This is a genomic window from Actinoplanes rectilineatus (genome assembly GCF_000962825.1).
Taxonomy (GTDB): Bacteria; Actinomycetota; Actinomycetes; order Mycobacteriales; family Micromonosporaceae; genus Actinoplanes; species Actinoplanes rectilineatus.
This window is the reverse complement of the sequence record NZ_JZKF01000075.1, coordinates 1-45,208: the sequence shown is the minus strand read 5'-3', so window position 1 is coordinate 45,208 and position 45,208 is coordinate 1. Positions and strand designations below refer to the sequence as shown.

Sequence of the window (45,208 nt, the reverse complement as noted above, 5' to 3'; positions counted from 1 at the left end):
GCGTTAGGCTTTGTTTACCGACGCGGGGTGGAGCAGCTCGGTAGCTCGCTGGGCTCATAACCCAGAGGTCGCAGGTTCAAATCCTGTCCCCGCTACTTGTGGGAAGGCCCGGTATTCGCTTTTGCGAATGCCGGGCCTTTTTTTTTGGGTTCAGTGGTTGGTGGCGTCGAAGGTGCGGGCGTTGTCTTTGACCACGGGGATGTAGCGCTCGGCCCACTCGCGTAAGGCGCGTAGCGGACCTATCAGGGTCGTGCCCAGGCTGGTGAGGCTGTAGTGGACCCGGGGTGGCTTGCTTGCCTCCACGCGGCGGGTGACCAGGCCGTCCCGTTCCAGGGATTTGAGGGTCTGCGCGAGCATCTTCTGGGAGATGCCGGTCATCTCGCGCTTCAGTTCGGCGAAACGGAGCTCGCCCTCGGCGTTGGCCAGCGAGAGCACTGCCATGGTCGTCCAGCGGGATCCGACCCGGTCGAGCAGCAGTCGTGTGGGGCACAGGGGGTCGAACAGGTCGCCGGGTGAGGTGGTCACCCCGGCGTTACCTGGTGTGGGGAAAGTGCCTTCTTGCCCGGTCATTGGAGGTTTCCTACGGTTACCACGTTCCGGATGGTAACCGTTGGAGGTTGGCCTTGCGTCAATCGAAGTTGACCCTTCTCTCTCATGTTCGTGGGGCCACCGCGCGACGCGTGCCGGTCGACGGCGTCGAACTCGCCGTGGAGACGGTCGGGCAGGGGCCGGCTGTCCTGTTGCTGCACGGCTTCCCGCACACCCGCGCCATCTGGCGGGACGTCGCTCCCCGGCTGGCCGATGCGGGTTTTCAGGCGATCGTGCCGGATCTGCACGGGCTCGGCGACAGCACACCGGCTCTGCGGGGCTATGAGGCGCCGGCTGTCGCTGCGGATCTGCTTCGTGTTCTGGATGCCCTCGGTGTCGTCGAGGCGCACGCTGTCGGCGTCGACCTGGGTGTCGGCCCGGCATTCGCCCTGGCTGCGGCGTGCCCTGAGCGGGTGGCGAGCCTGACGCTGTCCGAAGGGCTGCTGGGGGTCCTGCCCGGGGCCGAGGAATTCCTTCGCCAGGGGCCGCCGTGGTGGTTCGGGTTCCATCAGGCGCCCGGTGGCCTGGCGGAGGACGTCCTGGAGAACTCGGCGGAACGTTACGTTCGCTTCTTCCTCGCCGCGGGCAGCCGCCACGGACTGCCGGACGATCTCACCCGGGTGCTGGTGGAGGCGTACCGGAGCCGGACGAGTCTCGCCAACGCCTTCGATCACTACCGTGCGATGCCGGCCACCGCGGCATGGATCGAGACCTGGGCCCGGGACCGGAGACTGGGCATGCCGGTCCTCGCCGTCGGCGGTGGTGCGATCGCCGGAGCCACCGCCCGCCAGCTGGAACCGATCACCGACCGGCTCACCCGGCACGTGCTCGAGGACTGCGGCCACATCACCCCGATCGACCAGCCGGGCGCCTTCGCCGAACTGCTCGTGGACCATGCCCGCTCGGCCGGCCGGGACCGGACGTGAGCCGGGAGCAGCGGGAGGCCATCCGGCAGCGTCGTGCGGCGTCACCCCTCGATCTGGGCGGTGAGGTCCACGAGCAGCGCGCCCTGTTCGAGCAGCTGCTGTCGCACAGTCCCGTCCCGCCGGACGTCGTGGTCACGCCGACCCACCTCGACACGGTGCCCGGCCTGGTGGTGGAGGTCGCAGACAGGCCCAGCGTCGGCACTGTCCTGTACTTTCACGGCGGAGCGTACGTCTTCGGGTCGGCGCGAAGCTCGGTGGGGATCGCCGCCGACCTCGCCCGACGGTCGCAGACCCGGGTGCTCACCGTCGACTACCGCCTGGCACCCGAACATCCCGCGCCTGCCGCCACCGACGACGCGGTGCGTGCCTACCGGGCGTTGCCGGCCACCGGCGTCGACCCGCGACGGGTCGTGGTGGCGGGCGAGTCGGCCGGGGGCGGGGTCGCACTGGGCCTGCTCCAGCGCATCGTCGCCGCCGGGGAGCCGCCGCCCGCCGCGGCGCTGCTGTTCTCGCCGTGGATCGATCTGACCCTCAGCGGTGACTCGATGCGGACCAGAGCCGAGGCGGACTTCATCGTCAGCCGTACGGCGTTGCGCCGGCGGGTGCGTGATTACGCGGGTGATGACGAGGCTGCGGTGCGGCGGCACAGCCCGCTGTTCGGAGACCCGCGCGGGCTGCCCACGACACTGATCCAGGTCGGTTCCCACGAGGTGCTGCTGGACGACTCGACCAGGTTGGCGGCGGGACTGGTGGCGGCCGACGTGTCGGTGACACTGGACGTGACCGCGGAGGCGACGCACGTCTTCCAGTCCTTCGCCGGGTCGTGGGACGAGGCTGACGAGGCGATGAACCGGGCGGCAGCGTTCGTGCACACGGCCTGCGCGGCCGGCTGAACCAGATGATCGAGGTGCATGCCTATCTTTGATGGGTGATCGGCGACCTTGACACGTTTCGGGACGAGCTGGCGGCCAGCGGGATTCCGCCGCTGGCCAACAGGATGGCCGGGGCCGACTTCCGGGCCGGGATCGCCACGCGTGACCTCGGGCCGCTTCGGATGATCTCCCTCGACACGCCCGCGAGCGCGTGCGTTGGGAGGGAACGCGATGCCCGGGACGGCACGAACCTGGCGGTCAAGGTGATGATGCGCGGGCGTACGCGGATCGAGCAGGGCAACGGTGCTGCCGACCTCGGGCCGGCCGACCTGGTGCTGCTCGACCCCACCCGTACCGTCCGGTTCGAGAGCACGGCCTCCGCGCACGTCACCATCCTGGTTCCGCGCCGGGAACTCCGGATCCGGCCCGACCAGATCGACCGGCTCGTCGGCGTGCGCATCGACGGCGGTCACGGCCCGGGCGCTCTCGTCTCGGCGCTGGCCCGGAACGCGGCCGTCTCCACTTCGGCCCGGAGTGCGGCCCAGGCGGTGACCGGCTTTCGCGCGGGCGAGGCGCTCCGGTCGGCGGCGGCCGTCGTCGAACTGATCGCCGTTGCGCTCGAGGCCCGGCTGGGCGACGAACGGCCGGCCCCGGACGAGCGGCTGCGCGACCGGATCGTCGGCTACATCGAGGCCCGGCTGGCCGACCCCGACCTGACCCCGCCCGGCATCGCCGCCGCCCACCACATGTCCGTGCGCCGGCTGCACAAGCTGTTCGAGGACCAGCCGCTCACCGTCGCCGCCCTGATCCGGCACCGCCGTCTGGAACACTGCCGGGCCGAACTGGTCGCCAGTGGACGGACGGTCACGGCGGTCGCCGCGCGGTGGGGATTCCCGGATCCCACCCATTTCAGCAAACTCTTCAAGTCGACGTACGGCTACAACGCCCGTGCACTGGTGACCAACAGCCGTGCGCGGACGACCAGGACGGGCACGGCCGGCGCGGAACAGGATGGTGGTCACCACAGCACGGCATAGCAGGGAGAAACTCATGGCGAAGGTGTCCATCGTCCGTCCCGGCGAGGGCGAGATCCTCGGCAGCGGGCCGGCGCAGGTCCGGATCCTGGAGAACGGCGAGCACACCGACCACCGGCTGGGCTTCGCCGAGATCACCGTTCCGCCGGGCTTCCCGAGCCCGTTGCAGCACCGCCACGCCCAGCACGACGAGGGCTTCTACGTGCTGTCGGGGACGATCCGGTTCACGGTCGGCGAGGACGAGCACGACGCCGGGCCCGGCACCTGGGTCATCGTGCCGACCGGAGCGCCGCACACGTTCGCCAACCCGGGCGACGAGACGGCGGTCATGCTGAACACGTTCACGCCGGACCTGTACGTGCAGTACTTCCGCGACTTCAAAGCCATGATCGATTCCGGGCAGTCGGTCAACGCGGACACCATGACGCCGCTCTGGAAGCGGTACGCCACCGAGATCTCCAACGAATACGCCTCCTGACGCACCGTCGGCCCCACCGGTACGGCGGCCCGGAGAGCATGCGACTCGGGCGGTCTCGACCCGATGCGTTTCGGGCAGGACAACGGTGAGCCGTTTCGGGCGCCGGTGTCGTCTCAGAATCCGACCCCCATCTGTTCGGCCAGTTCCGTGACGGAAGTCGATGGCGTGCCCGGGGTACGCCGGAGAATGTCGGACAGCACCTCGTGGGCCAGCGGGCGACAGCGGATCTCGGCGGGGGCGAGCCGGTCGCCCTCGAGCAGCATCTCGGCGGCCTTCGTGGTGTCGCCGACCTGTGTGTAGGCGCGTGCGACGTCCAGGAAGTAGTGTGCGCGGCGTTCCGGCGGCATGGCGTTGAACCCCTCCGGATCGATCCGCTCGTGAGCCTCCACGGCAGTGCGACCGTCGCCGAGTTCGACGGCGGTCGCCACCCGGTGCAGCTGCACATTGGTGGGGCCGAAACTGGTCCAGTAGTGGTTGAAGTCGCCACCCAGCTCCCGCGAGGCCTGTTCGGCGCCGCAGAGCAGGTCGCGCACGGTCGCGCCGTCCCCGATCCGGGCCGCCGCCATGGCCCCGTTGAGCAGGAGCGCGCCGTAGACCGATAGATGGTCCCCGCGAGGACGTTGCGGTCCGGCTGCCAGCCGGGTGGCGAAGTTGACGCTGACCTCCAGCGCGGGGCGAACCCGGCCGAGCGCGAGCAGCGCACTGCCCGTCTCGTAACCGGCCCGGCAGGCCAGCAACTGGTCGCCGGCCCGCTGCGACACCGCGACGGAACGGTCCGCGGTGAGCCAGGACAACTCGTGCTCGCCGACCTTGCGCAGCATCGACGAGGCGATCTGGTAGACCTGTCCCAGCAGGTGCGCGGCGTCCGGCGCGTATTCGCCGGCCGCACAGGCGAGGTCCGCCGCCTGCGCGTCGCCCAGCAGCTTGGGCAGGGTGCCCATGAGCGTGCCGTATCTCGCGTGCTGGTACGTCTGCCAGGCGTCACTGACCTTCTTCTTCATCTCGGACAGCGGCGGCGAATCCGGTATCTCGTCGAAGAACGCGCTCATCTGGGCGTACCGTTCCAGCGCTGCGCGGATCTCCTCCACGTCGATCTGATCGACACGGTTCGGCGTTCCCGGCTCGCGCTCCGCGCCTCTGCCCAGCAACAGCCGGACATCGACCTGCAGCACATCCGCGATGTCGTACACGACCGAGAACCTGTCGAGCCGGCGGACGCCCCGCTCCACCTCGTCGACCCAGATCGTGGACTTGCCCAGCCTTTCCGCGAAGTCTTCCTGGGACATCCGTCGTCGGCCACGCCAGTAGGCGACCCGGCGACCGGTCGGCTCATCCTCCACAGTGGTCTGGTCGGCCCGCGTCACGACGAGTGGTTCGTCGGGAATCCGGCCGGGGGCGGTACTCCGGTGCCGGGGAGAGGAGACGAGCAGGGTGCTCCGCAGGGGATCGGGGAGGCCGTAGGCGGGATCGGCCAGGTGGGTGGCCAGTTCGATGGGCGGCCGCGCCGGTGAGCCCGGCTTTCCCCGGGACAGCCAGGCGGTCCACGTCCGCAGCCACGTCATGTGGGTGTCGGGCGAGAACAGCCGCAGGCGGCGCAGCAGTGCGCTGAGCGTCGCGTGATCGGTCAGGGTCAGTGGCGGCGTGGCATCCGCCACCGGGGTGAGAGACGACGCGTAGGGGTCCTCCGTGAAGAGGGCGTCGGTGACCGCGCTCCAGGAGCATCGCATGCCGATTTCACCGGCGATGCCGGGTGCGGTCATGGCCAGGTGCGCACCGGACCGACGGCGGATCACGAAGTCGCCGGCCGCGCGGCGGAAACCGGGATGCCCCGGATCGGTGGTGAGTGACCGGACGAACGTCCCCTCGGCGCCGGGCGGGATGACGAGGGTCAGGCCGGTGGGTGAGGGCAGGACCGCTCGGATGCCGAAGTCGTCGAGAGACTTCGCCCCGGCCAGGAGACGGAGCAGCAGAACGGCCTCGATCCGCTGCTGGTCGCTGTCGGAGGCGTCCGGGATCAGCTGGTGTGTGGTCCCCAGCAGGCGGATTCCGGCCAGGGCCGCCCGGTAGTTCTCGCCGGTGCACTCGCATCGGCGGTAGGCCGGGGCTTTGTGGTGTGACCGGCTCACCGTCGCCGTGCCCCGGCCGTCGCGCTGATCACGTCGCGACTCCAGGTGCGGAGCTCTTGGAGTGAGCGCAGGCCGAGTTCGCCGTGGGTGGCCGGTCTGCCCACCGCCGCGATCCACACGGGGATGGTGCAACAGGCGACGACGAGGATAGGGACGTGGGCGATCGCCACGATCAACGGGCGGATCACCGCACCGGGCAACGCCATCAGATCGACCGAGGTCACAGCTGTCTCCCGTTCCGCCGCCCGGTCAGCGGTAATCGAGATGTGACGGATGCCGACCATCGGTGCGGTTCGTGATGCGGAGGCGGTTGACCGTTGGGCCGCCATGACGGAACTAGTGCCGGGAGTTCCGGACGGCCGGGCCGCCGCGACGGCCATGCCGCCAGCGTACCCACATCGTCAAGCGCTGTTGTGCCGGGTGACACGTCAGGCGTACCCGTGAAAGAAGAGCGGCGCACCGGTCAGGGTGACCGGTGCGCCGCTCGTGATGACGTGCTGTCAGCAGGTGGTGTAGCCCTTGCCGGCCTTGGTCCACTTGCAGGAGTCGATGGTCTTGTTGGCGTTGGTGCGGAGGGTGGCCGCGTCGCCGCCGTTGTTCCAGATGTGCTTGGCCTTGCCCCAGTAACGCTTCGTGGACGAGTTCGTGCCCTTGCCGGTGTGGACGGTGACCGACTTGCCCGCGGCGAGGTTGTAGGTGCCGGAGAACTTGTAGGTGTTGCCGGCCCGGTCGCGGACGGTCCAACCGTTCAGGTTCACGGTCTTCTTCGTCTTGTTGGTGAGTTTGAAGTACTCGCCGTTGATGCTCTTGTTGGTCTTCTTGTCGGCGCCGGGGGCGTTGTACTGGATCCGGGTGAACTGGATCGCGCCGACCGCCGGGACGGGCGTGGCCGTGGGCTTCGGGGTCGTCGGCTTCGGCGTCGGGCTGGTCGTCTTCGGCGGGGTGGGGGTGGGGCTGCTGGTGGTGCGCGACGGGGTCGGCGACGGGCTGGTCGTCGTGCGTGACGGCGTCGGCGACGGGCTGGTCGTGGTCCGGGACGGGGTCGGCGTCGGCGAGGAGCCGGGCGTCGGGCCGTCGGAGCCGCCCGAGCCGGCGACCGTGATGCGGCTGGAGAAGCTGTTGCTCAGCAGCAGGTTGTCGGAGGAGGCGTAGTCCGGCTTGGCGGTCTCGGCGAGCACGGCACGGTAGGTGTGCTGGCCGGCGGTCTGGCCGGTGACCGTGGCCGAGAAGCTGGCGACGGTGCCGTCGCTGGTGATGCCGGCGGCGACCTGGGACCAGCCGCTGCTGGTGTAACGCTGGAAGCTCACCGGGATGCCGGGCTGGTCGGGCGATGCCCGCACGGTGAGCGACACCGAGTTGGCCGACGAGGACGTCGCCGAGAACTCGGCGCCGACGCGGAGCGGGGCCTGCACGATCGGGGAGTACGCCCCGCCGGACTCGACGGCGAAGACGAAGCCGGAGTCCATGGTGCGGGTGATCGACCAGCGGCCGCTGCTGTTGGCGGTGGCCGACGTGGGGTATTCCCACGGGGTGGCCGCTTCGAGGTCGGACGCCCGGGTGACGTCCCTGCCCCAGATGTAGGCGCGTTCGTGCAGCTGGACGGTGGCGCCCGCGGTGGCGGTGCCGGTGAGGGTGATGTTGCCCCAGCCGACGCGGAGTTCCGGCGTGTCGAAGGTCGGGCCGGCGGCGGACGCGGGTGAGGCCACCAGCACGCCGGTCGCGGTGAAGATCCCGACTAGGGCGACGCTCGCGCCGAGAATCGATTTCGGTCGACTGTGCATGAAGTGGTCCTCCGTGATGTGGGCAGCCCGAATGCCGCTCCCGCATTGAACGCCGACGCTAATCGAGGATTCCTCCGGCGGTCATCGTTCGTATCGTCGGGCACATTACCTGCTGGTGCCAATGGTTGTGGTCCCCGTGGAGCCGCTGTGATCCGACTACCAGGCCGAATGCGTTTCCGGAGCGTGTCCGGCATGTGACTCTGCGGGTTCCGGTGCTGGTGTTCGGTGTTGATTTCGGGCGGTGGTCCGATTTGGTCCATGCTTATCCGAAGTGGCGGACCGTACTGAGAATGAAACGGATGAAATGATCGAACTCACTGCTGATTGCTCCCGGTGTGCGGCACTCTGTTGCGTGGCTCCCGCTTTTGCCAGATCATCCGATTTCGCCGTGGACAAGCCGGCGGGACGCCCGTGCCGCAATCTCGGCGACGACTTCCGGTGCACCGTCCATGAGGAGCTGCCGCAGCGCGGTTTCCGGGGATGTGTCGTCTTCGACTGTTTCGGCGCCGGGCAGCGGATCACCCAGGACACGTTCGGCGGACGGGACTGGCGGTCGTCGCCGGAGATCGCCGGGGACATGTTCGCGGCACTCCCGGTGGTCCGCCAGTTGCACGAACTGATGTGGCTGCTGACCGAGGCGCTGAAGCTGGACGAGGCCCGGTCGCTGCACCCGAAGCTGCGGGCCGCGCTGGCGGAGACCGACCGGCTGGCCGCGGGCGACGCCGGCGCGCTGCGGGAGGTCGATGTGGACGCGTACCGCGCCCGGGTGAATCCGATGCTGCGACGCGCCAGCGAACTGGCCCGGGCCCGGATCGGCGGTCGCCGGGCGGACCACAGCGGGGCGCATCTGATCGGCCGCCGGATGCGCGGCGCCGACCTGCGCGGGGCGAGCTTCCGCGGAGCGCTGCTGATCGGGGCGGATCTGCGCGGGGCCGACCTGCGCCGGGCCGATTTCACCGGAGCCGACCTGCGCGGCGCGGATCTGCGGTCGGCCAACCTGGACGGGGTGTTGTTCCTGACGTTGTCACAACGGAGATCCGCATCGATGGGATAAGGACCTAGGATGGGCGCATGCAGCAGGTGACCGGCATGGTGTGGGTCCTGACCGTCCTCGGCATCGTCGGTCTGTTGGTGTTCGACTTCTTCTTCCACGTTCGGCGGGCCCACGTGCCACGGCTGCGTGAGGCGGCGGCGTGGACCGCGGCGTACGTGTCGATCGCCGTCCTGTTCGGTGTCGGCGTGTGGGTGTTCGGCGGCTCCACGATGGGCGCGGAGTACTTCGCGGGCTACGTCACCGAGGAGGCGCTCTCGGTCGACAACCTGTTCGTCTTCCTGCTGCTGCTGAGCAGTTTCAAGGTGCCGCGCGCCGACCAGCAGAAGGTGCTGTTGTTCGGGATCGTGGTGTCGCTGCTGGCCCGGACCGGTTTCATCCTGCTCGGTGCGGCGCTGATCAACTCGTTCGCCTGGATCTTCTACATCTTCGGCCTGATCCTGCTGGTCACCGCGGGCAACCTGCTCCGCGGCAAGAGCGAGGAGGAGGAGACCCCGGACAACGTGGTGATCCGGCTGGCCCGGCGGTTCCTGCGCACCTCGGACACGTACGACGGGGACAAGCTGTTCACCGTCGTCGACGGCCGCCGGGTGCTGACCCCGATGCTGCTGGTCATGGTGGCGATCGGCGGGACCGACATCCTGTTCGCGCTGGACTCCATCCCGGCGATCTTCGGGCTGACCCAGAACGTCTATCTGGTCTTCACCGCCACCGCGTTCTCCCTGCTCGGGCTCCGGCAGCTGTACTTCCTGATCGACGGCCTGCTGGACCGTCTGGTCTACCTGTCCTACGGGCTGGCCGCGATCCTGGCGCTGATCGGCGTGAAACTGGTCCTGCACGCCCTGCACGAGAACAACGTGCCGTTCGTCAACGAGGGCGAACCGGTCGACGTGGTGGAGATCCCGACCGCGCTCTCCCTGGCACTCATCGTCGGCCTCCTGGTGATCACCGTGGTGGCGTCGCTGCTGAGCCCGCGGGGGCGCGCCCGGACCTACGTCTCGGCGGCCCGCCGGCACGCCACCGAGTTCCTCGACATCGAGACCGACGCGGCGTACTGCGACGAGATCTATCACCGGCTGCTGGTGGAGGAGGCCAACCTGCGGAGCCTGCCGGCCCGGCACCGGGAACGGATCCGGCGCGAGGAGGACCTGATGGAGCTGCTGAACCGCGCCCACCGGGAACACGAGGATCGGGTCGCCGACGGCCGCTGCTACGTGCCGTCGACGACCTGAGAGAACCGCGAGGGAGACCTCAGCGGTTCTGGTCGCGCGAGTTGAGGTACGCCGAGAGGTTGTTGGACTGCCCGTCCAGGAGCCCCCGGTCGGGGTTGTCCGGGGCGTCCGACAGCAGGCTGGCCACCCGTGCCGCCAGGGTCGCCGCGCGGGACGCCAGATCCGGCTCGGCGTAGCGGCTGTCCTGCTCGGCCCGCATCGCCTGCTCGGCCCGTATCGCGTCGGCGGCCGCGCCGGGCCGTCCGGGGTAGCCCATACCGGCCGAGGTCGGCACCGCGGACACCGGCTGCTCGTAGACCGGCTCGGCCTCGTAGACGGTGTCGTCGTACGCGTGGTTGTCGTAACCCGACTCGTCGTAGGAGGTGGTGGCCTCGGCGTAGACCGGCGCGGTCTCCGGCCCGGGCACCGGCACGGCGCCGAGCAGGTTGACCGTCTGGCCCTTGCCGCCCACGTAGTTGTTGAACTCCGGGCCGATCACCAGGCGCGACAGCATGCGGGACTGGACGGCCGGCACGCCGATCTCGTTGGCGTTCTCCACCCGGAACCGGGCGATCGCCTGACGCATCACGTTGGCGAGCCGGTCGGCCTCACCGACCGAGGTGACACTGCCGCCGGCGAAGACCAGAGCCGGGTAGCTGCCGTCCGGGCCGGTGCAGACCAGTTGGATCTGCGTGACCGTGGCGTTGCGTCCGGTGTCCCGGTTGCCGGGCTGCACGCGCAGGTGCTGCGGCCACAGCCAGAACAACTCACCGCTACTCAGCGTCGTGTCGTCTGCATACGTATAGCGAACCCGGCGGTCGGTGACCACGACTTCGGTCTCCTCGGGCAGGGTCCATCGCGGCAGCGAGGACGCCTCGTCGAACGCGTACTCGGCGACCGCGCAGCGGCCCTGCCAGAGCACACGTTCCCCAGCGTCCAGCGGCCCGAGATCGACTCCCGTCGTGGACAGGAAGTGCTGGTGGAACATGGTTGCCTTCCCCGTGCTCGCCGCGATCGGAAAACACGCGGCCGTGACGATTACAGCCTGGAGTCGCCGAGGCCGCTAGTCACTGGACGCGAATCACACACCAACTTTGAAAATCGACACAGGACGGTGATCAGAGTTGTACCAACGGCCGCTCGATCATTACTTTCTGTTACCAAAAAGCCCGTCCGGTGGTGCCGGGGAGGCTACCGCGCTCGCGTCCGGCACGGGGGGCGCGCCACCGGTGAAGCGGTCGAGATCCGTCTCCACGCGGCCGGGAAACCAGTCACCGGCGGCGCGACGGGACAACTCGGCCACCGGGGGAGGAGTCCGGCCGGCGACCACCACCAGGTTGCCGAACCGGCGTCCGCGCAACACCCCCGCGTCGGCGACCAGGCAGGCCTCCGGCAGCGCCGACCGGATGGTGGCGACCTGGGCGCGGGCGTGCCGCAGCGGCGGGCCGTCGGCGACGTTGGCGATCAGCCATCCGGCCGGGTCCAGCACCCGGGCGACCTCGTGCATGAACTCGGCCGAGGCCAGGTGTGCCGGGGTCCGGGAACCGGCGAACACGTCGAGCACCACCAGGTCGTACCCGGCGTCCCGCATGCCTTCGACGGCGGTGCGCGCGTCCGCGACGCGTACCCGGATGGAGGATTGTGAAGTGAGCGGAAGCTCGCGACGGACCAGCTCGACCAGGGGGCCGTCGACCTCGACGACCCGCTGCGGTGAACCGGGCCGGGTGGCGGCGACATAGCGGGGCAGCGTCAACGCCCCGCCGCCGAGATGCAGCGCGCGCAGCGGACGCCCGGCCGGGGCGGCCAGGTCGATCGCCGCGGCCATCCGGCGGACGTACTCGAATTGCAGATGGGTGGGGTCGGCGAGGTCGACGTGCGACTGGGGTGCGCCGTCGAGCAGCAGCGTCCAGGCCGTGTCCCGATCAGGATCGGGCACCAGCTCCGCAACGCCCGATGCGACCGTCTCCACCCGCCGCCGGGACGTCCTCCGCTGTGCCATCGGCACATTGTGCAGGTAGCAGATCGGGAGCACGGCGCGGGTTACCCACCGGAGAGAGCGGTGCTGTCCGACGTATTACCAGCGTGAGCGCTGCCATCCTTCCCGCCGACCCGTTGCTGCATCTGCTGCGCCGGGCCACCTACGGCCCGACCCCCGCCTCGATCACGGAGATCCGCAGGCTGGGGGCGAAGGCGTGGCTCGACCGGCAGCTCGCACCGGCGTCGATCGCGGACCGGACCGCCGAGGGGCTGGTCGCCCGGCTGCCGCTGAGCACCCTGAGCATCGCCGGCATCCGGGCACGCGTCGCCGAGGGCACCTTCAAGGAGTACGACTGGGAGGCCATGTGGCATCTCGGGTTCGCCGCGGTGGTCCGGGCCGTCTGGAGTGAACGCCAGCTGCTCGAGGTGATGGTCGACTTCTGGGGCAACCACCTCAACGTGACCTGCCCGCACGGCGACGTCTGGGATAGCCGTCCCGACTACGACCGCACGGTGATCCGCAAGCACGCCCTGGGCACCTTCGCCGGGCTGCTCAAGGCCTCCGCCCGGCACCCGGCGATGCTGACCTACCTGGACAACCGGTTCTCCACCAAGGACGCGCCGAACGAGAACTACGGCCGGGAACTGCTCGAACTGCACACCGTCGGCCTGGCCTACGGCGAGGCGGACGTGAAGGCGGCGGCCCGGTTGCTCACCGGACTGACCGTGGACGAGGAGACCGGGCGTTACCGGTACGACGCGGGCGCACACGCCGTCGGCGCGGTCCGGATCCTGTCCTTCCGGCACGCCAACAACTCCGCCGCGGGCGGCGAGGCGGCCGCCCTGGCCCTCCTCGACCACCTGGCCCTGCACCCGCTGACCGCCCGCCGCATCGCGACCAAGCTGTGTGTCCGGTTCGTCGCCGACGAGCCACCGGACAGCCTGGTCACCAAGCTGGCCAAGGTCTACCTGGACAACCGGTCGGCGATTGCGCCGGTGCTGCGGGCGTTGTTCGCCTCGGCCGAGTTCGCCGCCGCGGTCGGTGCGAAGACCCGAACCCCCTTCGAGGACCTGGCCGCCACCGTACGCGCGCTGGGATACCGGCCGGCGAAGAGCGGCAACTCGTACGCCGAGAGCCTGTTCTGGATGGCCCGTGAGGCGGGCCAGGGGCCGATGGGGTGGGCGCCGCCGAACGGCTATCCGGACGTGGCCGCGGCCTGGTCGTCGCCGTCCGGTCTGCTGGTGCGCTGGAACGCGCACCTCAACATCGCGGCCGGCTGGTGGCCGAACACGCTGGGCCGGCCGTCGTCGCCGGTGACCGACATGATCGGCCCGGTACCGGCGACGTACGGAGCGCTGATCAAGGCGGTCGCGGTCCGGCTGACCGGGGCCGCCCCGCCGGCCGCGCAGGTGACCGCGCTCGCCGAGTTCTTCGGCAAGTCGCCGGTGTCGCCGTTGAAGGCCACCGACCCGGCCGTCGGGCGGATGTTCCCCTACCTGCTGGGGATGGTGCTCAACTCTCCAGCCTTCTCCCTGAGATGAGCACTGAGATGACCACTGAGACGACCACCGAGGTGACCATGGATGTCTGTGGGTGCGAGGTCTCCCGCCGCGGGCTGCTCGCCGGCACGGCCGCCGCGGCCTTCGCCGGACTGGCCGGGACGCAACTGGACACCGGTCTGGCCTTCGCCGCCGACCCGTCCTACGCCGGTGACGTGTTCGTGCTGCTCTCGCTGCGGGGCGGGTTCGACGGCCTGTCGGCGGTGGTGCCGGCCGGCGACCCGGCGTACTACGCGGCGCGTCCCGGGATCGCGGTGCCGAAGAGCAGGCTGATCGGCGGTGACGCGTTCTTCGGGCTGAACCCGGGCCTCGCGCCGCTGCTGCCGTACTGGACGGCCGGGCAGCTGGCGGCGGTACACGCGGTGGGGCAGCCGGCACCCAACCGGTCGCACTTCGCCGCGATGGAGGACCTGGAACGGGCCGCCCCGGGCACCTCGATCCGGACCGGATGGCTGAACCGGATGCTCGGCGTGCTCGGCGCGAGCGACCCGTTCCAGGCGGTCATGGTGGGCAGCGCGATGCCGGCCCGGTTGTTCGCCGGTGCGGCGCCCTCGCTGGGGCTGACCGGGGTCGACGACCTGAAACTCGCCGGCGACGGACCGGGGGCGCCGCTGGCCGCCACGATGGCGAAGATCTATCAGGGCGCCCCGGACGCGCTGGCCCACCCGGCGGCCCGGCTGGCCGGCGCGCTGACCACCGGCGCCGGCCTGCGCGCGGAGGGCTACCGGCCGTCCAACGGCGCGGTCTACCCGGATACCGAGCTCGGCGCGGCGCTGCGCGACGTGGCCCGGCTGATCAAGTCGGATGTCGGCCTGCTGAGCGCGGCGGTCGACTCCGGCGACTGGGACATGCACGAGAACCTCGGCACCGCGACGGCCGGCGGCCTGATGTTCGACCACCTGCGGGCGCTGGCCACCGCCCTGGCGGCGTTCACGGCCGACCTGGGACCGGCCGGGCTGAACCGGGTCACGCTGATCACGATCAGCGAGTTCGGCCGCCGGGTGACCGAGAACGGGTCGGGCGGGCTGGACCACGGTTACGGCAACGCCATGTTCGTGCTGGGCGGCAACGTCAAGGGCGGCCGTGTGTACGGGAGATGGCCCGGGCTGACCGAGAACCGGCTCCGCGACGGGGACCTCGCCGTGACCACGGACTATCGCTCGGTGATCGGCGAGATCCTGCGGGACCGGTGCGGACTGGCCGACCTGAACGGGGTGTTCCCGGGCGCCCGCCCCTCGGCGCTGGGGATCGTCCGCAGTCGCTGAGGACGGGAGTATTCGGCAAAACGGCCATCCGGCACGTCAAGGTCGATCCACACTGAGAACCCCTGTTCCGGAACACGGAGGTTCCCGGTGTCGAGCAACGTGCTGGCCCAGCTGATCGGTGGACAGCGGCAACCCTCGGGCCCGCCGCCGGACGGCGCGATGCCCGCGATCCTGATGGCCGCCCGGCATCGCGCCGGGCCGCCGCTGCGCATCCGCCGGTACCCCTCCGACGAGGGCCTGCCGTTCTGGCGGTGGGACTGCACCGGCTGCGGCGAGTACGGCGGTGGCCGCCACCACGTCGACGCGGTGGCCCGGGCGCTTCGCCACTGCAAGGAACACCCGGGTCACCGTTCGTCACTGCTGCCGCCGGCCCGGTGCCGGCAGCCGGACACCTACCTGCCGCTGCACCCCATGCTGTACGCGGTCGACGACGACCCGCCGCCGGAGCCGCTGGCCCTCTGACCTGCGGTCAGGCCGGCCGGGTGTTCTCCGGTCCGGTGCGCTTCTGCGCCTCGTCCACCGCCCGGTCGATGTGCGCGGTGTGCTTGCGGTCGGTCCGCTTGTCCACCTCGTCACCGATCTTCTCGATCGCGGCGTCGACCTTGTCCTCGTGCTTGTCCACGAATTCCTTGGCCTTGTCCAGGAAGCCCATGACCGTCCCCCTCTCGTTGGCGACCTTCCGCTTACCCAGAATCGCGGCAACCTTGCGGAACAGCGGGTCACCGGTCACATCGGCGAGCGTGGCGCGCAGCGGAATCCGCCAGTTGGGGTACTCCTCGAAGGTCCCGGGCAGGTTCGGCTGCCGGATCTCCAGCAGGACGTCGTGCAGCGAGGCGGTGACCAGGCGGCACGGGGTACGGGCGAGGAACTCGTGCATCGCCAGGACGATCTGCTCGGTGGTCGGGTCGGCGTCGAGCAGGCCCTCGGCGCCCAGCCGCTCGAGCAGCTGGGCGCGATCCGCACGCCAGCCGGCGCGCTCCTGCTCGACCGGGGCGGCCAGCTGCTTGAGCTCCGCGCGTACCTCCACCTGCTCGCCGGCCAGGAAGCCGGCGGCGGTCGGCAGGTCATGGGTGGAGATGCTGGCCAGGGCGTTGCGCGGATAGCCGGCCGCGGGCCGGTAGCCGCCCTCGTCGTCGCGGGTGAACCAGAGCACCGCCGAACCGAGCATGTTCGTGCGCTCCAGGCCCTCGGTGACCGTCGGCAGGACGGTACCGAGGTCCTCGCCGATCACCACCGCACCGGCCCGGTGCGCCTCCAGCGCCAGGATGCCGAGCATCGCCTCCGGGTCGTAGTGCACGTACGTGCCCCCGGCGGCGCCCAGGCCGTCCGGCACCCACCAGAGCCGCCAGAGCCCGGCCACGTGGTCGACACGCAGCCCGCCGGCATGCTGGAAGATCCGCCGGAGCATGTCGCGGTAGGCCGCGTACCCGGTCTCGGCCAGCCGGTCCGGCCGCCAGGCGGAGAGCCCCCAGTCCTGGCCGAGCTGGTTGAACGCGTCCGGTGGCGCGCCGATCCGGACGCCCGGCGCCAGCACGTCCTGCAGCAGCCACGCGTCCGCACCGGCCGGGTCGATGCCGACGGCCAGGTCGTGCACGACACCGACCGGCATGTCCGCGGCCGCCTCGTTCGCCGCGTGCAGCTGCTCCTCGGCCAGCCGCTGCACCCAGCAGTGGAAGGCGATCCGCTCGTCGCCCTCCTCGAGGACGGCCGGCGAGTCCGGCCGGCGCAGCTCCTCCGGCCACTGCCGCCAGTCCGGTCCGTGCTTCTCGGCCAGCGCGCAGAAGCGGGCGAAACCGGTCAGTCCCGGGTCCCGGTCCAGGTCGACCGCCTCGGCCAGCGGCCAGAGCAGCTCCAGGGCGGCGAGTTTGGCCGACCAGACCGCGGTGTAGTCGATCAGGCCGTTCGCCGGTGCCGCGGGGCGCAGCGCGTCCACCCGGGCCCGCAGCTCCGGGTCCGCCCGCTGGTATTCGGCGGTGTCCGCCACCCGCAGGTAGACCGGGTTGGCGAAGCGCCGGCTCGACGGGGAGTACGGCGACGCCGGCACCGGCGTGGTCGGGGTGATCGCGTGCAACGGGTTGAGCAGCACCAGGCCCGCGCCGGCCGAGTCGGCGACGAAGGTCCGCAGATCGCCCAGATCACCCATGCCCCAGGACTGCGGCGAGTGCATCGTGTAGAGCTGCAGCATCCAGCCCCACGTCTCCGGCGGCTCGGGCAGCGTCACCGGGACGACGACCAGGGTGCTCTCCCGCCCACCCGAGGTCAGCCGGTGCCAGCCGAGCGGCAGATCCGCCGGGAGAGCGTCGACGTTGCGGACCCCGCCGTCCTCCAGGACGATCTCGGCGGGGCCGGGCAGTGGTCGGCTCCGGCCGGCGGGCAACACGATCGTGCCGGGCAGCCGGTCGGCGCGATCCCGGAGGCGAACCTCGGCGAGCGCCCGGGCCACCGCCGCCGGCGTGCCCGCGTCGACCCCCAGCACGGCCAGCACCCCGATCACCGATTCGGGTGAAACCTCGGTACGCCTCCGCTGCCAGTTCTCGTACCACGTCGCCACGCCGTGCGCCTCGGCCAGCGCCACCAGATCCGGATCCATTCCCTGTCCTTCCATCGGTACCGCTTCCTTACCCGTTGCTTACACCGGTCAGCATGGGACATATGGCAGACATGACGAAGTGGTGGAGACGGATGGCCGCGGCACTGACCGGAGCAGCGCTGTCCCTGGTGGTGCCGGTGCACGCCTGGGCCGCGAGCAACGGCACGGCGGACCTCGTGGTGGAGGCGGCACGGCGGCGGAGCGGGCGGGGATTCCTCGGCGGACTGGGGATCTTCGGGCTGCTCTGCTGCCTGATCGTGGTCGGTGGCATCGTCCTGGCGGTGGTGATGATTTCGCGCAACCGCAGGCGACGCTGATCCACGCCTCTCTAGCGTAGATGTATGTGGTTATGGGGCGAGTCGTATCGTTCGGTCCTTCTGGGCGGTGGGATCGCCGTGGTGCTGTGCATCCCGCCGGCCGTGTCGGTGGTGACCGGTGTGGTCGCTGACGTGCTGCTCACCCGGGGACGGCCGGTGCTCGCCTCGTCGACCCAGGACGCCACGGTGCCGGCCGCGGGCGTGGTCGACGACGACCCGGTCACCCGGTGGGCCAGCGCGGCGGGATCGCGTACCGAGTGGATCCGGGTGGACCTGGGCGCGGCCCAGCAGGTGCGGCGGGTCCGGCTGAACTGGGGTGACGACCACGCGACGGCGTACCGGGTGCAGATGTCCGACGACGGGGCGACCTGGGCCGACATCCGCCGGGTGACCGGTGGCACCGGCGGCGCCGACGATCTGCACAACCTGGACGGGACCGGGCGCTATCTGCGGGTCCTGGCCACCCGCCGGTCCGGCGAGGCGGGCTACTCGCTCTTCGGGATCCGGGCGTACGGGCCGGGCCCGGCCGCGCCGGTGCCGGAGGCGGGACGGTCGTCGGCCGGCGTCGCGGTACCGGACGTGGCGGCGGACCTCACCGACGAGGTGAAACGGGAGACCGCGTTCCGGCTGGTGTCCAGCGCCGAGAACTCGACGCTGGACTGGCGGCACGAGTACGCGTACATCGAGGACATCGGCGACGGCCGGGGCTACACCGGTGGCATCATCGGGTTCTGCTCCGGCACCTCGGACATGCTCGCGGTGGTGTCCGCGTACACCCGGCAGGTTCCGGGAAACCCGCTGGAGCGCTTTCTCCCGGCTTTGCGAGCGGTCGACGGATCCGACTCGCACGACGGCCTGGATCCGGGCTTCACGGCCGCCTGGCGGGCCGCCGCGGACGATCCGGCTTTCCGGTCGGCCCAGGACGACGCCCGCGACCGCGTCTACTTCAACCCCGCGGTCCGCCTCGCCGTCGCCGACGGCCTCCGCGCGCTGGGCCAGTTCGCCTACTACGACGCGGCCGTGATGCACGGCCCCGCCGGCCTCCGCAAGATCCGTGCCCGGGCCATGGCCGCCGCCCACACCCCCGCCACCGACGGCGAGGAGATCACCTACCTGAACGCCTTCCTGGACGCCCGTTCCGCCGAGATGAGAACCGAAGAGGCCCACAGCGACACGAGCCGAGTGGAGACCGCCCAACGCCTCTTCCTGAGGGCGACGAACCTGGACCTGACGGCCCCCTTGACCTGGAAGGTCTACGGCGACCGCTACACGGTCACCCGGTAGCCGCCCTCCCCGCCGAACCGATCGCGGCCACGAGCCACTCCGAAACCTCAGTCGCTCCGCCGGGCCGGGATCGCGTCCGCAGGCACCCGAACAATCCCCTCGATTTGCTCAGCCCGCCCGGGATCGCGTCCGCTGATCTTGGGACGCCTGCTCTTTGGGCGTCCCAAGATCAGCTCCCGGGCGCGATCCCCGCCGAGCGAAGCGAGGCCAGCCAGCTCAGCCCCGGGTCCACTTCTGGTTGGCGGTTCCCGCGCAGTCCCACAGTTGGAGCTCGGCCCGATTGGCCGAGTTGTTGTCCACGATGTCGATGCACTTGTTCGCGGACAGGTTCACCAGGTCGCCCGCACCGGACAGCGTCCACCGCTGGACCGGGTTGCCGCTGCAGTTGGCCAGCTGGATCCGGGTGCCGTTGGTCAGCGCGCCACCCGCCGGGTCCATGCACTTGCCCATGCCGCGCAGCGTGCCGTCACTTTCGAAGGTCCACTTCTGCGGGTCGAGCCCGTTGCAGTCCCACATCATCAGGCGCTGGCCGTCGGCGTTGTTGCCGCCGGGGATGTCGATGCAGCGGCTGTTGAGGTTGCTCTTGAGCGCGGTGCCGCCGGTGCTGGGCGGGGTGGTGGTGTCGTTCCAGGCGGAGACGCGGACGTAGTCGACCAGCATGGTCTGCGGGAACGAGGTACTGGCGTCGGGGCTGCCGGGCCAGTTGCCGCCGACCGCGACGTTCAGAATCATGTAGAACGGGTGGTCGAAGACCCAGGTGCTGCCGCTGACCGTCGCCGGGGTGACCCGGTAGTACTCCACGCCGTCCAGCTGCCAGACGATCAGGTTGGGTGACCATTCGACGGCGTACGAGTGGAAGGCGTCTCCCAGCGGGGCGCTGATGGTCTTGCCGCCGCTCTTGCCGCCACCGCCGGAGTAGCCGGGGCCGTGGATGGTGCCGTAGACGGTGTTCGGTTCCTTGCCGACGTTCTCCATGATGTCGATCTCGCCGGACTGCGGCCATCCGACGCTGCCCAGGTTGTCGCCGAGCATCCAGAAGGCCGGCCAGATGCCCTGGCCCTTGGGGATCTTGATGCGGGCTTCGAAGCGTCCGTACTTCTGGGTGAACTTGCCGGACGTGAGGATCCGTCCGGACGTGTAGGTGCAGGTGCCGTACCAGCACTGGTAGTTGGAGGGGTTCTCCTTGCGGGCGGTGATCGCGAGGTTGCCCGCGCCGTCCTGGCGGACGTTGTTCGTGGAGCTGGTGTAGTACTGCAGCTCGTTGTTGCCGAAGCCGCCTCCGCCGATGTCGAAGTTCCACTTCGAGGTGTCGACGGCGGCGCCGGCCGCGCCGTTGAACTCGTCGGACCAGGTGATGGCGCCGACCGCCGCGTCCGCGGTGTCGCTGCGGGAGGCGATCGTGAGGGCGCCGGCCAGCGTGGTGGCGATCACCGCCGCGGCCAGCAGGGCTCGTGCCTTGCGCATGGGGATCCTCCGGGGGAAGGGAGACCGTAACTCGTAACAGTCTTAAAAATTCGACTGCCGTGGGTCAATGGAGACGAGTTGCGGAACCCCGGATAACAGAAGTCCTCAGATTTTCTGGAAGACGCCCGGGACCCGGTCGGGCTGCCAGCCGGGCAGGGCCGTGTGCGGCTCCTTCACCCTGTAGGTGGCGCCCTTGAACTTCACGAACTGACCGGCCTGATAGGTGGTGTACGCCTTCCACGCCGGGGCGGGCGGCGGCGTGACGGTCACCGGGACCGTGACCCGCACGCTGTCGAGCTGCATCCACGCGCCGCCGCGGCGGTCGCCGCCGGAGGTGGTGTTCAGGGCCAGGCCGAACGCCTGCCCGGGCGTCTCCGGGGTGAACCGGAGGACCTGGCGGCCGTCGACCGTCCAGGTCATCGTGGTACGCGTCCAGTCGATCGCGTAGGTGTGGAAGTCGTCGCCGTCCACCTGGTCGTCGCCGAGCACCTCGACCCGGCCGGCGGGCAGCGCCCCGCCGGCGTCGAGGACGCCCAGCGCGCGCCAGGCGCCGCCCGAGCGCCACATCCTGATCCGGGCCTCGACCCGGCCGGAGGCCTGCGCGAACGTCGCCTTCGACCGGAGCAGGCCGGCCACCGACAGGTGTCCCTGGCCGTCCAGCCGGGCGCCGCGGCGACCCGACTCGATCAGCCACCTGCCGTCGTCGGGGGTGCTGCCGGCCGCGCCGTCGAAGTCGTCGCTGAGCACCGTGCGCGTCACCGTCTCGGCGGCGGCGGTGCCGGGGCGGCCGAGGACCGCCGCCGGAACTCCGGAGACGATCAGTACGGCCGCGACCGCCGACCGCAGCAGACCTCGCCCGTTCACACGCCCCACCCTTCGTCGACCCGCGCAGACACTCTGCTGAAGCCGCGACGCTAAGGCAAGAACGTGACGGTAACGTTTAGTCGTATTCCGGGGCGCGGGTCTCGTGCATCGCCAGCTCCTCGGCGCTCGCGCCGCCGCCGGCCGCGCCCGCGTCGTACGCCACGCTGTCGCGTTCCTCGTCGTAACCGGAGCCCTCGTCCGGGGCGACCAGCCGGCCGACCAGCTCCGGGTCGTCCTCGTCGAGTTGGCCGTCGTCGTACAGCGAGACCGGCGAGTTCGGGTCGGAGGTCGGGCTCTCGCCCCAGACGTCGCGGTCGATGCGGCGCTGTTCCGGGTCGTCCACCGTCTCGTCGTCCGGGTCGCGGACCGGCGGCAGGGCCGGCTCGGCGCCGAAGTCGGGCTCCTCCTGGCGCAGCCGGCGGTCCAGGGACTCGCCCTGGCGCGCCTCCTCGGGCGTCTCGCCGAACCGGTTCGCGCCGCCGGGGCCGGTACCGGCCAGTGCCGACGGGTCCGCCCCGTCCGCCCAGCGGGAACTGTTCACCTCGTCGTACGCGGTGGAGTCGTCATCGGCGGTGTCCGGGAGTCCGGCGGCCTCCGGGTCGCTGACCTCGGCCGGGTAGTCGTTGTCTCGCATGACCGGGGACTACCCACTCAGGTGGCAGGTCATACGCCCGGTTCGATCAGGGCCCAGACCACCTTGCCGTCGTCGAGCGGAAGGTGGCCCCAGCGGGTCGCGACCGCGTCGATCAGGAGCAGTCCGCGGCCGCCGTACGACGTGACCGGCACCGGCCCGGTGAACCGTGGCGTCGCCGTCGAGTGGTCCCGGACCGCCACGCTCATGCGGTCGCCGTCGAGGGCGAGCAGCAGGGTCATCGCGGTCCGCGCGTGCGCCACCCCGTTGTTGACCATCTCGGTGACCACGATGCAGGCGTTGCCGATCAGTTCCGGCTGGTCCCAGCGGCCGCACGCGTCGGTGATGATCTCCCGACAGGCACGGGCCGCGCCGATCGCCGGCTCCAGTTCGGCGGTCAGCCGGTGCTCGGTGTCGGGGGTGCCCAGGGCGGCGAAGGCGTGTTCCGGATCGGGCCAGACCGGCCAGCCCGCGGTCTGCCAGGGGGCCGCGTCGGCGGCGCAGAGTGCGAGCTGTGCGCCGGGCCAGTCGCGGGTGTCGGCGAGGACGTCGCGTAGCACCGCGAGAGCGTCGGCGTGGGACACCCGGAGGCCGGTCACGTCGACCACCACGGCCTGCGGTTGGGTGGCCAGCACGCCGAACAGCGTCGAGCGGATCGGCCCGGCGGTGTCGCCGTCGAGCACCCCGGTCAGCCGGACCAGAGGATGGGTCTGGCCGTGGTCCACCAGGTGACGAACCTCGCTCGGCATGATCGCTCCATTGTGCATAATGCGTGCCCTCTTCGCATTTCGGCGAGGGAGGATCGGTCACGGTGACCGCTGCTGCGGAGCCGGCCGGAACCGACAGCGGGTCAAAATTGGTGCATATGCCTCGCGGGCATGCTGGGTAAGGTACCCCGTCCGGGTGGTGTCATGCGCGCTGAGGGTCAGGAACGCCGGGCCAGCGCGGACAGGACACTCTCGTGCAGCAGGCCGTTGGTGCCGACGACCGAACTCTGGTCGGCGGTCGGGCGCCCGTCCAGGTCGGTGATCCGGCCGCCGGCCTCGGTGACGATCGGGATCAGCGCGGCCATGTCCCACAGGGACAGTTCCGGCTCGGCCATCGCGTCCAGGGCGCCCTCGGCGAGCAGCATGTACCCGTAGAAGTCGCCGTAGGCCCGGCTGCGCCACACCCCGAGAAGGACGTCGGTCAGCTGCGGGAGCAGGCCCCGGTCGGCCCAGCCGTTCAGGCTCGCGTAACAGAAACTCGCGTCGCTCAGGTCTCGCACCGAGGAGACGCCGATCCGGGTGGCGGAGTGCTGGTTGCGGCCGGCGAAGGCGCCCAGCCCGCGCCCGGCCCACCAGCGGCGGCCCAGCGCCGGTGCGGAGACCAGGCCGACGACCGGGGTGTCGCCCTCCATCAGCGCGATCAGGGTCGCCCAGATCGGCACACCGCGGACGAAGTTCTTGGTGCCGTCGATCGGGTCGATCACCCAGTGCCGGGTGCCCGGCCCGGCGGCCGCCGTGGACCGGCCGAACTCCTCGCCCAGCACACCGTCCCGCGGCCGGGCGCGGGCCAGCTGGGAACGGATCGCCGTCTCCACCGCGGTGTCCGCGTCGGACACCGGCGTCAGGTCCGGCTTGCTCTCGACGCGCAGGTCCAGAGCGCGGAACCGGGCCGTCGAGATGGCATCGGCGGTGTCCGCGAGCAGGTGGGCAAGGGCGAGATCATCGGCATATCCGGCCATGGACGAAAAGCTAGTGCATACCGCGTCGCTCGGTGTCGCTGACCACTACCGGTCTCAACCCGCGATCAGGCGCTTTCCCCGGTTCTTTCTCGCGAGTCGAGCTCTCCTGCCCTCGAGCTCAGCAGCCTTCGGTACGAGGTGAGCCGGCGAATATCCGCATGGCCCTCACGTACCCACGCGTCCAGGTGGCAGTCCACGTCCGTGGCGGTGTGCTCGCAGTTCGGCTGGTCCTCCAGCGTGCCCTCGACCAGGTCCGGGAAGCCGTGCAGCAGGCTCTCGGCGCTCACGTGTGCCAGGCCGAAACTGCGGATGCCAGGGGTGTCGACGATCCAGCCGGGATCCTTGCGGGACCGGCCGACGACCGGCAGCCGCAGGGCCACGGCGCTCGTCGACGTGTGCCGGCCCTTGCCGATCGCGCTGACCGCGCCGACCGCCCGCAGCGCGTCCGGCACCAGACGGTTGACCAGCGTCGACTTGCCCACCCCGGAGTGCCCGACCATGACCGAGATCCGGCCGGCGAGCCGCCGGCGCAGTTCGGTCAGGTCGCTGTCCGGCTGCAGGGCCACCCAGGGCAGGTCGAGCTCGGCGTAGTAGTCGAGCACCTGTTCCGGGCCGGCCAGGTCGGCCTTGGTCAGGCACAGCAGCGGTTCGACCCCCGCGTCGTACGCCGCGACCAGGCACCGGTCGATGAAACCGGTGCGCGGCGGCGGGTCGGAGAGGGCGCTGACCATGACGAGCTGGTCGGCGTTGGCCACCACCACCCGTTCCAGGCGGCCCTCGGGGGTGGTGTCGTCGTCGTCCGCGGTGCGGCGCAGCACCGAGGAGCGCTCGGCGATCCGGACGATCCGGGCCAGCGCGCCCGGTGCCCCGGAGACGTCGCCGACCAGCGCCACCCGGTCGCCGACCACCACCGACTTGCGGCCCAGCTCCCGGGCCCGCATCGCGGTGATCACCTCGAGTTCGGCGGCGTCCTCGCGGACACAGCCGTAGCGTCCCCGGTCCACCGTGATGACCAGCGCGCCGACGGCGTCGTCGTGTTTGGGCCGCAACCGGGTGCGCGGCCGGGACGCCCGGCCCGGCCGGATGCGGACGTCGTCCTCGTCGTACTCCCGCTTACGGCCTGGCAGTTCTAGCTCCTCGTCACGAGTTCCGACCAGAGTTCCGGGAACTCGGGCAACGTCTTCGAGGTACAACCTACGTCGGCGAGGTCGATGCCCGGCACGGCGAGTCCGATAACCGCCGCGGCGTGTGCCATCCGGTGGTCCGCGTACGTCTCGAAAGTGGTCCCGTGCAGCGGCCCGGGCACGATGCGCAGACCGTCCGGGAACTCGGTCACGTCGGCGCCGGCCTTGCCCAGCTCGGTGGCGAGCGCGCTGATCCGGTCGGTCTCGTGGCCGCGGATGTGCGCCACCCCGCGCAACTCGGACGGTCCGTCGGCGAGGGCGGCCAGCGCCGCGATCACCGGGGTGAGCTCGCTGACCTCGGACAGGTCGGCGGTGATGCCGCGCAGTGTGCCGGTGCCGGTCACGGTCAGGCCCTCGTCGGTGCGGGTGACCTCGGCGCCGAGCGCGGTGAGCAGCTCGGAGAGGCGCTCGGCCGGCTGCCAGCTGTCGGCCGGCCAGCCGGCCAGGGTGACCGCGCCGCCGGTGACCATGGCCGCGGCGAAGAACGGTGCCGCCCCGGAGAGGTCGGGCTCGATGGTCCAGGTGCGCCCGCGCAGCGGTCCGGGTTCGACCCGCCAGACGTCCGGCACACTCTCGTCCACGCCTGCGCCGGCCGCGCGCAGCATGTGCGTGGTCATCCGCAGGTGCGGCGCGGACGGCACCGGCGGGCCCTCGTGCCGCAGGGTCAGGCCCTTGGTGAAGCGGGCGGCGGAGAGCAGCAGGCCGGAGACGAACTGGCTGGAGCCGGAGGCGTCGATGACCGCCTCGCCGCCCTCGATCAGCCCGGCGCCGCGGACGGTGAGCGGCAGGCCGCCGGTGGCCGAGGCGTCGATGTCCACGCCCAGCGCGCGCAGCGCCTCGACGATCGGCTTGAGCGGGCGGTTGCGGGCGTGCGGGTCGCCGTCGAACTCGACGACACCGTCGGCCAGGGCGGCGGCCGGCGGCAGGAACCGCATGATCGTGCCGGCCAGGCCGACGTCGATCCGGGCCGGCCCGCGCAGCACGCCGGGCTCGATCACCCAGCGGTCGTCGTCGGTGGTGTCCACGCCGACGCCGAGGGCGCGCAGGCCGGCGGCCATCAGGGTGGTGTCCCGCGCGCGCAGCGGGGCCTCGATCACCGAGGGCCCGTCGGCGAGGGCGGCGAGCACCAGGGCGCGGGCGGTCATCGACTTGGAGCCGGGGAGCCGCACGGTCGCGGTGACCGGTCCGGTGGCGGGCGGGGCTGGCCAGGGGCGGGGTTCAGCAGTCACTTCGCCATTCTGCCGCCGCCCGGCGCCATTTCCCGCCTCCGTTCCCGTTCGCCGGGATGAACAGGCTCGCGGATCACCGGAATGGTGGTGTCGCGGGCTGCGGCGCGGGGTTGTCGCGGCGTACCGTGCTGCCCATGTGCGGGCGATACGCGACCACTCGGAGCAACGCCGACCTCAGCACGTTCTTCGAGGCGGTGGATGTGGCCGAGCCGTTGCGCCCGAGTTGGAACGTGGCGCCCACCGGGTCGGTGCCGCTGGTGCGGATCTCGTCGAGTCGTGGGGCGCGGGTGCTCGACACCGCCCGCTGGGGTCTGGTCCCGCCGTGGGCGAAGGATCTCCGGGCCGGCGCCCGGATGATCAACGCGCGGGCCGAGACGGTGGCGACGCTGCGCTCGTTCGCGCCGTCGTTCGCGAAGCGCCGTTGTCTCGTGCCGGCCGACGGCTGGTTCGAGTGGGTGCGCTCCGGCCAGGAGAAGCAGGCGTTCTACATGACCCCGGCGGACGGTGCGCCGCTGGCGTTCGCCGGTCTCTGGTCGGCCTGGGGCCCGGAGTCGGTGCTGACCTGCAGCGTGATCACCACCGGTTCGCTCGGCCCGTTGGCGCAGGTGCACGACCGGATGCCGCTGATCCTGCCGGCCGACCGGTGGGCCGGTTGGCTGACCGGTGGCGGTGAGCCGGAGGAGCTGCTGCGGCCGCTGCCGGAGCGGGAATTGGCGGCGATCGAGGTCCGCCCGGTCGGACCGGATGTCGGCAATGTCCGAAACAATGGTCCCGAGTTACTGGAGCGCGCCCAGCAGGTGACGCTTTTTTGAACGACGAAAGATCAACGATGGTCTTTGTCGCGGAATATGGCAATTCTCTTTTAACAACTTTGTTTCAAGATTGATCACCCCCTTGTTCTGATCTTGTACGGTGCGGTACAAACCAGCGCCGGAGTGGTGCCGGACCGTAAGGTGCGGCCTGGCCGCCACACGCAGTTCCGGTCCCACGGGGGAGGTGGGCTGATGACACGAGCACGCATGCCGCGTCCGCACGAGGTGGCCATCGCGCGACGCGACCCGCGGCTGCTCGAGGCAATCGCGCAACGGCAGACCGACGAGGCGTGGCGCACCCGCGGCGTCTGCCGCAGCGTCGACCCGGAGACGTTCTTTCCCGCACCGAACGAGCCGTCCGGCGGCGCGGTCGCGCTCTGCGGGACCTGTCCGGTCCAGGGTCCGTGCCTGGCCTGGGCGCTCCAGGTCGGTGACTGCCACGGCGTCTGGGGTGGCACCACGCCCCGCGAACGCCGGGCCATGCTGGTCGCCTGGCGCGAACGCATCCAGCCGGACGGCGAGGCGGTCGACGACGCCCCGGACGAGGAACGCCGGTTCCTGACGCTCACACCGGTCAGTCGCTGATACAAAAGGACCTTGTGTCCCGTGCCATCGCGATCAGCGAGTCCCTGACCGTCGAGACCCCACGCGGTCCCGCCGCCGTCCGCGTCACCGGCCCCACCGGCCCGGCGCTCAGTCTGCTCGTCCTCGGCCACGGCGCCGGGGGCGGGATCGACGCGCCGGATCTGACGGCGGTGCACGACGCGGCGGTGGCGGCCGGCGTGCGGGTGGCGCTGGTGACCCAGCCGTACCGGGTCGCCGGCCGGCGTGCGCCCGCGCCGGCCGGCCAGCTCGACGAGGCGTGGACGGCAGTGATCGGCGCGCTGCGCGTACCCGGCATGCCGTTGATCGTGGGAGGCCGGTCGAGCGGTGCGCGGGTCGCCTGCCGGACCGCGCCCACCGCCCAGGCCGCGGGGGTCCTGGCTCTGGCCTTCCCCCTGCACCCGCCGGGCAAGCCGGAGAAGACCCGGGTGGGCGAACTGCCGTCGGCGCTCCCGACGTTGGTGATCAGTGGCGAACGGGACCCGTTCGGGGTGCCCGAACCGGCCGGGCCGGTCGAGGTGCTGATCCGTCCCGGCGCGGTGCACGACCTCCGCAAGGGCGTCACCGAGACGGCCGACCTGGCCGTCGGCTGGCTGCGCCGCAACGGCTGGGCGCGCTGATCGACAGTGGCCGGACCCGGGAATTCCATCGGCGGGTTCCGGCGTTGCAGCCCACGGGAGTTGGTTCCGTGGGAAGGGGATTTCTGGTGGGTACCGGTGCCGAGTGCGTCGAGCGTGACGGGCGGGAGGCGAACCGGGTGCGGACACTGCTACGTTCTCCGGAATGGCCCGCGGTCGGAACGCCGTCGGTGAGCGTCAGCACACCCGGAGTTTTCGCAGGCGTCTCACGGGCAGTACCCGTATCCTCGGCGGGGCGGTCGAGGGGAGAATCCAGGGTGGCCCAGAAGGAGCGGACTGACGAGCGCCGCGCGCGTTTCGAACGAGACGCGTTGCCGTTCGTCGACCAGTTGTACGCCGCCGGCCTGCGGATGACCCGTAACCCGGCCGATGCCGAGGATCTGGTGCAGGAGACCTTCCTGAAGGCGTTCTCCGCCTTTCACCAGTTCGAGGAAGGCACCAACCTCAAGGCCTGGCTGTACCGGATCTTGACGAATACGTACATCAATTCGTACCGGCGCAAGCAACGGCAGCCGGTGCAGGCGCCGACCGAGGAGATCACCGACTGGCAGCTCGCGTCCAGCGAGTCGCACACGTCGCAGGGCCTGCGGTCGGCTGAGACCGAGGCGCTGGACCGTCTGCCGGACAGCGACGTCAAGGAAGCGCTGCAGTCCCTGCCGGAGGACTTCCGGCTCGCCGTCTACCTCGCCGATGTCGAGGGTTTCTCGTACAAGGAGATCGCCGACATCATGGGCACGCCGATCGGCACCGTCATGTCCCGGCTGCACCGTGGCCGGCGCAACCTGCGCAACCTGCTCGAGGGTTACGCCGTGGACCGGGGCATCACCCGGACCGCGACGTCCGGGCCGCAGGGAGCCTGACCCGCGATGACGATCGACGACAGCGAACACGAGACCGACTGCACCCTGGTCCTCAGCGAGGTCTACAACTACCTCGACCTGGAGTGCAGCGAGGACCGGCGCCACCTGATCAAGAAGCACCTCGACGAGTGCCCCGGCTGCCTGCGCGAGTTCGGCATCGAGCACGAGGTGAAGGCCCTGGTGAACCGCTGCTGCGGCGACGAGCGAGCCCCCGCCGAGCTACGCGAACGCCTGCGAACCAAGCTCGATCAGCTAGAGCGCTGACAAGAGACATGAAAGAGCCCGGCAGCTTGAAGCTGCCGGGCTCTTTCATGTCTCAACGGCCCCACCGCTAGGGATCGCGTCCGCTGATCTTGGGACGCCTGCTCTTCGGGCGTCCCAAGATCAGCTCTGTGGCGCGATCCCCGCCGAGCGAAGCGAGGTAAAGCCAGCTCAGCTGTTGGGGCGCTTGCCGTGGTTCGCGCCGCTCTTCTTGCGGGCCTTCTTCTTACGGGCCTTCTTCGCCATGGCCGACTCCCTTCTCTGGATACGGTGCCGATCGTAATGGGCGCTTCCGGTCGCCTGAGACCTACCCGGCCACGATCCGTGATTTGATGGCTGTCTCGACAGCTGGGACAGGAGGCATTCGACGATGGCGGATGAGATCCGGGCCGAGATGGTGGCCAATGTGTGGAAGGTCGTGGCCAGTGAGGGTGACGCCCTCGCGGAGGGCGACACTCTGGTCATTCTCGAGTCGATGAAGATGGAGATCCCGGTGCTGGCCGAGGCCGGTGGCCGGCTGGCGCGGCTCGCCGTGCACGAGGGTGACGTGGTCCAGGAGGGTGACCTGATCGCCGTCGTGGGCGACTGACCGGTCAGTCGCGGCGCCAGCGCAGCAGGGATCGGCCCTTCTGCCGCTGGCGCGGAACCTCCGGCACCCGGATGGTGGCCGCGGCGAGTTCCCGTGCCGGACGGTCCAGGCCCGGTGCGGCGAGGGCGATCTCGGCGACCGCGCGGGCGGCCGGCCCGGATGCCGTCTCGGTGAGCCGCCCGGCGACCACGGCGGCCACGTCGGCGCGTGCCTCCGGGTCGACCCAGGCGTAGGTGACCAGCGCGAACAGTGCGGCCTGGCTCACCCGGTCGGGGTCGCCGTCGAGCAGGCCGAGCAGCAGCCGCCGGCGGTCGGAGTCGAGCCACGGCTGTTCGGAGCCGTGGTGCAGCAGTCCCAGGCAGGCCCAGATCTCCAGGCTGCCGGGCTCGCCGGAGCCGGTCACCACCGGGTGGCCGAGCATGCCCAGTAGTTCCCCGGGTTGGACCAGGACCAGGCCGAGTGCCCGGTCGTACGCCGCCGGCGGGTGCGCCCAGTCGGTGGTGGCGACGCGCAGCAGCCGGTTGAGGGCGTCCGCCGACGGTTCGGCGCCGGCCGGTCCGCGGCCGGCGGGCAGCGGGGCGCCGGCCGGCATGCCACCCAGCCACGCGGTGTTGCGGCAGCACTCCTCCAGGTCGGTGTGCTCGTGGGCGTCGTCGGGGTGGTCGCGGACGAAGTCGGCGAGCGACACCAGGTGTTTGATGTCCCCGTCGGCACGGAACCGCAGCCGGTGCGCGGTGTGCACGACGCAGTCGAAGGCCGGGTCGCGTTCCAGGGCGAGTTCGGTCCAGCGCAGGGCCTCGTCGAGACGGTCCAGGTCGGCGAGGGTGGCGGCGACGTCCGCGTACACCGAGAGGTCGTCGGGGTCGTAGGCGACGGCCCGGCGCAGGGCGGCCAGTGCTTCGGGGGTGCGGCCGGCGCTGCGGAACGCGTACCCCAGCCAGATCTCGCCGAGTTTGGACGGCTGGGCCCGGGCGCCGCGGCCGGCCCAGTCGACGGCCAGGTGTACTTCGCCGAGGCGGCGGGCCAGGGCGGATCCGGCGCCGAGGAGCATGCCGTGTTCGCCGTGCGCGGCGACGGCGTGCCGGACCACGGCGAGGTAGGGCTGTAGCGCGGGGACGGCGTCGGCGGGTGCCGGGTCGCCGATCGCGGTGCACAGGCGCATCACCGTGCGGGCCAGCACGTCGGGTTCGATGCGCAGGCCGAGGGCCGGGTCGGCGACCCAGGGCAGCCCGGCCCAGTCGGTGGCCGGTGCGTGGCCGCTGGCCGCGGCGAGCAGGGGCAGCGCCTCTTCGGGGCGGCCGGCGGCGGCGAGCAGGTGGGCGCGGGCGGCGACGTGGCCGACCGGGGCGTGTGGCGCGGCGGGGAAGAGGTCCAGCCCGCCGCCGGAGCGTGCCGCCAACCGGCTGAGCAGCTCGTGGATCTCGGGCAGGGTGGGTGCGATGGCCAGCGCCGCGGCGAGGGGACCGGCTGCTTCGGCTGGTGAGCCGCTGTCGAGAGCGGCGCGGGCGAGCGCGAGGTCACGGCGAACCGAGGGGTGGGAATCCACGAGAGAAGACCCTAGGGGAACCGCACAACATATGTCAGTCCTCAGTCTTGCGCACTTCTGCTCGAAACCTTGACCTAGTAAGCTCAATCTTGCAAGACTGCGCATCGGATGCGCGAAAATCTGGACATCAGGGGAGGAAGACATGTCGGAGCGAGGCCACGGGATGGCAACGGACATCGCGGAACAACCAGCCGGATTCGCACGCCTGCTCGAGGACGGGCCGTCCGCCGCGATCGCTGAGGTGGCCGCCGAGGTGGCCCGCCGCAAGCCGCGCCACGTGCTCTTCGTCGGCCGCGGCACCTCCGACCACGCGGCGCTCTACGGGGCATACCTCACCGAGATCCGGCTCGGCCTGCCGGTCGCCAGCTCCTCGCCGAGCGCGATCACGCTGTACGGCGCCCGCCCCGACCTCACCGGGACCCTGGTCGTCGGCGTCAGCCAGAGCGGCGGCTCCCCCGACCTGACCGGGGTGATGGCGGTGGCCCGGGAGACCGGCGCGCTGACCCTGGCGGTCACCAACAACCCCGGCTCGCCGCTCGCCGAGGCCGCCGAGCTCTCCATCGACGTGGCGTCCGGTCACGAACGGGCGGTCGCAGCCACCAAGACGTACACCGCGGAACTGCTCGCCCTGCTCATGCTGGTCGAGGGCATCCGGGCCGGCGACGGCGCACTGCCCGCCGACGAACGCGCCGCCCTGGCACGACTGCCCGAGCTCGCCGAGCAGACCCTGGCCGACCCGGCCGCCGCCGAACTGGCCCAGCGCTACCGGTTCGCCTCCAGCATCGTCACCACCGGCCGCGGCTACGCCTACCCGACCGCCCGGGAGACCGCGCTCAAGCTGATGGAGACCTCCTACGTGCCCTCGCTGGCGTTCTCCGGCGCCGACCTGCAGCACGGCCCGCTGGCGATGGCCGACCCGGACGTGCCGGTCCTCGCGGTCGTCGGTGAGGGCCCCGGCGGGCAGTCGATGCGCGACGTGGTCGCCCGGCTCGGCGAACGCCGCGCCGACGTGGTCACGATCGGCGCCACCGACGTCCCGGGCGCCTCGGCCCGGCTCGCTGTCCCCGCGGTCGACGAGCGGCACAGCCCGCTGCTCGACATCCTGCCGCTGCAGCAGCTCGCCCTGGCCCTGTCCCTGGCCCGCGGGGAGGACCCGGACAGCCCCCGCGGACTCAAGAAGGTCACCGCGACCCTCTAGGGAAACAAGTCCGTGGCAGGCTTGGGCCGTGTCCACCCTGCGCGACCTCGTCCAAGAACACACCAGCCTGAGCCCGGTCGACATCGACCACCTGCACCGGCTCGCCGGAGACTGGCAGTTGCTGTCCGACCTCTCCTTCGCTGACCTGCTGCTCTGGGTCCCGATCAAGGGAGAGCCGAGGAAGCCACGGGAGTTCCTCTGCGTCGCCCAGGTCCGGCCGGTGACCGCGCCCACGGCGTACCAGGACGACCAGGTCGGCAAGATCGTGGGCGGGCCGGAGGTGGCGCACCTCGACGTGGCCATCACCCAGGAGCGCATCTGGCGCGAGGGCGACCCGGTCTGGTACGGCGACACCCCCGCCCGCCACGAGGCGATCCCGGTACGCCGCCGCGACGCCACCGACGTCGAGGAGGGGTACAGCGAGGTGATCGCGGTGATCGGCCGCGACACCAACCTGAGCACCGCGCGCACCCCGAGCCAGCTCGAACTGAACTACCTCACCACCGCCGACGACCTGGCCCAGATGGTGTCCGACGGGACGTTCCCGCCGGCCCGGCACCCGGGGGAGACCACCTCGGCACCCCGGGTCGGCGACGGCCTGATCCGGCTGGACGCGTCCGGCAAGGTCACCTACGCCAGCCCGAACGCGCAGTCGGCGTACCGGCGGCTCGGCTTCAACTCCCACCTCGTCGGCGAGGAACTGGCGAAACTGGCCAGCCGGCTCTCCGCCGACCCGCTGGAGGGCAACGACGCCGCGGAACGCATCCTGGCGTCGCTGCGCGGCGAGTCCCCCGCCCGGATGGAGGTGGAGGCCCGCGGCGCCATGGTGCTCACCCGGGCGCTGCCGCTGCTGCCGGCCGGGGTGCCGATCGGCGCGCTGGTGCTGGTCCGCGACGTCACCGAGGTGCGCCGCCGGGAACGCGCACTGATGACGAAGGACGCCACCATCCGGGAGATCCACCACCGGGTGAAGAACAACCTGCAGACGGTGGCGGCCCTGCTGCGCCTGCAGGCCCGGCGGGTGGCCGCCCCGGAGGCCAAGATGGCGCTGCAGGAATCGGTGCGCCGGGTCGCGTCGATCGCCCTCGTCCACGAGACACTGTCGATGTCCAGTGAGGAGGCCGTCGAGTTCGACGGCATCGTCGACCGGGTGGCCACCGCCGCCACCGACGTGGCCGCGACCAGCTTCCCGGTGCGGATGCGCCGCGAGGGCACCTTCGGGATACTCCCGGCCGAGATCGCCACGTCACTGGTGATGGTGCTCAACGAACTGCTGATCAACGCGGTCGAGCACGGGTTCCCGGCCGACGAGGACGACGACGCCCCGGTCGTGGAACCGGATCCGGACCAGTTCGGTGAGGTGGTCGTCTCGGCGTACCGGTTCCGCAAACAGCTGCACGTCACGGTTGCGGACACCGGGAAGGGACTGCCGGACGGCTTCAAGTTCGAGGGCGGCAACCGGCTCGGCCTGCAGATCGTGCACGCTCTGGCGACCGGGGAACTGCGCGGCAGCATCGAACTGCGCAACCGGGCCGGCGGCGGGACCGAGGCCGTGCTGGTCGTGCCGTTGGAGAAACGCTAGAGAGCGGCCACCACGGCGAGCACCAGCAGGGCGCGCAGCCTCAGGCCACGTAGGGCGGCCGCCGCGCAGAGGGTGAGCGGCACCAGGGCGAGGAGCACGTGCCGCGGGTGCCACACCGGGGTGGCCAGCAGGAACGAGGCGATGATCAGGGCGAGCGGCGGCACCAGGGCCAGCGCCGCCAGCTCGCGGATCAGGGCCCGGTCCGGCCACCGTGCGGCGAACGCCAGTCCGATGACGATCAGTCCGCCGAGTGAGCCGGTCAGCGCCTCCGGCGCCGCCCTGGCGAGATCCCAGACCGGATGCGGGTGCCACCCGAGCTGATCGGCATGCTGCCGGGCCGCGAGAGAGATCAGGGGCGCCGGGGGTACGAGTGACAGCACGGTCACCGGGAACCACCAGAACAGCGCCTGCTCCCGGCTGAGCCGCCACCGTGAATAGATCGTATACGCGTGTCCCGCGAGCATGAGCAGTGCCGCGACGTGCAGCAGCGCGGTCAGGCAGACCAGTAGTCCGTACCCGGTCCAGCGTCCGGCGCCGGGCCGGTCCAGCGTGCGGTAGAGCTGGAGGGTCGCGGCGGTGGCGGTCAGGAACGCGAACGCGTACGGCGTCGCCTCCTGGGCGTAGCGGCCGACCGTGGGCAGGACGGCCAGCAGCAGGCCGGCGAGCAGTCCGGTGCCGGGCGCGAGCAGACGCCGGCCGAGTTCCCCGGCGAGACCGGCGCCGATCGCCATCGCCACCACCGAGGGCAGGCGCAGCAGGAGCAGTGAGTCGCCGGCGACCGGCGACCAGTAGTGCAGGAAGACGTGGTGCAGGGCGTCGACGGCGTCGTCGTCGCGGAACCGTTCCAGGATGGCGGCGGGCCCGCCGGGCACCGGGATCTCGGCGGGGGCGAGAGCCGGGCCGGTGACGCCGATCAGCGCGATCGCGGCGGTGACCACGGTCGGCACCAGGAACGGCGCGACGGTCCAGAACAGGGTGCGCGGCCCGCGCGGCCGGGTACGGCGCGAGCCGGACAGTGGTCGGGTCGGGGAGTTGTCGGACGGCTGAGCGAGCATCGCGGCCCCCAGTGGTGATCCCTGTGGCCGAGTGTGTCAGTGCATAAGCGGAGAGTGAATAACTTCTCGGTCATCGGTCACTACCCGACCGGCTCGGGTGGAGACGGTCAAGTACAACGACCCGTACGGCAACGCCCGCAGCAGCATCGCGACTCCGCAGTGGCCTTCCGGACAGAAGGGCTTCGTCGGCGGCGTCGCCGACCCGACGGGCCTGACCCTGCTCGGTGCGCGGTTCTACGACCCGAGGATGGGTTCGTTCATCTCGGTCGATCCTGAGATCGACGAGTACGACCCGCAACGGATGCACCCGTACGCGTACGCCAACAACAACCCGACCACCTTCAGCGACCCGGACGGCCTGTTCTGGGGCTCGATCAAGAACGGTCTGCAAAAGGTCGGCAGCGCGGTGGCGAGCGGCGCAGCAACAGCCGCGAAGGCCGTGGTCGACAACGCCGGAACCATCTCGGATGTAGCCGGCGCTGTGGCCATGGTGGCTGCGGTCCTTCCTCCGCCGGCCCAGGTCGTCGCGGCCGCCGCAGGAGCGGTGGCGGCAGTCGCCGGAGCGATCGACACGGCGAAGTCCTGTGTGGGTGGCGACACGATGGGCTGCGCGATGGGCGTTGCCGGGATGATCCCCGGAGTTCGCCAGGCGAAGACGGCCGCACGTGGTGCTGGTGCGGTGAAGGACGTTGCGAAGAAGGCGGACGGTCCTGGGCCGGCGGCAATCGGTGGCGACTGCAACAGCTTTGTTCCGGGAACACCGGTGTTGATGGCCGACGGCACATCAAACCCATCGAGGAGGTGGAGCTCGACGACCAGGTGGCAGCAGCCGACCCGGTAACCGGTGAGTCCGGCTCGCGCCCGGTCACTGCCCTGATTCGCGGTTCCGGGGTCAAACACCTGGTCGAGATCGATGTCGATCTCGACGGTGACGACAGGTCCGACGGCGACTTGACCGCCACCGACGGCCACCCGTTCTGGGTGGAGAACGAGCGGGCCTGGTTGACCGCTGAGCATCTCAAGCCGGGGCAGCAACTTCTGACTCCGGACGGTGCTCGCGCCACCGTATTGGCGGTGGCCGCCTATGACGCGATCGCCACGGTTTACAACCTGACGGTCGACGACATTCACACCTACTACGTCGGCACGCCCGGTGGGTATCTTCTCGTCCACAACAGTGGTGGCTTCATCCGGATCGAGGGTGCTGAAGGGTTCTGTGAGGTCGACGCGGTCGCGAAGGCCCTTGCGGAGGAGCACGAGAATCTCTCGAACTCGAAACGCCCCGGCATGGCCGAGGCTTTGGAGGTGACTCTGCCGGGTGGGGGGCACGAAGATCTACAAGTCGACCAGCATCAAGGGCAAGAAGCCGGTGCTGCACAAGTCGGTCCAGCGGATCCTGAACTTCATCCCGAAGCGGCATCGCAGCAACGGGCATGGATCCTGTGGCCTCCCGGTGTGCCTTACCGAGGCGCTCAACGACAAGGTCGATGTGAGAGGTTCCAGGGTTGCGGCATACACGATCGCTCGCCCCCACAAGCCAACACACCTACGCCCGTGGGGCGCTTTCATCAGCTGTGCCGTCCTGACACGGTGGTTCGGATTGTTATGGGCAGTCCGGGAGGTGAAGGGTAAATGACCCATCCGGGACAGAAGTACCCCTACCGTTTTCCAGCCGAGGTGCTTGAGATTCTCAGTGCTGCGGGATGGAAGCCGGGCCGCCACGTCGATGTGGAGCCGTGGAGGTCAGGGCTGGCCGACGATTTCTCGATGCATGACGCCGCGGCGCGATTCCTTGCCGAGTTCGGTGGATTGTTCGTGAACATCGACGGTCCGGGGGTGCAGAAGGCCCGAGAGGCGTTCGAGCTCGATCCGATGCGGGGCGTGGGTGACGACCGGTTGGGGGAGTGGAGTGCGGAGCTGGGACGAAGTCTGTTCCCGGTGGGAGAGTTCTCGTACGGCTATCCCTTCCTCTTGGCGGTCGATGAGACCGGCGAGCTCTACCACGTCCTGGATTCGCTGGCGACCTACGGCCCGTTGCCCAGGGCTCTGGAGAAACTGATCCTCGGATATCGGGCACGCCCGCTCCTCGAGGATTTCTGACCTGCATCTCATCACTACGCGACGCCGGCACAGCATTCGCCGGCGTCGCGTAGTGGCGTTCTGGGCGGTGCGCGAGTCTAGGAACAAACTGTTACAAGATGTTGGCGTTGTGTTACCTGACACACTCCCGAAATCTGGACCGTGCTGGCCCAGATTCCTCTGGCGTGAGAGGCTTTGGCCTATGACCGCTGCCCTGGACCGCCGCTTCGTGGCTCGCCGCCACGTTGATTACGGCCGTGTCCGCAGCGCCATGTGTCCGGCTTCCTGACACCACCCGATGCTCTATTTCTCGGGTGCGTGACCGCCGGGCCCACTCCTGACACAGATGTCACGAGCCTCCCAGGGCCGTGAGCGGCTTCGCACGCCCACGAAAACCCGGAGGACCGCCGCCATGGCGCTCAGTGACACCCCAGCCGCAGCCGCCGCACGACCGGCCGCCCGCCCCCGTAAGGCGCGCGGTGAGGGCCAGTGGGCTCTCGGCCACCGTGAGCCGCTCAACCCCAACGAGCGCAGCAAGAAGGACGACAACCCGCTCAACGTCCGGGCGCGGATCGAGAACATCTACGCGCACGGCGGTTTCGCCTCGATCGACCCCGCCGACCTTCGTGGGCGTTTCCGCTGGTGGGGGCTCTACACCCAGCGCAAGGCGGGGATCGACGGCGGGCGGACGGCGGTGTTGGAGCCGCACGAGCTCGAGGACGAGTTCTTCATGCTGCGGGTCCGGGTCGACGGCGGGGCGCTGAGCACCGCGCAGCTCCGGGTCATCGCCGAGATCTCCACCGAGTTCGGGCGGGATAGCGCGGACATCACCGACCGGCAGAACATTCAGCTGCACTGGATCCGGGTCGAGGACGTGCCGGAGATCTGGCGGCGGCTCGAAGCGGTCGGTCTGCAGACCACCGAGGCGTGCGGTGACTGTCCCCGGGTCGTGCTCGGCAGCCCGGTCGCCGGGATCTCCGCGGACGAGGTCCTCGACGGCACCCCGGCGATCGACGAGATCGTCAAGCGGTACGTGGGTGACCCGGCGTACTCGAACCTGCCCCGCAAGTTCAAGTCGCAGATCTCCTGGCTGGCCGACGGGCCGTACACCTCCAACGACATCTCGTTCGTCGGGGTGAACCACCCGGAGCACGGCCCCGGCTTCGACCTGTGGGTCGGCGGCGGGTTGTCCACCAACCCGCGTCTGGCCGAGCGTCTCGGCGCCTGGGTGCCGCTGGCGGAGATCCCGGACGTCTGGGAGGGCGTCATCGGGATCTTCCGGGACTACGGGTACCGCCGGCTGCGCCACCGCGCCCGCCTGAAGTTCCTGGTCGCCGACTGGGGTGTCGCGAAGTTCCGCGAGGTCCTCGAGAAGGAATACCTGGGCCGGACCCTGCTCGACGGCCCCGCGCCGGAACTGCCGGAGAAGCCGATCGATCACATCGGCGTGCACAAGCAGAACGACGGACGGAACTACATCGGGGCCGCGCCGGTCGTGGGCCGGTCCTCGGGCACCCAGCTGAGCCGTCTGGCGGACCTCGCCGAGGCGCACGGGTCGGAGCGGGTGCGGCTCACGGCGTACCAGAAACTGCTTGTCCTCGATGTCGCCGACGAGAACGTGGAATCGCTGGTCACCGCCCTGCGCGGGATCGGCCTGGAGGCGCGCCCGTCGGCGTGGCGCCGCGGCACGATGGCCTGCACCGGCATCGAGTACTGCAAGCTCGCCATCGTCGAGACCAAGGCCCGTGGCGAGGAGCTGGTGGCCCGGCTCGAGGAGCGCCTGGCGGACTTCGACGCGGACATCTCGGTGCACATCAACGGCTGCCCGAACGCCTGTGCCCGGACCCAGGTCGCCGACATCGGCCTCAAGGGTCAGCTCGTCATGAACGCACACGGCGAGCAGGTGGAGGGTTTCCAGATCCACCTCGGTGGCGCGCTCGGCATGGCCAAGGGGGAGACCGCCGGTTTCGGGCGCAAGGTCCGGGGCCTCAAAGCCACGGCGGAGGAGCTTCCGGAGTACGTGGAGCGCATCGCCCGCCACTACCTCGACGACCGGACGTCCGGTGAGACGTTCGCGAACTGGGTCGTCCGGGCGGACGAGGGGCTCCTGAAATGAGCGACGCCCGATCCACCCCGATGTACTGCCCCTACTGCGGAGACGAGGACCTCTTCCCCAACGAGGCCTCGCACGGGGCTTGGGAGTGCCACTCCTGCGCCCGCGTTTTCACGGTGAAGTTCAACGGGTTGCTGGCTGCGCGGATCGGGACGGCCCGAGAGAGCGCGGAAGAGGGAGTGAATCGATGAGTCTCCTCAACGCCTCGAGTCTCGGACTGATAAACCTGGGTGCACCGGTGGAGGACGGCCGGCGTACCCCCGAAGAGCTGAAGGACCTCGCGGCCGAGGCCGCCGGGAAGCTGGAGGGCCGGCCGGCCGAGGAGATCGCGGCCTGGGCGGCGGAGACCTTCGGCGAGCGGTTCTGTGTCACCAGTTCGATGGCCGACGCCGTCGTCGCGCACCTCTTCTCCCGGGCCGCTCCCGGCGTGGACGTGGTCTTCCTCGACACCGGCCTGCACTTCCCGGAGACCCTGAAGGTCCGGGACACCGTGATCCGCACGATGAACGTCAACGTCCGGTCGATCCGGCCCCGGCAGACCGTCGGGCAGCAGGACGGCGAGTACGGCCCGCGGCTCTTCAACCGCAGCCCGGACGAGTGCTGCTTCATGCGCAAGGTCGAGCCGCTGGAGCGGGCGCTCAGCGACTACGACGCGTGGGCCACCGGTCTGCGCCGTGACGAGTCGCCGACCCGGGCCAACACGCCGGTCGTCGCCTTCGACCCGAAGAAGGGCAAGGTGAAGGTCAACCCGATCGCCGCCTGGACCCAGGCCGAGGTCGACCGTTACATCAGCCGCTGGAACGTGCCGGTCAACGAGCTGTTCAAGAAGGGCTACGGGTCGATCGGCTGCTGGCCGTGCACCCGCCGCACCAAGGCCGGCGAGGACCCGCGTGCCGGTCGCTGGGCGATGTTCGAGAAGACCGAATGCGGTCTGCACGTCTGATCCCGGCTCGCCGGCCCGCGGTGGTCCTGGTGGCGCACGGCAGCCGGGACCCGCGGGCGGCCGTGGCCACCGAGGCGCTCGCCCGGGCGGTGCACCGGGCCCGCCCGGACTGGACGGTCCGGGCGTCCTACCTTGATCACGCCGGTCCGCGACCGCTGGATGTGCTGGCGTCGCTGCCGGCGGGGAGCCGGGCGGCTCTGGTGCCACTGCTGCTGACGTCGGCCTACCACGGACGGGTGGATCTGCCCGCGGTGGTCGAGGCGGCCCGGCCGCTTCCGGTCCGGGTGGGTCTCACCGAGGTACTCGGCCCGGCGCCCGGCGCCGGGACGGTGTCGCCGCTGCTGCTGTCCGCGTTGTGGCGGCGGCTCGCCGTGACGGAACCGGAGTTGGACGCCGTGGTGCTGGCGTCGGCCGGCACCCGGGACGCCGCGGCCCGGCGGACGGTCGCCGACGCCGCCGCCGCGTTCGGCCGGTGGCTCGGGATCCCGGCGGCTGTCGCGTACGCCTCGGGGGAGGGCCCGAACGCCGGTGAGGCGGTGACGGCCCTGCGGGCGGCCGGCGCCCGGCGGCCCGCGATGGCGGCCTACTTCCTCGCGCCGGGCCTGTTGTACGACACCGCGGCGCGTACCGCCCGGGAGGCCGGGGCGGTGGCGGTGGCCGAACCGCTCGGCGCGGTGCCCGAACTGGTCCGGTTGGTCGCGGCCCGGGCGGACTCGGTGCTCGGCCATGTGGCGGCTTCGGCGGCCTGAGGGCCCGCTGGATTGTTACAACGTCCTGGGACGTGTGGAGGCGGTCGGCCTTCGCGCGTCCCAGCGCGTTTCTGCGGCTTTGCGGCGGTCGGCCTGATCTCCAAGGCCGAAGATCATGCTTTCGGGTCCGCTGCGGGCATCTGAACCCCCTCGGCCGCCCGCTTTGCGGAGCGCCGTGCCCGGCTGCCGGCCTCTACCCCTTTTGTTTACTCACTCAGTGCGACGATCACTCTGCGCTATGCGACGAAGAGGGATGATCGGGCCTCGCCGGCGGTCTCCACGCTCAAGCCGAGCGGTGATCGTCCAATGCGGAGTGTGCCGAGATGTTGACGCAAAGCGCTGCGATCGGAATTTCGAGATCATTTCGTGGATGCGGGGAAACGTACGGTGATCGCATTTGCGCACAGTGGAATGAGAACCGAGGGTGAGTGACCCGAAACAGCAAGACGCCCCGGTGCCGTGAGGCCCGGGGCGTAAATGCTGTGTGGGGGATTGATTCAGGCGGTGGGGGCGCTGACTCGAAGGCCGCCGCGACGCTTGACCGCGCGCCGCTCGTCCTCGCTCATCCCGCCCCATACGCCGGCGTCCTGTCCGGACTCGAGTGCCCACGAGAGGCATTCCTCGGTCACCGGGCACCGCCGGCACACGGCCTTGGCCTGCTCGACCTGCAGGAGCGCCGGGCCGGACGTCCCGATCGGGAAGAACAGCTCAGGGTCCTCGTCGCGGCAGATCGCATCGTGACGCCAGTCCATGGCGGCAAACTCCTTGTTTCGGATGGGGTAATGAAAACAGTGCTGTTTACCTATATGCATACGCTGTCGTGATCCACGGGTTGTGCCCGCAAGGTCACCACTGCGTGTGCAAGCTTTTGTGTTTGGTGGCTGTTCCGCGTCTCCTGATATGGAACGCGTACTAGCAGCAACCGGTTACTTCTTTTCGCTTGTGAATGCTTTCACGAACTTGCGCGATGTCAAGGGTAGCGCCGGAAGTTTCTCCCGGTGGGTGAGCTGGCTCACGTACCCATATGTCCGGTTCAGCCGTTCCTGCCGGAGCCGGTTGGCGAACGCTCCCATCAATGTAGTACGGTCCCGCCCACTTCGCCGACCTTTTGAGCGTGTTTCTGTAACGGATCGTGAGCACGACTCCAAAGACGTACCCCGAAGTCAGCAGATCACACGCAGCGCTGAGGGAACGGACACGAAGTGCATCTTCTGCCGCTCTCCCAGATAGTCGCCGTCGAGCTGGAAGGGCTGTGGGCGGGCCGCCACCACCGTGAACTCGGTGATGTCATGTAGCCGTAACAAATGTTTACCTCGTGGATCACCGGACCGCCACGCGAGTTGTGTCACCGTCCTGGTCGTGCTGGTGACGGTGAGGCGGCGCTGGGCGAAGACGTCGAGCCCGAGATCGAACGAGGCGCTGGTGTTGAGGTGGAGCGGTTTGTCGCCGACGTAGGTCCACGGCGCGGTGTTCTGCACGATCACCATGCCGAGCCCGGAGATCGACGGTTCACCCGGGCGTTCCAGCGTCAGCGGCGGATCCCGGCGCTCGGCACGGGTGAGGAACTGCCCGGCCAGCGAACGCATGTACAGCGCCGGGGTGGAGGTGCGGCCGGTCAGCCGGGACTGTTCCACCCCGCGGATCACCGCCGCGTCCAGGCCCAGGCCGGCGGTGAAGGTGAAGTACCGGTCGTCGGCCCGGCCCAGACCGATGACACGGTGCCGCCCGTCGCGCAACCCGTCGAGGATCACACTCGTGCCGTCCACCCAGTCGCTCGGCATGCCCAGGGCCCGGGCGAAGACGTTCGTCGAGCCACCCGGCACCACCGCCAGCGCGGGCAGCCGGAAAGCCGGCGGACCGACCTCGCCGGTCAGCGGAGGCGGGGCGGTGAGCAGTCCGTTCACCGCCTCGTTGACGGTGCCGTCACCGCCCAGGGTGACGAGCACGTCGACACCACTCTCCGCGGCCTCGCGGGCCAGCTGGGTTGCGTGCCCCCGGCGCTCGGTGTAGCGGACAGTCAGGTCGACGGCACTGCGCAGCGCGCGGACCAGCACGTCCCGGCTGCGCTCACTGGTCGTCGTGGCCCGCGGGTTGACAACCAGCAACGCTCGCATGGGCGGCACTGTACCTGCCGGAACGGCGCTCGGGGGCCGGTATGGTGCATCGGTGACCGGTGAGAAAGACGTGACGGACCGTGTGAACACCCTGGACTGGGGAGTCCGCCTCCTCTACCTGCAGTCCTTCGGGCTCGGCGCGCTCACCGCGTACCTCGTGGTCCTCGATCTGACGACCGACGACCTGCACCTTGCGGTGGCCGCCTCGCTCACGGTGATGGCCGCGCTGGCCGCGGTCGCGGTCTTCCTCGTCGCCCGCGCACTCGGCCGACGCTCGGTGCGGGCCCGCGGACCGGCCGTGGTGGTGCAGCTGTTCCTGCTGGCCACCGGCGGTTTCCTGATCCAGATCGAGATGCTCGCGGTCGGCCTGGCGGCGCTGGTGCTGGGCGCCCTGGCAGCGGTGCTGATCCTGGTCCCGCCGAGCAGTCGAGCGTTGGGAGTCGATTAGCGGGTCTCACCGAGCCGATCAGGGCCTAACCTGGACGGGTGACCGGCTCAACGGTGCGCCCGCCCGCATATCAGCAGCTCGCCGACGAGTTGCGGGCAGACATCACGTCCGGACGACTGCAGCCCGGTGAACGGCTGCCGCCGGAACCCGAGCTGTGCGTCAAGATCGGCGTCAGCCGGAGCACGGTGCGGGAGGCGTTGCGGCTCCTGGCCAGTCAGCATCTGATCGTCACCACCCGGGGTGTGACCGGGGGCAGTTTCGTCGCGCACCCCGACGCCGAACACCTGGCCGATGCGCTCTCCACCGGGTTCGCCCTGCTCAGCCACTCGGCGGTGACAGGCTTCGCCGACCTGTTGGAGTTGCGCCGGGCACTCGAGGTGCCGGCCGCCGGGCTCGCCGCGCTCCGGCGCACCGAGGATCACCTGATCGAGTTGCGCGGGGCGCTCTTCGACCCGGCGATCGACGAGTTCGACACCATGATGGCGGCCCACGCGGCATTCCACCGCGCCGTCGCCAAAGCCACCGGCAATCCGCTGTTCGAGCTGGTCGGACGCCCGTTGTACGAGGCGTCGTACGGCGAGGAGCTGACCGGCGGTCTGCCCGGTGATTACTGGAACCGGATCGACGCCGACCACCGGATGCTGCTGGACTGCCTGACCAACGGCGAGGCCGAGGGCGCGAGCCGGGCAGCGGGCCGCCACCTCGATTACATCGCCGAGACGGTGCGCTAGAAGGCTGTGCCTAGAACTCGGTGCGCTGGGTCAACAGGCGGATCGTCGCGTGCCGGCCACTGCTCTCGGCCTCGGCCGAGGTGGTCAGTGCGGTCAGCACCTTCCACGCGAAGGACGACTCGGACGGCAGCCGGGCACCACGCACCGTGGAGACGGTGACCTCGACGGTCAGCGCGTCCTCGGTGACGGTGAACCGGCACTCCAGCTCGGCGTCGCGGGTGGCGATCGCCAGCAGCATGGCGCACGCCTCGTCGACGGCGATGCGCAGATCCTCGATCTCGTCGAGGGCGAAATGCAGGCGGGCGGCAAGACCCGCGGTAGCCGTCCGGAGGACACCGAGGTAACCCCCGTCGGCGGGAACAGTCAGCAGGACGACGTCGTCTCCGACGTCCGGCTCCATCTCCGTCAGCTGAGTCACCCGAGTCACTCCTCCCGTTGGGGGAGACTTTAGCCGGTCGCGGCCAGTACGTCGCCGCGGACGTACCGGCCGTGACGGCGACGGCCTCAGGCCTGCTTGGTCTCCCAGAAGATCTTGGAGATCTCCTCGATCTTGCCGAGCAGCTGCTCGGCGACGGCGGGGTCGACCGAGCCCTTGGCGCCGGTCGCGCCGGCGAGCTTGGTGGCCTCGTTGAAGAGCTGGTGCAGGTTCGGGTACTTCTCGAAGTGCGGGGCCTTGAAGTAGTCGGTCCACAGCACCCACAGGTGGTGCTTGACCAGCTCGGAGCGCTG

At 70.4% G+C, this 45,208-nt stretch carries 48 protein-coding genes, 1 tRNA gene and 1 pseudogene; 29 read left to right on the top strand and 21 right to left on the bottom strand.

The features are described 5' to 3' along the window. The first annotated feature begins 21 nt into the window (after positions 1 to 21). Positions 22 to 95 (top strand) — tRNA-Met (locus WH85_RS36255). A 55-nt stretch (positions 96 to 150) separates the two neighbouring features. Here the strand turns inward: WH85_RS36255 and WH85_RS36250 are convergent. Continuing rightward, positions 151 to 570, bottom strand: coding sequence for a winged helix-turn-helix transcriptional regulator (locus tag WH85_RS36250; protein ID WP_045746634.1), 420 nt, complete (start codon positions 568 to 570; stop codon positions 151 to 153). Between the two features lie 110 nt (positions 571 to 680). On the opposite strand from WH85_RS36250, the gene WH85_RS36245 reads away from it, so the two are divergent. The 4 genes from WH85_RS36245 to WH85_RS36230 are packed head-to-tail and all read left to right on the top strand — an operon-like array spanning position 681 to position 3,898. Further along, positions 681 to 1,514 carry an alpha/beta fold hydrolase gene (locus WH85_RS36245; RefSeq protein ID WP_211275555.1) on the top strand — a complete coding sequence of 278 codons (834 nt, stop codon included), beginning with the start codon at positions 681 to 683 and terminating at the stop codon, positions 1,512 to 1,514. Then, positions 1,511 to 2,407 carry an alpha/beta hydrolase gene (locus WH85_RS36240; protein ID WP_045746632.1) on the top strand — a complete coding sequence of 299 codons (897 nt, stop codon included), beginning with the start codon at positions 1,511 to 1,513 and terminating at the stop codon, positions 2,405 to 2,407. The genes WH85_RS36245 and WH85_RS36240 overlap by 4 nt, the downstream gene beginning before the upstream one ends. A gap of 35 nt (positions 2,408 to 2,442) precedes the next feature. Further along, entirely contained in the window at positions 2,443 to 3,423 is a 981-nt protein-coding gene (locus WH85_RS36235) for a helix-turn-helix domain-containing protein (protein WP_045746631.1), read from the top strand. Between the two features lie 13 nt (positions 3,424 to 3,436). Further along, entirely contained in the window at positions 3,437 to 3,898 is a 462-nt protein-coding gene (locus WH85_RS36230; protein WP_045746630.1) for a cupin domain-containing protein, read from the top strand. Between the two features lie 113 nt (positions 3,899 to 4,011). Here the strand turns inward: WH85_RS36230 and WH85_RS36225 are convergent, their stop codons facing one another. The 3 genes from WH85_RS36225 to WH85_RS49315 all read right to left on the bottom strand — a co-directional run bounded on the left by WH85_RS36225 (position 4,012) and on the right by WH85_RS49315 (position 7,805). Beyond that, positions 4,012 to 5,238 carry a helix-turn-helix domain-containing protein gene (locus WH85_RS36225; protein ID WP_045746642.1) on the bottom strand — a complete coding sequence of 409 codons (1,227 nt, stop codon included), beginning with the start codon at positions 5,236 to 5,238 and terminating at the stop codon, positions 4,012 to 4,014. Between the two features lie 782 nt (positions 5,239 to 6,020). After that, positions 6,021 to 6,404: a hypothetical protein gene (locus WH85_RS53385; protein ID WP_245674236.1), complete on the bottom strand. Its 384-nt coding sequence runs from the start codon at positions 6,402 to 6,404 to the stop codon at positions 6,021 to 6,023. Between the two features lie 120 nt (positions 6,405 to 6,524). Then, positions 6,525 to 7,805 carry a lamin tail domain-containing protein gene (locus WH85_RS49315; RefSeq protein WP_157411438.1) on the bottom strand — a complete coding sequence of 427 codons (1,281 nt, stop codon included), beginning with the start codon at positions 7,803 to 7,805 and terminating at the stop codon, positions 6,525 to 6,527. Positions 7,806 to 8,193: 388 nt separating this feature from the next. On the opposite strand from WH85_RS49315, the gene WH85_RS36210 reads away from it, so the two are divergent. Both WH85_RS36210 and WH85_RS36205 read left to right on the top strand, forming a co-directional pair. Next, complete coding sequence (locus WH85_RS36210) at positions 8,194 to 8,859, top strand: pentapeptide repeat-containing protein (protein ID WP_245674235.1); 666 nt, start codon at positions 8,194 to 8,196, stop codon at positions 8,857 to 8,859. A 17-nt stretch (positions 8,860 to 8,876) separates the two neighbouring features. Further along, a pseudogene (locus WH85_RS36205) lies at positions 8,877 to 9,860 on the top strand (TerC/Alx family metal homeostasis membrane protein); the annotation flags it as partial. A 247-nt stretch (positions 9,861 to 10,107) separates the two neighbouring features. On the opposite strand, the gene WH85_RS36200 reads toward WH85_RS36205, so the two are convergent. Further along, the gene (locus WH85_RS36200; protein WP_045746627.1) at positions 10,108 to 11,055 is read right to left on the bottom strand and encodes a hypothetical protein; all 948 of its coding nucleotides are present in this window, start codon (positions 11,053 to 11,055) and stop codon (positions 10,108 to 10,110) included. A 159-nt stretch (positions 11,056 to 11,214) separates the two neighbouring features. Continuing rightward, positions 11,215 to 12,066: a spermidine synthase gene (locus WH85_RS36195; protein ID WP_045746639.1), complete on the bottom strand. Its 852-nt coding sequence runs from the start codon at positions 12,064 to 12,066 to the stop codon at positions 11,215 to 11,217. An 83-nt stretch (positions 12,067 to 12,149) separates the two neighbouring features. On the opposite strand from WH85_RS36195, the gene WH85_RS36190 reads away from it, so the two are divergent. The 3 genes from WH85_RS36190 (at position 12,150) to WH85_RS36180 (ending at position 15,331) form a co-directional block, all read left to right on the top strand. Further along, the gene (locus WH85_RS36190) at positions 12,150 to 13,586 is read left to right on the top strand and encodes a DUF1800 domain-containing protein (protein ID WP_045746626.1); all 1,437 of its coding nucleotides are present in this window, start codon (positions 12,150 to 12,152) and stop codon (positions 13,584 to 13,586) included. An 8-nt stretch (positions 13,587 to 13,594) separates the two neighbouring features. Further along, positions 13,595 to 14,869 (top strand): DUF1501 domain-containing protein, encoded by a 1,275-nt coding sequence (locus tag WH85_RS36185; protein WP_045746638.1) that lies wholly within the window; start codon positions 13,595 to 13,597, stop codon positions 14,867 to 14,869. A gap of 87 nt (positions 14,870 to 14,956) precedes the next feature. Beyond that, on the top strand, positions 14,957 to 15,331 hold the full coding sequence (locus WH85_RS36180) for a hypothetical protein (protein WP_045746625.1): 375 nt from the start codon (positions 14,957 to 14,959) through the stop codon (positions 15,329 to 15,331). Between the two features lie 7 nt (positions 15,332 to 15,338). Here the strand turns inward: WH85_RS36180 and malQ are convergent, their stop codons facing one another. Beyond that, on the bottom strand, positions 15,339 to 17,459 hold the full coding sequence (gene malQ, locus WH85_RS36175) for a 4-alpha-glucanotransferase (protein WP_045746624.1): 2,121 nt from the start codon (positions 17,457 to 17,459) through the stop codon (positions 15,339 to 15,341). A 62-nt stretch (positions 17,460 to 17,521) separates the two neighbouring features. Here malQ and WH85_RS36170 point away from each other — a divergent pair, with 62 nt between their 5' ends. After that, positions 17,522 to 17,776 (top strand): hypothetical protein, encoded by a 255-nt coding sequence (locus WH85_RS36170; RefSeq protein ID WP_045746623.1) that lies wholly within the window; start codon positions 17,522 to 17,524, stop codon positions 17,774 to 17,776. A 24-nt stretch (positions 17,777 to 17,800) separates the two neighbouring features. Beyond that, entirely contained in the window at positions 17,801 to 19,060 is a 1,260-nt protein-coding gene (locus WH85_RS53880; protein ID WP_045746622.1) for a chitosanase, read from the top strand. Positions 19,061 to 19,276: 216 nt separating this feature from the next. Here WH85_RS53880 and WH85_RS36160 read toward each other — a convergent pair whose 3' ends face one another. From WH85_RS36160 to aroA, 7 genes are all read right to left on the bottom strand, one after another. Then, positions 19,277 to 20,524 carry a family 16 glycosylhydrolase gene (locus WH85_RS36160; RefSeq protein ID WP_045746621.1) on the bottom strand — a complete coding sequence of 416 codons (1,248 nt, stop codon included), beginning with the start codon at positions 20,522 to 20,524 and terminating at the stop codon, positions 19,277 to 19,279. 105 nt (positions 20,525 to 20,629) lie between these two features. Next, complete coding sequence (locus WH85_RS36155) at positions 20,630 to 21,388, bottom strand: carbohydrate-binding protein (RefSeq protein WP_045746620.1); 759 nt, start codon at positions 21,386 to 21,388, stop codon at positions 20,630 to 20,632. A gap of 76 nt (positions 21,389 to 21,464) precedes the next feature. Then, positions 21,465 to 22,022: a DUF5709 domain-containing protein gene (locus WH85_RS36150; RefSeq protein WP_045746619.1), complete on the bottom strand. Its 558-nt coding sequence runs from the start codon at positions 22,020 to 22,022 to the stop codon at positions 21,465 to 21,467. Positions 22,023 to 22,051: 29 nt separating this feature from the next. After that, positions 22,052 to 22,768, bottom strand: a complete 717-nt coding sequence (locus tag WH85_RS36145) for an ATP-binding protein (RefSeq protein ID WP_245674234.1) — start codon at positions 22,766 to 22,768, stop codon at positions 22,052 to 22,054. A gap of 176 nt (positions 22,769 to 22,944) precedes the next feature. After that, complete coding sequence (gene hisN, locus WH85_RS36140) at positions 22,945 to 23,745, bottom strand: histidinol-phosphatase (protein WP_045746617.1); 801 nt, start codon at positions 23,743 to 23,745, stop codon at positions 22,945 to 22,947. Positions 23,746 to 23,810: 65 nt separating this feature from the next. Further along, positions 23,811 to 24,902: a ribosome small subunit-dependent GTPase A gene (gene rsgA / locus WH85_RS36135; RefSeq protein WP_083449515.1), complete on the bottom strand. Its 1,092-nt coding sequence runs from the start codon at positions 24,900 to 24,902 to the stop codon at positions 23,811 to 23,813. Next, on the bottom strand, positions 24,875 to 26,158 hold the full coding sequence (aroA, locus tag WH85_RS36130) for a 3-phosphoshikimate 1-carboxyvinyltransferase (RefSeq protein WP_045746615.1): 1,284 nt from the start codon (positions 26,156 to 26,158) through the stop codon (positions 24,875 to 24,877). The genes rsgA and aroA overlap by 28 nt, the downstream gene beginning before the upstream one ends. 134 nt (positions 26,159 to 26,292) lie before the next feature. Here aroA and WH85_RS36125 point away from each other — a divergent pair, with 134 nt between their 5' ends. The 5 genes from WH85_RS36125 to rsrA all read left to right on the top strand — a co-directional run bounded on the left by WH85_RS36125 (position 26,293) and on the right by rsrA (position 29,335). After that, positions 26,293 to 26,970, top strand: a complete 678-nt coding sequence (locus tag WH85_RS36125) for an SOS response-associated peptidase (RefSeq protein WP_045746614.1) — start codon at positions 26,293 to 26,295, stop codon at positions 26,968 to 26,970. A 192-nt stretch (positions 26,971 to 27,162) separates the two neighbouring features. Further along, positions 27,163 to 27,555 (top strand): WhiB family transcriptional regulator, encoded by a 393-nt coding sequence (locus WH85_RS36120; RefSeq protein ID WP_045746613.1) that lies wholly within the window; start codon positions 27,163 to 27,165, stop codon positions 27,553 to 27,555. A gap of 32 nt (positions 27,556 to 27,587) precedes the next feature. Further along, complete coding sequence (locus tag WH85_RS36115; RefSeq protein WP_045746637.1) at positions 27,588 to 28,193, top strand: alpha/beta hydrolase family protein; 606 nt, start codon at positions 27,588 to 27,590, stop codon at positions 28,191 to 28,193. Positions 28,194 to 28,279: 86 nt separating this feature from the next. Next, positions 28,280 to 29,071 carry a sigma-70 family RNA polymerase sigma factor gene (locus WH85_RS36110; RefSeq protein ID WP_063775579.1) on the top strand — a complete coding sequence of 264 codons (792 nt, stop codon included), beginning with the start codon at positions 28,280 to 28,282 and terminating at the stop codon, positions 29,069 to 29,071. A gap of 6 nt (positions 29,072 to 29,077) precedes the next feature. Further along, positions 29,078 to 29,335 (top strand): mycothiol system anti-sigma-R factor, encoded by a 258-nt coding sequence (gene rsrA, locus WH85_RS36105; protein WP_045746611.1) that lies wholly within the window; start codon positions 29,078 to 29,080, stop codon positions 29,333 to 29,335. Between the two features lie 168 nt (positions 29,336 to 29,503). Here rsrA and WH85_RS54230 read toward each other — a convergent pair whose 3' ends face one another. Continuing rightward, positions 29,504 to 29,578 carry a 50S ribosomal protein bL37 gene (locus tag WH85_RS54230; RefSeq protein WP_369700219.1) on the bottom strand — a complete coding sequence of 25 codons (75 nt, stop codon included), beginning with the start codon at positions 29,576 to 29,578 and terminating at the stop codon, positions 29,504 to 29,506. A 124-nt stretch (positions 29,579 to 29,702) separates the two neighbouring features. Here WH85_RS54230 and WH85_RS36100 point away from each other — a divergent pair, with 124 nt between their 5' ends. Continuing rightward, positions 29,703 to 29,921, top strand: a complete 219-nt coding sequence (locus WH85_RS36100) for a biotin/lipoyl-binding carrier protein (RefSeq protein WP_045746610.1) — start codon at positions 29,703 to 29,705, stop codon at positions 29,919 to 29,921. A gap of 4 nt (positions 29,922 to 29,925) precedes the next feature. Here WH85_RS36100 and WH85_RS36095 read toward each other — a convergent pair whose 3' ends face one another. Beyond that, a complete protein-coding gene (locus WH85_RS36095; protein ID WP_045746609.1) occupies positions 29,926 to 31,467 on the bottom strand; it encodes a tetratricopeptide repeat protein in 1,542 nt (513 codons plus the stop codon). A gap of 163 nt (positions 31,468 to 31,630) precedes the next feature. On the opposite strand from WH85_RS36095, the gene WH85_RS36090 reads away from it, so the two are divergent. Next, the gene (locus tag WH85_RS36090; protein WP_045746608.1) at positions 31,631 to 32,665 is read left to right on the top strand and encodes an SIS domain-containing protein; all 1,035 of its coding nucleotides are present in this window, start codon (positions 31,631 to 31,633) and stop codon (positions 32,663 to 32,665) included. 28 nt (positions 32,666 to 32,693) lie between these two features. Then, positions 32,694 to 34,247: a sensor histidine kinase gene (locus tag WH85_RS36085; RefSeq protein ID WP_045746607.1), complete on the top strand. Its 1,554-nt coding sequence runs from the start codon at positions 32,694 to 32,696 to the stop codon at positions 34,245 to 34,247. Here the strand turns inward: WH85_RS36085 and WH85_RS36080 are convergent. Next, on the bottom strand, positions 34,244 to 35,302 hold the full coding sequence (locus tag WH85_RS36080) for a glycosyltransferase family 39 protein (protein ID WP_045746606.1): 1,059 nt from the start codon (positions 35,300 to 35,302) through the stop codon (positions 34,244 to 34,246). The two genes, WH85_RS36085 and WH85_RS36080, sit on opposite strands and share 4 nt — an antisense overlap. A 97-nt stretch (positions 35,303 to 35,399) precedes the next feature. On the opposite strand from WH85_RS36080, the gene WH85_RS36075 reads away from it, so the two are divergent. The 7 genes from WH85_RS36075 to WH85_RS36050 all read left to right on the top strand — a co-directional run bounded on the left by WH85_RS36075 (position 35,400) and on the right by WH85_RS36050 (position 41,186). Continuing rightward, positions 35,400 to 36,143 carry an RHS repeat-associated core domain-containing protein gene (locus tag WH85_RS36075; RefSeq protein ID WP_045746605.1) on the top strand — a complete coding sequence of 248 codons (744 nt, stop codon included), beginning with the start codon at positions 35,400 to 35,402 and terminating at the stop codon, positions 36,141 to 36,143. Next, positions 36,104 to 36,934 carry a polymorphic toxin-type HINT domain-containing protein gene (locus WH85_RS49310; RefSeq protein WP_169792530.1) on the top strand — a complete coding sequence of 277 codons (831 nt, stop codon included), beginning with the start codon at positions 36,104 to 36,106 and terminating at the stop codon, positions 36,932 to 36,934. Before WH85_RS36075 ends, WH85_RS49310 begins: the two co-directional genes overlap by 40 nt. Beyond that, on the top strand, positions 36,935 to 37,402 hold the full coding sequence (locus WH85_RS36070; RefSeq protein ID WP_045746604.1) for an SUKH-3 domain-containing protein: 468 nt from the start codon (positions 36,935 to 36,937) through the stop codon (positions 37,400 to 37,402). Between the two features lie 391 nt (positions 37,403 to 37,793). Continuing rightward, positions 37,794 to 39,497: a nitrite/sulfite reductase gene (locus WH85_RS36065; protein WP_045746603.1), complete on the top strand. Its 1,704-nt coding sequence runs from the start codon at positions 37,794 to 37,796 to the stop codon at positions 39,495 to 39,497. Continuing rightward, positions 39,494 to 39,685 (top strand): hypothetical protein, encoded by a 192-nt coding sequence (locus WH85_RS36060; protein WP_045746602.1) that lies wholly within the window; start codon positions 39,494 to 39,496, stop codon positions 39,683 to 39,685. The genes WH85_RS36065 and WH85_RS36060 overlap by 4 nt, the downstream gene beginning before the upstream one ends. Further along, positions 39,682 to 40,437, top strand: a complete 756-nt coding sequence (locus tag WH85_RS36055; protein WP_045746601.1) for a phosphoadenylyl-sulfate reductase — start codon at positions 39,682 to 39,684, stop codon at positions 40,435 to 40,437. The genes WH85_RS36060 and WH85_RS36055 overlap by 4 nt, the downstream gene beginning before the upstream one ends. After that, positions 40,419 to 41,186, top strand: coding sequence for a sirohydrochlorin chelatase (locus WH85_RS36050; protein WP_045746600.1), 768 nt, complete (start codon positions 40,419 to 40,421; stop codon positions 41,184 to 41,186). The genes WH85_RS36055 and WH85_RS36050 overlap by 19 nt, the downstream gene beginning before the upstream one ends. A 497-nt stretch (positions 41,187 to 41,683) precedes the next feature. Here the strand turns inward: WH85_RS36050 and WH85_RS36045 are convergent, their stop codons facing one another. Next, on the bottom strand, positions 41,684 to 41,938 hold the full coding sequence (locus WH85_RS36045; protein WP_014694499.1) for a WhiB family transcriptional regulator: 255 nt from the start codon (positions 41,936 to 41,938) through the stop codon (positions 41,684 to 41,686). Between the two features lie 411 nt (positions 41,939 to 42,349). Then, on the bottom strand, positions 42,350 to 43,300 hold the full coding sequence (locus WH85_RS36040) for a diacylglycerol/lipid kinase family protein (protein WP_045746599.1): 951 nt from the start codon (positions 43,298 to 43,300) through the stop codon (positions 42,350 to 42,352). Between the two features lie 52 nt (positions 43,301 to 43,352). Here WH85_RS36040 and WH85_RS36035 point away from each other — a divergent pair, with 52 nt between their 5' ends. Continuing rightward, on the top strand, positions 43,353 to 43,748 hold the full coding sequence (locus WH85_RS36035) for a hypothetical protein (RefSeq protein ID WP_245674233.1): 396 nt from the start codon (positions 43,353 to 43,355) through the stop codon (positions 43,746 to 43,748). A 38-nt stretch (positions 43,749 to 43,786) separates the two neighbouring features. After that, positions 43,787 to 44,479, top strand: coding sequence for a FadR/GntR family transcriptional regulator (locus WH85_RS36030; RefSeq protein ID WP_045746598.1), 693 nt, complete (start codon positions 43,787 to 43,789; stop codon positions 44,477 to 44,479). 10 nt (positions 44,480 to 44,489) lie between these two features. Here the strand turns inward: WH85_RS36030 and WH85_RS36025 are convergent, their stop codons facing one another. Together WH85_RS36025 and WH85_RS36020 are read right to left on the bottom strand one after the other, a co-directional pair. Further along, a complete protein-coding gene (locus tag WH85_RS36025; RefSeq protein WP_045746635.1) occupies positions 44,490 to 44,879 on the bottom strand; it encodes an ATP-binding protein in 390 nt (129 codons plus the stop codon). Between the two features lie 104 nt (positions 44,880 to 44,983). Further along, positions 44,984 to 45,208: superoxide dismutase [Ni] (locus WH85_RS36020; RefSeq protein WP_045746597.1), on the bottom strand; the 225-nt coding region annotated here is incomplete at its 5' end.

Excerpts from the sequence above, each read along its gene's own strand:
- WH85_RS36100 (WP_045746610.1), top strand. The coding sequence starts at position 29,703 with ATGGCGGATGAGATCCGGGCCGAGATGGTGGCCAATGTGTGGAAGGTC.
- WH85_RS36070 (WP_045746604.1), top strand. The coding sequence starts at position 36,935 with ATGACCCATCCGGGACAGAAGTACCCCTACCGTTTTCCAGCCGAGGTG.
- WH85_RS36145 (WP_245674234.1), bottom strand. The coding sequence starts at position 22,768 with ATGCCGAGCGAGGTTCGTCACCTGGTGGACCACGGCCAGACCCATCCT.
- WH85_RS36080 (WP_045746606.1), bottom strand. The coding sequence starts at position 35,302 with ATGCTCGCTCAGCCGTCCGACAACTCCCCGACCCGACCACTGTCCGGC.
- WH85_RS36045 (WP_014694499.1), bottom strand. The coding sequence starts at position 41,938 with ATGGACTGGCGTCACGATGCGATCTGCCGCGACGAGGACCCTGAGCTG.
- rsrA (WP_045746611.1), top strand. The coding sequence starts at position 29,078 with ATGACGATCGACGACAGCGAACACGAGACCGACTGCACCCTGGTCCTC.
- WH85_RS36055 (WP_045746601.1), top strand. The coding sequence starts at position 39,682 with ATGAGTCTCCTCAACGCCTCGAGTCTCGGACTGATAAACCTGGGTGCA.
- WH85_RS36120 (WP_045746613.1), top strand. The coding sequence starts at position 27,163 with ATGACACGAGCACGCATGCCGCGTCCGCACGAGGTGGCCATCGCGCGA.
- WH85_RS53880 (WP_045746622.1), top strand. The coding sequence starts at position 17,801 with ATGTGGTTATGGGGCGAGTCGTATCGTTCGGTCCTTCTGGGCGGTGGG.
- WH85_RS36125 (WP_045746614.1), top strand. The coding sequence starts at position 26,293 with ATGTGCGGGCGATACGCGACCACTCGGAGCAACGCCGACCTCAGCACG.
- WH85_RS49315 (WP_157411438.1), bottom strand. The coding sequence starts at position 7,805 with ATGCACAGTCGACCGAAATCGATTCTCGGCGCGAGCGTCGCCCTAGTC.
- WH85_RS36195 (WP_045746639.1), bottom strand. The coding sequence starts at position 12,066 with ATGGCACAGCGGAGGACGTCCCGGCGGCGGGTGGAGACGGTCGCATCG.
- WH85_RS53385 (WP_245674236.1), bottom strand. The coding sequence starts at position 6,404 with ATGGCCGTCGCGGCGGCCCGGCCGTCCGGAACTCCCGGCACTAGTTCC.
- WH85_RS36170 (WP_045746623.1), top strand. The coding sequence starts at position 17,522 with ATGGCAGACATGACGAAGTGGTGGAGACGGATGGCCGCGGCACTGACC.
- WH85_RS36250 (WP_045746634.1), bottom strand. The coding sequence starts at position 570 with ATGACCGGGCAAGAAGGCACTTTCCCCACACCAGGTAACGCCGGGGTG.
- WH85_RS36230 (WP_045746630.1), top strand. The coding sequence starts at position 3,437 with ATGGCGAAGGTGTCCATCGTCCGTCCCGGCGAGGGCGAGATCCTCGGC.
- WH85_RS36040 (WP_045746599.1), bottom strand. The coding sequence starts at position 43,300 with ATGCGAGCGTTGCTGGTTGTCAACCCGCGGGCCACGACGACCAGTGAG.
- WH85_RS36025 (WP_045746635.1), bottom strand. The coding sequence starts at position 44,879 with ATGGAGCCGGACGTCGGAGACGACGTCGTCCTGCTGACTGTTCCCGCC.
- hisN (WP_045746617.1), bottom strand. The coding sequence starts at position 23,745 with ATGGCCGGATATGCCGATGATCTCGCCCTTGCCCACCTGCTCGCGGAC.
- WH85_RS36150 (WP_045746619.1), bottom strand. The coding sequence starts at position 22,022 with ATGCGAGACAACGACTACCCGGCCGAGGTCAGCGACCCGGAGGCCGCC.
- WH85_RS36050 (WP_045746600.1), top strand. The coding sequence starts at position 40,419 with ATGCGGTCTGCACGTCTGATCCCGGCTCGCCGGCCCGCGGTGGTCCTG.
- WH85_RS36160 (WP_045746621.1), bottom strand. The coding sequence starts at position 20,524 with ATGCGCAAGGCACGAGCCCTGCTGGCCGCGGCGGTGATCGCCACCACG.
- WH85_RS36185 (WP_045746638.1), top strand. The coding sequence starts at position 13,595 with ATGACCACTGAGACGACCACCGAGGTGACCATGGATGTCTGTGGGTGC.
- WH85_RS36200 (WP_045746627.1), bottom strand. The coding sequence starts at position 11,055 with ATGTTCCACCAGCACTTCCTGTCCACGACGGGAGTCGATCTCGGGCCG.
- WH85_RS36060 (WP_045746602.1), top strand. The coding sequence starts at position 39,494 with ATGAGCGACGCCCGATCCACCCCGATGTACTGCCCCTACTGCGGAGAC.
- malQ (WP_045746624.1), bottom strand. The coding sequence starts at position 17,459 with ATGGATCCGGATCTGGTGGCGCTGGCCGAGGCGCACGGCGTGGCGACG.
- WH85_RS36090 (WP_045746608.1), top strand. The coding sequence starts at position 31,631 with ATGGCAACGGACATCGCGGAACAACCAGCCGGATTCGCACGCCTGCTC.
- WH85_RS36065 (WP_045746603.1), top strand. The coding sequence starts at position 37,794 with ATGGCGCTCAGTGACACCCCAGCCGCAGCCGCCGCACGACCGGCCGCC.